The 56,687-nt window shown below is 66.5% G+C and carries 53 protein-coding genes (2 of these 53 cut by a window edge); 30 read left to right on the forward strand and 23 right to left on the reverse strand.

All coding sequences use genetic code 11. From position 1 onward, the window contains the following. Both AC1DKR_RS04140 and AC1DKR_RS04145 read right to left on the reverse strand, forming a co-directional pair. Positions 1-37, reverse strand: the 5' portion of a protein-coding gene (locus tag AC1DKR_RS04140; protein WP_478031271.1) for a 2-hydroxyacid dehydrogenase. It extends 968 nt beyond the left edge of the window; 37 of the gene's 1,005 nt are visible here — the first part of the coding sequence; it begins with the start codon at positions 35-37; its stop codon lies beyond the left edge, outside the window. A gap of 97 nt (positions 38-134) precedes the next feature. Beyond that, positions 135-3,020, reverse strand: coding sequence for an autotransporter domain-containing protein (locus AC1DKR_RS04145; protein ID WP_478031273.1), 2,886 nt, complete (start codon positions 3,018-3,020; stop codon positions 135-137). 211 nt (positions 3,021-3,231) lie between these two features. Here AC1DKR_RS04145 and AC1DKR_RS04150 point away from each other — a divergent pair, with 211 nt between their 5' ends. From AC1DKR_RS04150 to AC1DKR_RS04170, 5 genes are read left to right on the forward strand one after another with little or no spacing between them, the layout of a single operon-like run. Continuing rightward, entirely contained in the window at positions 3,232-3,786 is a 555-nt protein-coding gene (locus AC1DKR_RS04150; protein ID WP_478031275.1) for an RNA polymerase sigma factor, read from the forward strand. After that, on the forward strand, positions 3,783-4,751 hold the full coding sequence (locus tag AC1DKR_RS04155; RefSeq protein ID WP_478031277.1) for a FecR family protein: 969 nt from the start codon (positions 3,783-3,785) through the stop codon (positions 4,749-4,751). The genes AC1DKR_RS04150 and AC1DKR_RS04155 overlap by 4 nt, the downstream gene beginning before the upstream one ends. Positions 4,752-4,762: 11 nt before the next feature. Then, positions 4,763-7,561, forward strand: a complete 2,799-nt coding sequence (locus AC1DKR_RS04160; RefSeq protein WP_478031279.1) for a TonB-dependent receptor domain-containing protein — start codon at positions 4,763-4,765, stop codon at positions 7,559-7,561. A gap of 45 nt (positions 7,562-7,606) precedes the next feature. After that, positions 7,607-8,563, forward strand: coding sequence for a hypothetical protein (locus AC1DKR_RS04165; RefSeq protein WP_478031281.1), 957 nt, complete (start codon positions 7,607-7,609; stop codon positions 8,561-8,563). Further along, the gene (locus AC1DKR_RS04170) at positions 8,560-9,264 is read left to right on the forward strand and encodes a hypothetical protein (RefSeq protein WP_478031284.1); all 705 of its coding nucleotides are present in this window, start codon (positions 8,560-8,562) and stop codon (positions 9,262-9,264) included. The genes AC1DKR_RS04165 and AC1DKR_RS04170 overlap by 4 nt, the downstream gene beginning before the upstream one ends. 80 nt (positions 9,265-9,344) lie before the next feature. Here the strand turns inward: AC1DKR_RS04170 and AC1DKR_RS04175 are convergent, their stop codons facing one another. The 7 genes from AC1DKR_RS04175 to murJ all read right to left on the reverse strand — a co-directional run bounded on the left by AC1DKR_RS04175 (position 9,345) and on the right by murJ (position 19,105). Continuing rightward, complete coding sequence (locus AC1DKR_RS04175; protein WP_478031287.1) at positions 9,345-10,010, reverse strand: lysoplasmalogenase; 666 nt, start codon at positions 10,008-10,010, stop codon at positions 9,345-9,347. Continuing rightward, positions 10,007-11,890, reverse strand: coding sequence for a M61 family metallopeptidase (locus AC1DKR_RS04180; RefSeq protein WP_478031290.1), 1,884 nt, complete (start codon positions 11,888-11,890; stop codon positions 10,007-10,009). Before AC1DKR_RS04180 ends, AC1DKR_RS04175 begins: the two co-directional genes overlap by 4 nt. A 257-nt stretch (positions 11,891-12,147) precedes the next feature. After that, entirely contained in the window at positions 12,148-13,098 is a 951-nt protein-coding gene (gene ispH, locus AC1DKR_RS04185; protein ID WP_312107668.1) for a 4-hydroxy-3-methylbut-2-enyl diphosphate reductase, read from the reverse strand. A 27-nt stretch (positions 13,099-13,125) separates the two neighbouring features. Further along, positions 13,126-13,650, reverse strand: a complete 525-nt coding sequence (lspA, locus tag AC1DKR_RS04190) for a signal peptidase II (RefSeq protein ID WP_478031293.1) — start codon at positions 13,648-13,650, stop codon at positions 13,126-13,128. Further along, the gene (gene ileS / locus AC1DKR_RS04195) at positions 13,650-16,481 is read right to left on the reverse strand and encodes an isoleucine--tRNA ligase (RefSeq protein ID WP_478031296.1); all 2,832 of its coding nucleotides are present in this window, start codon (positions 16,479-16,481) and stop codon (positions 13,650-13,652) included. Before ileS ends, lspA begins: the two co-directional genes overlap by 1 nt. Continuing rightward, positions 16,478-17,425 carry a bifunctional riboflavin kinase/FAD synthetase gene (locus AC1DKR_RS04200; protein ID WP_025873849.1) on the reverse strand — a complete coding sequence of 316 codons (948 nt, stop codon included), beginning with the start codon at positions 17,423-17,425 and terminating at the stop codon, positions 16,478-16,480. Before AC1DKR_RS04200 ends, ileS begins: the two co-directional genes overlap by 4 nt. Positions 17,426-17,500: 75 nt before the next feature. Further along, complete coding sequence (murJ, locus tag AC1DKR_RS04205; protein WP_032951562.1) at positions 17,501-19,105, reverse strand: murein biosynthesis integral membrane protein MurJ; 1,605 nt, start codon at positions 19,103-19,105, stop codon at positions 17,501-17,503. Between the two features lie 116 nt (positions 19,106-19,221). Between murJ and rpsT the strand changes: the two genes are divergently transcribed. After that, a complete protein-coding gene (gene rpsT / locus AC1DKR_RS04210) occupies positions 19,222-19,491 on the forward strand; it encodes a 30S ribosomal protein S20 (protein WP_025873851.1) in 270 nt (89 codons plus the stop codon). Positions 19,492-19,694: 203 nt separating this feature from the next. Here the strand turns inward: rpsT and obgE are convergent, their stop codons facing one another. The 4 genes from obgE to rplU are packed head-to-tail and all read right to left on the reverse strand — an operon-like array spanning position 19,695 to position 21,536. Next, complete coding sequence (obgE, locus tag AC1DKR_RS04215; RefSeq protein ID WP_025873852.1) at positions 19,695-20,750, reverse strand: GTPase ObgE; 1,056 nt, start codon at positions 20,748-20,750, stop codon at positions 19,695-19,697. Then, positions 20,747-20,884 (reverse strand): hypothetical protein, encoded by a 138-nt coding sequence (locus tag AC1DKR_RS04220; RefSeq protein WP_157804331.1) that lies wholly within the window; start codon positions 20,882-20,884, stop codon positions 20,747-20,749. Before AC1DKR_RS04220 ends, obgE begins: the two co-directional genes overlap by 4 nt. Positions 20,885-20,943: 59 nt before the next feature. Continuing rightward, complete coding sequence (rpmA, locus tag AC1DKR_RS04225; RefSeq protein ID WP_089239574.1) at positions 20,944-21,207, reverse strand: 50S ribosomal protein L27; 264 nt, start codon at positions 21,205-21,207, stop codon at positions 20,944-20,946. An 11-nt stretch (positions 21,208-21,218) separates the two neighbouring features. Beyond that, a complete protein-coding gene (gene rplU, locus AC1DKR_RS04230) occupies positions 21,219-21,536 on the reverse strand; it encodes a 50S ribosomal protein L21 (protein WP_004148331.1) in 318 nt (105 codons plus the stop codon). Between the two features lie 319 nt (positions 21,537-21,855). Between rplU and uvrA the strand changes: the two genes are divergently transcribed. From uvrA to AC1DKR_RS04245, 3 genes are all read left to right on the forward strand, one after another. Next, a complete protein-coding gene (uvrA, locus tag AC1DKR_RS04235; RefSeq protein WP_032975969.1) occupies positions 21,856-24,852 on the forward strand; it encodes an excinuclease ABC subunit UvrA in 2,997 nt (998 codons plus the stop codon). Further along, positions 24,852-25,259, forward strand: a complete 408-nt coding sequence (locus AC1DKR_RS04240; protein WP_025873855.1) for an acyl-CoA thioesterase — start codon at positions 24,852-24,854, stop codon at positions 25,257-25,259. Before uvrA ends, AC1DKR_RS04240 begins: the two co-directional genes overlap by 1 nt. Positions 25,260-25,335: 76 nt before the next feature. Further along, complete coding sequence (locus AC1DKR_RS04245) at positions 25,336-26,061, forward strand: enolase (RefSeq protein WP_313249428.1); 726 nt, start codon at positions 25,336-25,338, stop codon at positions 26,059-26,061. 53 nt (positions 26,062-26,114) lie between these two features. Here AC1DKR_RS04245 and AC1DKR_RS04250 read toward each other — a convergent pair whose 3' ends face one another. Further along, positions 26,115-26,561, reverse strand: coding sequence for a copper chaperone PCu(A)C (locus AC1DKR_RS04250; protein WP_223494510.1), 447 nt, complete (start codon positions 26,559-26,561; stop codon positions 26,115-26,117). Positions 26,562-26,596: 35 nt separating this feature from the next. Between AC1DKR_RS04250 and AC1DKR_RS04255 the strand changes: the two genes are divergently transcribed. The 4 genes from AC1DKR_RS04255 to AC1DKR_RS04270 all read left to right on the forward strand — a co-directional run bounded on the left by AC1DKR_RS04255 (position 26,597) and on the right by AC1DKR_RS04270 (position 30,302). Next, positions 26,597-27,373, forward strand: coding sequence for an enoyl-CoA hydratase/isomerase family protein (locus tag AC1DKR_RS04255; RefSeq protein ID WP_025873858.1), 777 nt, complete (start codon positions 26,597-26,599; stop codon positions 27,371-27,373). 132 nt (positions 27,374-27,505) lie between these two features. Next, a complete protein-coding gene (tesB, locus tag AC1DKR_RS04260) occupies positions 27,506-28,426 on the forward strand; it encodes an acyl-CoA thioesterase II (protein WP_478031794.1) in 921 nt (306 codons plus the stop codon). A 3-nt stretch (positions 28,427-28,429) separates the two neighbouring features. Continuing rightward, the gene (locus AC1DKR_RS04265) at positions 28,430-28,939 is read left to right on the forward strand and encodes a pathogenicity-like protein (RefSeq protein ID WP_363730489.1); all 510 of its coding nucleotides are present in this window, start codon (positions 28,430-28,432) and stop codon (positions 28,937-28,939) included. Positions 28,940-29,084: 145 nt separating this feature from the next. Then, positions 29,085-30,302, forward strand: coding sequence for an RNA polymerase sigma factor (locus AC1DKR_RS04270; protein WP_478031302.1), 1,218 nt, complete (start codon positions 29,085-29,087; stop codon positions 30,300-30,302). 51 nt (positions 30,303-30,353) lie between these two features. Here the strand turns inward: AC1DKR_RS04270 and AC1DKR_RS04275 are convergent, their stop codons facing one another. Then, positions 30,354-30,917 (reverse strand): EF-hand domain-containing protein, encoded by a 564-nt coding sequence (locus AC1DKR_RS04275; protein WP_478031304.1) that lies wholly within the window; start codon positions 30,915-30,917, stop codon positions 30,354-30,356. A 156-nt stretch (positions 30,918-31,073) separates the two neighbouring features. Here AC1DKR_RS04275 and AC1DKR_RS04280 point away from each other — a divergent pair, with 156 nt between their 5' ends. Both AC1DKR_RS04280 and AC1DKR_RS04285 read left to right on the forward strand, forming a co-directional pair. Continuing rightward, positions 31,074-31,829: an arginyltransferase gene (locus AC1DKR_RS04280; RefSeq protein ID WP_032975961.1), complete on the forward strand. Its 756-nt coding sequence runs from the start codon at positions 31,074-31,076 to the stop codon at positions 31,827-31,829. 38 nt (positions 31,830-31,867) lie between these two features. Continuing rightward, positions 31,868-33,076, forward strand: coding sequence for an endonuclease/exonuclease/phosphatase family protein (locus AC1DKR_RS04285; RefSeq protein ID WP_478031306.1), 1,209 nt, complete (start codon positions 31,868-31,870; stop codon positions 33,074-33,076). Positions 33,077-33,173: 97 nt separating this feature from the next. Here the strand turns inward: AC1DKR_RS04285 and purT are convergent, their stop codons facing one another. Next, complete coding sequence (gene purT / locus AC1DKR_RS04290) at positions 33,174-34,361, reverse strand: formate-dependent phosphoribosylglycinamide formyltransferase (protein ID WP_033830620.1); 1,188 nt, start codon at positions 34,359-34,361, stop codon at positions 33,174-33,176. Between the two features lie 145 nt (positions 34,362-34,506). On the opposite strand from purT, the gene AC1DKR_RS04295 reads away from it, so the two are divergent. The 6 genes from AC1DKR_RS04295 to AC1DKR_RS04320 are packed head-to-tail and all read left to right on the forward strand — an operon-like array spanning position 34,507 to position 38,490. After that, positions 34,507-35,388 (forward strand): SPFH domain-containing protein, encoded by an 882-nt coding sequence (locus tag AC1DKR_RS04295; RefSeq protein ID WP_025873866.1) that lies wholly within the window; start codon positions 34,507-34,509, stop codon positions 35,386-35,388. Positions 35,389-35,433: 45 nt separating this feature from the next. Beyond that, entirely contained in the window at positions 35,434-35,613 is a 180-nt protein-coding gene (locus AC1DKR_RS04300) for a type II toxin-antitoxin system antitoxin (protein WP_478031310.1), read from the forward strand. Continuing rightward, a complete protein-coding gene (locus AC1DKR_RS04305) occupies positions 35,610-35,789 on the forward strand; it encodes a DUF4177 domain-containing protein (protein ID WP_025873867.1) in 180 nt (59 codons plus the stop codon). Before AC1DKR_RS04300 ends, AC1DKR_RS04305 begins: the two co-directional genes overlap by 4 nt. Positions 35,790-35,791: 2 nt before the next feature. Then, a complete protein-coding gene (locus tag AC1DKR_RS04310; protein WP_478031313.1) occupies positions 35,792-37,081 on the forward strand; it encodes an alpha/beta hydrolase in 1,290 nt (429 codons plus the stop codon). Then, positions 37,078-37,671, forward strand: a complete 594-nt coding sequence (locus AC1DKR_RS04315; RefSeq protein WP_478031315.1) for a PH domain-containing protein — start codon at positions 37,078-37,080, stop codon at positions 37,669-37,671. Before AC1DKR_RS04310 ends, AC1DKR_RS04315 begins: the two co-directional genes overlap by 4 nt. A 9-nt stretch (positions 37,672-37,680) precedes the next feature. Beyond that, positions 37,681-38,490, forward strand: a complete 810-nt coding sequence (locus tag AC1DKR_RS04320) for a M15 family metallopeptidase (RefSeq protein WP_478031318.1) — start codon at positions 37,681-37,683, stop codon at positions 38,488-38,490. 265 nt (positions 38,491-38,755) lie between these two features. On the opposite strand, the gene AC1DKR_RS04325 is transcribed toward AC1DKR_RS04320, so the two are convergent. The 4 genes from AC1DKR_RS04325 to AC1DKR_RS04340 all read right to left on the reverse strand — a co-directional run bounded on the left by AC1DKR_RS04325 (position 38,756) and on the right by AC1DKR_RS04340 (position 42,396). Next, positions 38,756-39,127 carry a DUF423 domain-containing protein gene (locus AC1DKR_RS04325; RefSeq protein ID WP_313283622.1) on the reverse strand — a complete coding sequence of 124 codons (372 nt, stop codon included), beginning with the start codon at positions 39,125-39,127 and terminating at the stop codon, positions 38,756-38,758. 103 nt (positions 39,128-39,230) lie between these two features. Beyond that, the gene (locus tag AC1DKR_RS04330) at positions 39,231-40,304 is read right to left on the reverse strand and encodes a polyketide cyclase (protein ID WP_312110863.1); all 1,074 of its coding nucleotides are present in this window, start codon (positions 40,302-40,304) and stop codon (positions 39,231-39,233) included. A gap of 245 nt (positions 40,305-40,549) precedes the next feature. Then, positions 40,550-41,191 carry a response regulator gene (locus tag AC1DKR_RS04335; protein ID WP_025873873.1) on the reverse strand — a complete coding sequence of 214 codons (642 nt, stop codon included), beginning with the start codon at positions 41,189-41,191 and terminating at the stop codon, positions 40,550-40,552. After that, positions 41,191-42,396, reverse strand: coding sequence for a sensor histidine kinase (locus AC1DKR_RS04340; RefSeq protein ID WP_312110867.1), 1,206 nt, complete (start codon positions 42,394-42,396; stop codon positions 41,191-41,193). Before AC1DKR_RS04340 ends, AC1DKR_RS04335 begins: the two co-directional genes overlap by 1 nt. 150 nt (positions 42,397-42,546) lie before the next feature. On the opposite strand from AC1DKR_RS04340, the gene AC1DKR_RS04345 reads away from it, so the two are divergent. From AC1DKR_RS04345 to AC1DKR_RS04365, 5 genes are read left to right on the forward strand one after another with little or no spacing between them, the layout of a single operon-like run. Further along, entirely contained in the window at positions 42,547-43,143 is a 597-nt protein-coding gene (locus tag AC1DKR_RS04345) for a GNAT family N-acetyltransferase (RefSeq protein WP_100551840.1), read from the forward strand. An 8-nt stretch (positions 43,144-43,151) separates the two neighbouring features. Further along, entirely contained in the window at positions 43,152-43,949 is a 798-nt protein-coding gene (gene minC, locus AC1DKR_RS04350; RefSeq protein ID WP_428703374.1) for a septum site-determining protein MinC, read from the forward strand. Positions 43,950-43,985: 36 nt separating this feature from the next. After that, positions 43,986-44,795: a septum site-determining protein MinD gene (gene minD, locus AC1DKR_RS04355; protein WP_099819368.1), complete on the forward strand. Its 810-nt coding sequence runs from the start codon at positions 43,986-43,988 to the stop codon at positions 44,793-44,795. Between the two features lie 2 nt (positions 44,796-44,797). Continuing rightward, the gene (gene minE / locus AC1DKR_RS04360) at positions 44,798-45,058 is read left to right on the forward strand and encodes a cell division topological specificity factor MinE (protein WP_005408532.1); all 261 of its coding nucleotides are present in this window, start codon (positions 44,798-44,800) and stop codon (positions 45,056-45,058) included. Positions 45,059-45,104: 46 nt separating this feature from the next. Next, positions 45,105-45,584, forward strand: a complete 480-nt coding sequence (locus AC1DKR_RS04365; RefSeq protein ID WP_312785588.1) for a hypothetical protein — start codon at positions 45,105-45,107, stop codon at positions 45,582-45,584. A gap of 61 nt (positions 45,585-45,645) precedes the next feature. Here the strand turns inward: AC1DKR_RS04365 and AC1DKR_RS04370 are convergent, their stop codons facing one another. From AC1DKR_RS04370 to AC1DKR_RS04380, 3 genes are all read right to left on the reverse strand, one after another. After that, positions 45,646-46,890 carry a DUF819 family protein gene (locus tag AC1DKR_RS04370; RefSeq protein WP_089239524.1) on the reverse strand — a complete coding sequence of 415 codons (1,245 nt, stop codon included), beginning with the start codon at positions 46,888-46,890 and terminating at the stop codon, positions 45,646-45,648. Positions 46,891-47,019: 129 nt separating this feature from the next. Then, positions 47,020-49,098, reverse strand: coding sequence for an alpha/beta hydrolase family protein (locus tag AC1DKR_RS04375; RefSeq protein WP_134832156.1), 2,079 nt, complete (start codon positions 49,096-49,098; stop codon positions 47,020-47,022). 234 nt (positions 49,099-49,332) lie between these two features. Next, entirely contained in the window at positions 49,333-51,297 is a 1,965-nt protein-coding gene (locus AC1DKR_RS04380; protein ID WP_025873881.1) for an OPT family oligopeptide transporter, read from the reverse strand. Positions 51,298-51,624: 327 nt separating this feature from the next. Here AC1DKR_RS04380 and AC1DKR_RS04385 point away from each other — a divergent pair, with 327 nt between their 5' ends. From AC1DKR_RS04385 to AC1DKR_RS04400, 4 genes are all read left to right on the forward strand, one after another. Beyond that, positions 51,625-52,140, forward strand: a complete 516-nt coding sequence (locus AC1DKR_RS04385) for a hypothetical protein (RefSeq protein WP_478031324.1) — start codon at positions 51,625-51,627, stop codon at positions 52,138-52,140. Between the two features lie 56 nt (positions 52,141-52,196). Continuing rightward, positions 52,197-53,345, forward strand: coding sequence for an acetyltransferase domain-containing protein (locus tag AC1DKR_RS04390; protein WP_363730448.1), 1,149 nt, complete (start codon positions 52,197-52,199; stop codon positions 53,343-53,345). Between the two features lie 72 nt (positions 53,346-53,417). Continuing rightward, positions 53,418-55,172, forward strand: a complete 1,755-nt coding sequence (locus AC1DKR_RS04395) for a peptide MFS transporter (protein WP_478031326.1) — start codon at positions 53,418-53,420, stop codon at positions 55,170-55,172. A gap of 133 nt (positions 55,173-55,305) precedes the next feature. Next, a protein-coding gene (locus AC1DKR_RS04400) for a hypothetical protein (protein WP_478031328.1) crosses the window boundary here: on the forward strand, positions 55,306-56,687 show its 5' portion. 1,264 nt of this gene lie beyond the right edge of the window; only the first 1,382 of its 2,646 coding nucleotides appear in the window; the start codon lies at positions 55,306-55,308; its stop codon lies beyond the right edge, outside the window.

Raw genomic sequence — 56,687 nt, forward strand, 5'->3', positions numbered from 1 at the left:
GGTCGTAGGGACGGGCACTGAAAACGGCGATCTGCATGGCAAGGCCTGCGCGGAAATCCGCCACGACCATAGCGCACCCACACATCGATGGGGATGGCACCGGCGACGTGACAGCCGCCGGTGCCGGTACTGCCTTAGAACGTATAGCCCAGGCCCAGCATCACGCCGTTCTGCAGCTGGCCGTCGCGACGCTCGCCCACGTAGTCAACCATCACCGACAGGCGATCGCTGGCGCGGCTGGTCACACCCAGGTTCCAGGCCAGCACCTGTTCGCCCACGGTCTGGCTGCTGGCACCGAACACCAGGTCCGGCGCAGCGGCGAAGCCGGTGCTGTAACGGGCCTGGGTGTCGCCCAGTTCCTTCTGCCAGACCACGCGCGCGCGCGGGGTGATGCGCTCGCCGTTGTTGCCTTCGAAGGTCTTGAACAACTGCAGGCCTGCGCCGACGCGGATGCTTTCCAGGCTGTCACCACGCCCGACCAGCGCGCCAGCACCCTGCCCTTCATTGAAGCGGGTGGCCGAGGTGCGCGCGTAGTCGACCACCGGCAGCAGCGGCTGGATCACCACACCCTTGGCGGTGGTGAACGAGAAGCCGTGCTCCAGGCGGGCCGAGATCGCATCGTTGTTGTACTTGGCACGCAGCGGGCCCTGCAGGCCGTCGATGCCCTCGATGCTGCGGCGGGTGTCGTGGCGCAGATCGGTGTAGCGCACCGAGGCCGAGAGGTAGCCACGCGAGTAGGTGGCATCCAGGTAGCCGCCCACATCCAGCGCGCGCACATCACCGGTGAACCCGGAACCATCGCGGCCCTTGGTCGACATGTCCGCAGCGGCAACGCTGACGCCCAGGGTCACCCGGTCATCGGCCAGCTGCGTATCGGCACCGAGCACGATGCCGCCGACGGTATGGCTCAGGCCGGCCACGCCGCCCTCACCGTCGATGCGGCCGTGGCTGCCGAAGCCGCGGCCCCAGAGGCCGTGGTTGCGTGGTGCTTCGCCGCCGAAGTTGGTGTTGCCACCGCCCGCCCCCGCCGGCTCCACCAGGTGCATCGCCAACTGGTTGAACAGGCTGCCATTGACCATGCCGGTCTGCGCCGAAGCCGCCTGCGCTGCCTGTGCGGCCAAGCCGCCGGCGTCACCGCTGCCGCTGCGTCGTGCGGCCTGGTGCTGCTGCACCACGCTGCCGATGCTGCCGACCAGCGCGTTGTCGGCCAGGCGCAGGCTGGCGTGGCCATCACCGCGCAGTGCACCGGCCTGCTGTGCGATCACATCGCGGTCAGCAAACTGCAGTGCACCCAGCAGCGGCTTCAGGCCGGCATCCTGGCGCTGGCCGGCGGTTGCCAGCGCACGGCCGAGACCGTCGTTGCCGTTGCTGCCGGTGAGCTGCGCAAGCTGGTCGAAACCGGGGTTCGCGGTCAGCGACAGGCCCTCGGCGGTCTGGTTGATGTTGAAGCTCAGCAACGAGTTGTGGCGCGGCCGGAACACCTCGCCGTTGGTGATGCTGGCCGTATAGCCGGTGTCACCCAGGCGCACCGCATCGGTGAAACCGCCTTGGTAGATCGGGCCGCTCACCAGCTCGCGCTGGTAGTTGCCGGCGTAGAAGCCCTGCGCCACGTTCAGCTCCAGGTGCGCGCCCGGCGAGATGACCAGCGCGCCCTCGTTGGCGCCGCTGTCGTAGAAGTCGCCCACGCGCAGGCGGCCACTGTTGGCGCCGCCCGCCTCGGTGACGTCGAACAGCACCTTGCCGCCCGGCATGATGTTGACGTAGCCGTGGGTGACCAGATCTCCACCGCGCGGCATCAAAGTGCCGAACACGCGCAGGCGGTTGAAGCCATCCTCGCGGTACGACGGACCGGTGCCATCGAACAGTGCATCCGAGTCGTTGGCGACCGAGGCGATGTCACCGTGGCCGACCACCATGCCGGCCGCCTGCACGCGCAGTTCCGGGGTGCGCAGGGCGCCGCCTTCCAGGGCGATGGTGCCGTTCTCCACCAGCATGAAATCGGCGCCGGTGGTCTCGGCGGTACGCCAGGTGCCCCCCTTGGCGACGCGGATCACACCAGCCGAATTGCCCAGCGTGGAGGCGTCCAGCTCATCCAGGCGCAAGCGCGACAGCAGGTCCGCCTGGATGCCCGGATCGCTGAGGAAGTCCTGCACAGAGAAGGTGCCGATGCCGTTGGGACCGCGTGCAGCCGCGTTGTAGATGGTGACGGCCTGGTTGATATAGGTACTGGCCCAATTGGTGTTCCAGCGCGCGAAGTCGTCATCGACGAATGTCTGCAGCTGACGCGCAGTGCGCAGGTAGCCCGGGTTGATGTCGCCGCTGACATTGCCGGTGACCGTCAGGGTGTCGCCCGGGTCGCGGTAACCGGCGGCGGTGATGATCTTGTTGCTGTAGATGTCCTGGCCGGGGAAGGTCTCCAGCTTGCGGCCACTGCCATCGGGATCGAAGCTGATCGACGCGCCGGTGGTCCGGGCCGGATCGCGGAAGACCAGCAGGCCGTTGGGCTGCACAACCTCGTACATGGCCTTGTGCAGCAGACCGGCATCCATGCCGCCGCCGTAGTTGCCGGTGTAGATCTCGGTCATCCGCGGCGAAGGCGTATAGATCACCTTGCCACCACTGCTGGCCGCGTGGATCTGCACCGAGTCGACCAGCGGCAGGTCACCGGCCAGGTAACGCTCGACGCCACCGGACTGCATGATCGAGCAGGACGAGATGCAGTGGCCGGACACGATGGTGTTCAGGCCGTTGGTACGGATCACCCCCTGCAGCCACTCACCCGCGATCAGCGCGCCACCATTGGAGGTGCGCAGCACGACTTCGCGGATCGGACGGCCTTCGGCCTGTGCCTTGGCCAGCAACGCCGGCAATGCGACCACGTCGGCGACGGTGACACCGCCACTGAGTACGACGCGATCGCCCTGCACGTGATAATTCATTGCCATGACGTCATCCATCTGGCCCAGGGTCGCGATACCCACCAGGCCTGCCAGGGCGATGCTCAACTTCGAATGCTTCATTGCGTTCTCTCTCCGCCCGCACCACACGGGTCGAAAGCAGAACGCAGCAGCGGGGCAGACGCCCCCAGTCGGCGACGAGAAAAAAGATGAATGCATTCACAATGGAAATACAAGGGAAACATGGGCTTCCCCATCCGGTCACCGTCGCGTAAAACTCGTTGACGCGTCCGTCATTGTCGTCCGAGGCCCTCCCCTGTCCGTGCCCTCCCCTTTGCTCCGTCCTGCGCCGGAACTACCTGGGGTTCCGGACGTCTTCATTGCATTCGTACGCGAGGAACGCGCGCCGCTGTGCGCTTTCCTGCGTGCCCGCGGTGTCGGTCCCGAGGATGCCGAGGACATCGCCCAGGACTGCATGGAGCGCCTGATCCGCTACCGCGCACACGACACCGAGGAGCTGCGGCTACTGCTGTACCGCATCGCCCGCAACCGCCTGGCAGACCGCGGGCGCTCGCCGCAATCGCGCAACCACCTGTCGCTGACCGAACGCGACGGCAACGAAGAAGCCGCCAGTGCTTCTCCTGATCCACTGCGTCAGGCAGAATCCGGGCAGATGCTCGTCCTGCTGCGCCAGGCACTGTTCAAGCTTCCCGAACGTGCCCGCGAGGTGTATCTGCTCAACCGCATCAGCGGGATGAGCTATACACAGATCGCCCGGCATTGCGGCATCACCGCCAAGACCGTGGAAAAACACATCGCCCGTGCATTGCAGGGCCTGCGCAAGGAGCTGGGCCCCGATCCTCTCCACAATGATGGAGACACCGAATGATCCGCAACGACAACAGGGATGACACGTTGCTTTTTGAACACGCAAGCGCCTGGGTAGCCCGGCTGGAAGCCCCCGACTGCAGCCCTGAAGAGCGTCAATCCTTCGAGGACTGGCTGGCCGAGGATCCCGCGCACGTCAGCGCATGGGTGCAGGCCGAGAAGCTGCACCAGCGCAGTGCCGGCCTGGCCGGCGACCCGTGGCTGCGCACCGCCGCCGCGCGCGCGGCACGCAGGCCGCAGCGGCGTTGGCTGCCAAGTGTGGCCGCCGCTGCAGGCGTCTGCCTCGCCGTTGGCCTGGGCTGGATGCTGTACACCGATGGCAATCCCACGCCCCTGACCTATGCCAACGCCAGCCTGCTGCCGCAGCAGCGCACGCTGGCCGATGGCAGCATCGCCCTGCTCGACGCCGGCACCACGCTCACCGCACGCTTCGGCTGGCGCAAGCGCGAACTGGCGCTGGAGCACGGCCGCATCCAGCTGCAGGTCGAACCGTCATCGCGCTCGCTGCGGGTGCAGGCCGGTGGCAGTTCGATCCGCGATATCGGCACCACCTTCCAGGTTGAACGCCTGGCTGACGGCCGGGTCGAGGTCGCGCTGCTGGAAGGTGTGGTGGAAGTCACCAGTGGCAGCGCGCAGCACACGCTCTCGCCGGGCCAGCAGCTGCAGGTCCTGGCCTCCGGGAAGATCCAACCGGGCCCGCAGCTGTCCTCGACCGCCGCCGCCGAGGCCTGGCCGCAGGGCAAGCTGATATTCGACGGCACGCCCCTGGCCACCGTGGTCGAACGCATGAACCGCTATGGCAGCACGCCACTGGTGGTCGCCGACCCGGATATCGCCGACCTCGCGGTCAGCGGCACCTTCCGTGCAGGCGACGCGCACGAACTGCTTTCCGCCCTGGAACTGGGGTGGTCCATTGCTGGCCAGCCGCGCTCGGATGGCGCGCTGGAACTGCGCCGCACCTACTGAGGCGGCGGCCGATGCCGGCGCCGGGTGTGCTTCGTTGGGACATACTGCGCTGGGGCCTGCTGCAGGCCCTGCTGTGCGTTGTGCTGGTGCCCGGTGTGGCGGCCACGACAGGCGCTGCCGAGGCAGTCACCCAGGTCGATTACCGGATCGCTCCTGGCGCTCTGCCGCCGGCACTGCAGCAATGGGCACGCCAGAGTGGCATTGCCCTGGTGTTCGACGCACGTGAACTGGCGGACCTGCGCACCAGCGGCGTCGCCGGCTCACTGGCGCCGGCCGCCGCACTGAAGCAGCTCGTCGCCGGCATGCCGGTGAACATCCTGCAGACACCCAGCGGCGGATTCGTGGTGCGCCGGCATGCTGCTCCACCGGCGGTGGTGGCGCAGCCGGTAAGGCCGCCACCGCCGCCAGCGCCACCGAAGCCGGTGCAGGTGGAACTGGCACCGATCCACGTCACCGGCAGCCGGTTGCCGCGCACCTCCGTGCAGACCACGCTGCCGGTAACGGTGATCGACCGCGAAGACATCCTGCGCAGCGGCTACGGCACGCTGTTCGACCTGTTGCGCCACTTGCCCGGCATGAACGGTCATCCGCCACTGAGCACCTCGCGCAGTGGTGATTCGCTGTACCTGCCGGTCGGCGCGGCAGCCACCACCAGCCTGGACGGCATGGGCCCGCGCGCGACCCTGTTCCTGGTCAATGGCCGGCGCCTGCCGCGCTATCCGATGGTCTCACTGGAAGAAGGCGGGCTGACCGATCTGGGTGGCATTCCGCTCAGCTTCGTCGAGCGCATCGAACTGGTGCGCGGCGGTGCTTCGGCCATCTACGGCGCCGATGCAATGTCCGGCGTGGTCAACATCATCCTGCGCGACCAGGCCGAGGGGCCGGAGGCCACCCTGCAATCGGGGGTCAGCAGCCGTGGTGATGGCGATCAGTACCGTGTGCAGGCAGCCACCGGTGGCGTGCGCGAAGGTGGCGACCGCTGGTTTGCCGGCATCGACCTGCATCGCCTCCAGCATGTAGCCGGTGACCAGCGCGACTGGCATGCAGAAACCTCGCTGTACCCGATCGGGCTGATCATACCCAACGGTGTTTACCTCCCTGCCACGCAGTGCCATCCGCCGTTGCAGCGCGAAGACGACGGCTGTTGGCTCGACAGCGCACGTCCGCGTTCGCTGCAACCGGCATCGGAAACGCTGTCCGGCTACCTGCGCTATCGCCACGAACGCGGTGACGGACGCTACGCCTACGTGGAAGCACGCGCCAGTCACAACCGCCAGCGTTTTGAACTGGGCCCGACCGCCGTCGCCCTCAATTTCAGCCGTGGCGCGATCCTCAATGTGGTCCTGCAGGAAGGCGGCGAAGTGCGCCCGCGCGTGCATGCCACCGAGGGCGACATCAGTTTTGGCATGGGCCGTGAGCGCGCGGGCCGCAGCTGGGATGCCGGCCTCAGCGCGCAGCGCAGCCAAGTGGACCTGCGCACCGAAGGTACCGTGCGCAGCGAACGCCTGCTGGAGGCCGCACGAACGCTGGATTTCCTGCCCGGCTTTTCCACTCTGCCACCGGGGCTGGCAGAGGAGCTGTTTCCGGCCATCCACAACCGCGGACGCACCGAACAGTGGCAGGGCTGGTGGGGCATGCAGCGAACCCTCATGACACTGCCCGGCGGTGCCGCACAACTGGCTACCGGTATCGATCTGCGCCGCGAGCGCTGGACATCGCTTCCTGATCCGCTGCTGGGCAAGGGCGAGCTGGCGCTGAGCCTGCCGCTGGAGCAACGCCGTCTGTCGCGGCAGAGCAACGCCGCCTACGCCGAACTGGGCCTGCCGTTGGCGCCGACGCTGCGCCTGGACGTGGCCGCGCGGCTGGACCGCGATGGCGGTGACACCGCGTTCTCGCCGCGTGCCGGCCTGCGCTGGAGCCCGAGCCCGCACTGGTCGTTCCTGCTGGCCAGTGGCCGCGGCTACCGCGCGCCCAGCATCTTCGAGCGGCGGCGACCGCCGGGCTACTTCGGCCTGTATCCCCTGCCCGCATCGGCTTCCCTGCCGCCGTGCGCGCGCCCGCTGCGCGGTGGCGGCTGCGCGGTGGAAGTAGAGGTGGTCGAGAACGATGCGCTGAAAGCCGAGACCTCGCGCAGCCACTCGCTGGCTGCCAGCTGGACTCCGAATGATGCGTTCTCGCTGTCGCTGACCCACAACATCGTCGAACTACGCAACGAGATCCTCGCCCTGCAACCCCGGGATGCACGGTGGAATCCCGGTACCTGGGAGCTGGATGAGCAGGGCCGCCTGCGTGATCTTCGACTGTCATTCGACAACATCGGCCGCACCACCTCGCGCAACTGGGTACTGCGTGGCGAGTACCGGGTGGATGCCGGCCGCAACGGGCAATGGCTGTTCTCGCTGGATGCATTGAAACAGCAGGAACTGCGTCGTGATCGCAGCCATGGCGAATCGGTGGATCTGCGCGGGCATGCTACGCCTGCGAACGCGGGCATCCTCAACGTGCAGTGGCAGAACCCATCCTGGGACATCGCCCTGCGTGGCAACCGCGTCGGCCGCACCCGCGCATGGCTGGCCGGTGACGCATGCACGCAGGAGCAGCATGACCAGCGCCGCTGCATGAACCCTGCGCAGCTGCGCTGGAACCTGCATCTGGCGCGCCGACTGAGCCCGCGCGTGATTGCCGCTCTGGACGTGCACAACCTGCTCGATACGCGGCCGGTGAACTACCTTGTCGGCAGCGGCGGGCAGATGCCCGGGCTGGACGATCCCCTGGGGCGCTACTTCCTGCTGACCCTGCAATTCCGCTGAGCGTAGTACGCTACGCCGCCTGTTCCACGGCGTCGAAGGCGAGTCATGAAAGCCTATCTCTGGTTCCTGGGCGCGCTCATGTTGTTCTTCGCGCTGCCCTTCCCCTGCCTGATCTACTTCGGCCTGGACGTGGGCGACCGCAGCGCGCCAGGGCTGGCACTGGGCCTGCTGGCGGCGTCGCTGGCGCTGTGGTTGGTGCTGCTGTACGCCTTCCTGCATTACCTGATGCTGGCGCCACCGCGCGCACTGCAACGCGTGCGCAGCATCCTCGCCGACGGCGAGCCACGCAGCGCGCGCATCGAGCAGGCCGAACAGACCGGCGTGCAGGTGCGCGGCTTCGCGCAGTGGCGGCTGCAACTGGCCTTCGACAATCTGTCCGGCACGCCGATCACCGAAACGCTGGTCGTGGTCGACAGCAAGCCACAGCTGCAGCGTTTTGCCGTGGGCAAGCAGTTGGGAGTACTGCTCAGCCGCACGCCAGGCCCCTCGCCCAACCTGATGCTTGAAGGCGCGCAACCGGAACTGGACCGCACCAGCCTGTGGCGCCGCGCGATCGGCGGCCTGATCGGCATCGTCATGGTCGCTGCTGCGTACGTCATGGCCTACCGGCTGCAAAGCGATGGCATGGGTTGGACGTTCCTGGGTTTCGGTCATCCACTGCTGATCTGCCCGCTGGTGCTGTGCAGCTACCTGATCGCCCTGCGCCTGCTGGCGCGACTGCTGGCCGGCACACTGCAGATCGACGCGCGCGCTGAAGCCCTCAAGTACCGCGGCATCGGTGCCGAAGCGCGGGTGCTCGATGTGCGCCAGACCGGCACCTACGTCAACGAACAACCGCAGGTGGAGTTCCAGCTGGAATATCTCGACCGCGAGGGCAACGTACAGCAGGCCAGCGTGCGCCGCTTCGTTGCGCTGCTCGACCTGGCCAACATTCCACGTGGGCAGGTCGACATCCTGTACGACCCGGATGATCGCCGTAGCGTGCGCATGGAGCACGCGTGAAGCGGCCCGTGTCCACACCGCTGGTGTTCGCTGGCGTGGTGCTGGCCCTGGCCGGTGTCGCCACGGCGGGCGGTGCACTGCAGACCGTCAACGCAACCCTGCGTGGCGCTGCATCGACCGCGCCTGCGGATGCAACGCAGCAACATCCCTGGGAACAACCGTTGCGCACGACGGCCATCGCCACCCCACGGGCAGCGCCCGAACCGATGCAGGTGCCCGGGCGCACGCGGCCGAACCTGCTGCTCGACGCCGAGCGCCTGCTCGCTGCACGGCAGGCGCTGGAGGCAATGCCCGGACTGGCCGGCGAACGCCTGGTCGTCTTCCACAGCATCCACTTCCATGACGACGGCCGCATCGACATCGACCTGGTCGATCCACAGCAGCCGGGCCATGTGGATGCTTACCACTACCAACGCGGGCAGTGGCGCAAGGGCGATGCGGTGAATCCGCAACAGTTCGCGCCGACCATCAGCCTTCGCCGCAGCAGCACCGCACTGGCCAACATCGATTTCGATGCCGTGCCACGGGTGACGCAGGCCCTGCAGCAACAGCGCAATGCACTGATGCGTACGCCCGCCGACGTCGGCCATGTGTATGTGGTCATCCGCAAGGGCGGCAAGCTGGTGTGGTTGCCGGATGAAGTGGCCGGCGACCGCCAGACCGTGCGCCTGCGCTACGACGCCAAGGGCAACCTGCAGTAGAAAAAGGGGACGGAGGGGATTAAGTCGCAAGTGGCGCGACGATGGCCAAAGCGACTTAATCCCCTCCGTCCCCTTTTCTGCTACCTCACCGAGCGGGCGATGGCGTACTGCGCGGCGTAATAGGTGGACAGCACGAGCAGGCTGGCCAACGGCAGGCCACCGCCGAAGCGATCCCATGCCAGCAATGAATCGCTGGCCACGAACAGCAATGCGCCACCAGCAGCCCAACGCGCGCTGCCCGCTTCCAGCGCATCGGCGTGGGGCCGCGTCCAGTAACGGGCCAGTGCCAGCACCGCCATGGCGGCCAGCACCAGGACGTAGGCCAACACCGGAATGCGCATCGGCAGCGGCAGATGTGGCCACAGGCCGGCCACGTTGATCGAAGCGAATGCGGCAAGCAGCACGAAGGCAGCGAGCAATCCGCGGCCCGCGCGCAGGCCGGCGCGGAACGCGGCGATGTAGCAGAGATGCGCAAGCAGGAAGGCAACCAGCCCCGGCACGAACGCGTCGATCGGCAGCATCAGCGCGATATCGCCCACGCAGGACAACAGCATGCCGGCCAGCACCGCGCGCCGGTAGAACGCATCCACCACCGGCCGCGCCTGCCAGGCGATGGCGGCGATCAGCAACGTGGTCGCCGGCTTGGCCAACCAGTGCAGCCAGCGCCCGTCGCCGTCCAGGTAGGCGCCGACGATGGCCAGCACGGCCACCACCAGGATTAACCCATCACGCGTGCGCAGCTTCATCGTGCCTTCCACAGCTCTGCAAGGCGGTCCGGGCGGCCGGTAATGCGTTCCAGCACCGGATACTGCAGGCCACCGTGATAGTCGATCTTCATCGTATCGATGCGGTCGAACTGTTTGACCAGCAGTGTGATCGGCGCCTTGTCAGTCGCTGCCGCAGCCACCGCGTCCTTCAGGCGCTGGCTGCTGTATTCGCGACCGCCAATGGCGATCACCTTCATGCCCGGCGCCAGGCCGGCATTGAACGCCGGGCTGTCCCAGATCACATCGCCGACCACGCCGCTGTCGAGCACCGTCGCGCCCAGCGAATAGGCCAGCAGCGCCGCCTTCGCGCGCTTTTCCTGTGCCTTGTAGGCCTCGTTCGGCGCATCGCGGTAGACCAGCTTCCAACCCGCCAGTTCCAGGCCGCCGGTCAGCGATCCGTGCCCGTCCAGGCGCTGGCGCAGGAAGCTCGCCCAGTCGTACGGTGCGATGCCGTTGAGGGTCGCCACCACGTCGTCGAAGGTGTACGGATTGACATCCCAATCGCCGTTGCCGACGCCAAAGAACGCACGCGCGAAATCATCCAGGCTGCGACGGTTGCCGGTCAGCCCACGCAGCTTGCCCTCCACCTCCAGCCACAGCATCTGCCCACCGGAATAGTAGTCTTCGCTCATCTGGTAGTTGCGGTACGGCAACGTGCGGCGCTGGGCGATGGTCGGGTCGTTGGTGGTGTCCTGCAGCGGGCGCCACGCAAGTCCCGGGCGGCCGCGGTCATAGGTTGCCGCCACGTTCGCCAGCATGTCGCGCGCCTGCTCAGTGGTCCACAGACCCGAGCGCGCGGCCAGCACCTGGCCCCAGAACTGGGTCTGCCCTTCGTACACCCACAGCAGGCTGTCGCCCATCGGCGTATTGAAGTTGGCCGTGGCCAGATCGGCACCGCGACGGTACTTGCCGTTCCACGAGTGGGTGTACTCATGCGGCAGCAGGTCGCGCATCCAGGCATTGCTGTCCCACTCGGTGAAGTAGCCCGGGTCGGCACTATTCTCGCTGGAGCGATGGTGCTCCAGCCCGATGCCGCCGAGACGATCGGTCAGGGCAAGCAGGAATTCGTAGTGATCGTAGTGGCGCGCGCCGTACAGCTTGTCGGCCTGCTGCACCAGCGCACGGTGCGCCTTCAGCTGCGCGTCGGTCGGCTTCAGCGATTTGGCATCGTCGGCGAACACGTTCAGATGCACCGGCGCCTTCGCGCCCGGGTCGAGGTCGATGCGCTGGTGATGCTCACCGGCAAACAGCGGCGAATCGACCAGGTGGTCATAGGAAATCGGCTTGAACACCACGGTGTCACCATCACGGCGGGCGGTTTCCAGCGCCGTGGCATAGGCCCAGCCCTTGGGAAGGGTCACACTGGCCTGTGCCTGCAGGTTGCGCGCGTCCACGCCGGCCGGGTACAGCGAATTGGCATTCCACTGCAGATTGAGCATTTCAGGGGTCATCACCACCCTGCCCTGGCTACCGCCCTGCGAAGACAGGAAATCGAAGTGGGCGACGATCTCGCTCACGCCCGCCGGCACATCCACCTTGAACGCGTACACGTTGAACTGGTCGCGCTGCCAGGCCAGCGGCTTGCCGTTGGCAGTGACCCGCAGGCCGGCCAGCTTGTCGATCGGGCCGGTGGGCGAATGGTTGCCGGGAATCCACTGCGGATACAGCAGGGTCAGCGGGCCGGGCTTGGCCGGCACGGTGGCGGTCACCTTGAAGATGCGCCGGGCCAGGTCGCGTGCGTCGACATCGATGCGCAGCAGGCCCGGGGCGGCGGCATCACCCGGTGGCGGGGTCTGCGCCAGCGCGGGCGTGGCCGCCAGCGCGAACAGCACGGACATCACCAGGGCACGGGTTTTCATCGGCAACTTCCAGCAGCGGAGAATTCCCCGATGCTAGGCCTGTGAGGTGCCGAGCCCCATGGCCGAAGGTCATGGTCAGTGGCGCATCGACCAGATGCGGCAAAGCCTCATTGGAGCGTTGGCGAAGACTGACAGCATCCACGCATGGCGTGGATCTGCTGGAAAGCAGAGCAGTACCGGATAGATCCACGCCATGCGTGGATGACGTACCGCCGACAGTGCGAACCAAGGTTCGCACCCACCAGCAGCGCTGTCGGTCAGTCCACCAGGCGCAGGCGCAGTTCCTTCGGCAGCGCGAACACCATCGATTCCGGCTCGCCATCCAGCTCGCCCACACCCGACGCGCCCAGCTCGGCCAGACGCGCCAGCACGCCATCGACCAGCACCTGCGGTGCCGAGGCACCAGCGGTCACGCCGATATGCTCCTTGCCGAGCACCCAGGCCGGGTCGATCTCGTGCGCACCGTCGATCAGGTAGCTCTCCACGCCTTCACGGCGGGCCAGCTCGCTCAGGCGGTTGGAATTGGAGCTGTTCGGCGAACCGACCACCAGCACCAGGTCGCAGCGCTTGGCCAGGTCGCGCACGGCGTCCTGGCGGTTCTGCGTGGCGTAGCAGATGTCGTCGTTCTTCGGCCCCTGCATCGCCGGAAAGCGCTCGCGCAGCGCATCGATGATGCCGCGCGTGTCATCCACCGACAGCGTGGTCTGGGTGGTGTAGGCGAAGTTTTCCGGCTGGTTGATGTGCAACGTGGCCACCTGCTCCACGTCCTCGACCAGGTAGATCTGGCCGGTGCCCGCTTCGCGGTTCCACTGGCCCATGGTGCCTTCCACTTCCGGGTGACCGGCATGGCCGATCAGCACCACGTCACGGCCGGCACGGCAGTGGCGGGCGACTTCGAAGTGGACCTTGGTCACCAGCGGACAGGTCGCATCGAACACCTTCAGGCCACGGCGCTCGGCTTCCTGGCGCACGGCCTGGGAAACGCCATGGGCACTGAAGATGACCGTGTTGTTGTCCGGTACTTCGTCGAGTTCTTCGACGAAGATCGCGCCGCGCTGCTTCAGGTCATCGACCACGAAGCGGTTGTGCACCACTTCATGGCGGACATAGATGGGCGCGCCCAGCGTTTCGATCGCGCGCTTGACGATCTCGATCGCACGATCGACACCGGCACAGAAACCACGCGGGTTGGCGAGCAGCACATCCATCAGTTCAGTCTCCCGGCAGCGGCCGGCTTACGGTTTCGGGTTGTCATTATCCGCCTTTTTGGCGGACTTGCCGTCGAACAGGCCGAACAGGGCGATGCCTACGGCACCCACCACGATGGCCGAATCGGCGATGTTGAACGACGGCCAGACATGCTCGCCGACGTACCACTGGATGAAATCCACCACGTGGCCATGCACCTGGCGGTCGATCACGTTGCCGATCGCACCGCCGATTATCAGCGCGTAAGGCACGGCGGCCTTCCAGTTGCCACGGGCGGTGGCGCGCAGCCACCAGGCCATCAGCCCGCTGATGGCGATCGCCAGCACGGTGAAGAAATGCTTCTGCCAGCCACCGGCATCGCTCAGGAAGCTGAACGCTGCACCGGTGTTGTAGGTGCGGTACCAGTTCCAGAAGCCGTCGATGACCACCACGGGCTGGAACTCCGGCAGGCTCGACAGCACCCAGGCCTTCGACCACTGGTCCAGGCCGATGATGACTGCCGACAGCAGCAGCCAGATCAGGGCGTTGGGATGAGGACGCGCGGCGGCCATCAGAACCAGCTCCGCACTTCGCCGGCACCGGCGATGTTGGTCACGCAGCGGCCGCACAGTTCCGGGTGGTCGGCACTGCTGCCGACGTCGGCACGGTGGTGCCAGCAGCGCACGCACTTGGACTTCTGCGTCGGCTGGGCGCTGACGAACACCTCGTCGGTGGTCGCCGGGCGCACCTGCACGTCGCCGCTGATGAACAGGAAACGCAGTTCATCGGCCAGCGGCTGCCAGCGTGCTGCCTGCTCTTCACTGGCGGCGATGGTGATCTCCGCTTCCAGCGCGGCGCCGATCGCACCATTGGCGCGCATCGGCTCCAGCACCTTGGCCACCTGTTCGCGCACGGCCAGCAACTGGTCGAAGTCGGCAGCGTTGAGCTGTGCATCGGCCGGCAGCGGTGCCAGGCCCTCGTACCAGGTGGTGAACAGTACATGGCCAGCACGGTCGCCCGGCAGGTAGCCCCACAGCTCATCGGCGGTGAAGGTCAGGATCGGCGCCACCCAGCGGGTGAACGCTTCGGCGATGTGGTACATCGCACTCTGCGCCGAACGACGACCATCCGAATCGGTCGGCATCGTGTACAGGCGGTCCTTGGTCACGTCCAGATACAGCGAGCCCAGGTCCACGCTGCAGAAGTTCAGCAGCAGCTGCACGATCTCGGCCATGTCGTAGTTGTCATACGCCGCCTTGATCTTCTCCTGCAGTTCCCAGGCGCGATGCACGATCCAGCGGTCCAGCGCGACCATCTCGTTGAGCGGGCGCAGGTGCTGGGCCGGATCGAAACCGTCGAGGTTGCCCAGCAGGAAGCGGGCGGTGTTGCGCAGGCGACGGTAGGCGTCGGCGGTGCGCTTGAGGATTTCCTGCGACAGCGACATCTCGTTGCTGTAGTCGGCCGAGGCGATCCACAGGCGCAGGATGTCCGCGCCCAGCTTGTTCATGATTTCCTGCGGCTCGATGCCGTTGCCCAGCGACTTGGACATCTTGCGGCCGTGCTCGTCCACGGTGAAACCGTGGGTGAGGCACTGCTTGTACGGCGCGCGCTTGTCGATGGCCACGCCGGTCAGCAGCGAGGACTGGAACCAGCCGCGATGCTGGTCCGAGCCTTCCAGGTACAGGTCGGCCGGCTTGCCGAAGCCACGTGCAGCCAGCACGGCCTCATGGGTCACGCCCGAGTCGAACCAGACATCGAGGATGTCGGTGACCTTCTCGTAGTCGGCCGCTTCAGCGCCCAGCAGTTCGGCGGCATCCAGCGAATACCACACGTCGATGCCTTCGGCTTGGACGCGGTCGGCCACCTGCTGCATCAGCTCCACCGAACGCGGGTGGATCTCGCCGGTCTGGCGATGGGTGAACAGTGCGATCGGCACGCCCCAGGTGCGCTGGCGCGAGATGGTCCAGTCCGGGCGGCCGTCGACCATGCTCTGGATGCGCGCCTTGCCCCACGTCGGGAACCAGCCGACGGTGTCGATGGCGGCCAGCGCATCGTTGCGCAGGTTGGCCTTGTCCATCGAAATGAACCACTGCGGGGTGGCGCGGAACACCACCGGCGTCTTGTGCCGCCAGCAGTGCGGGTAGCTGTGGCGGATCTCGACGAAGGCCAGCAGTGCGCCGCTGTCACGCAGCACCTGCACGATCGCCTCCTGCGCCTTCCACAGGTGCTGGCCCGCCAGCACCACCTCGCCAGCCGGCGGGGTCGACTCCAGGTAGACGCCACGGCCGTCGATCGGAGTGATCTGACCGGCGTTGTACTTGTCCAGCAGGCCGTACTTCTGGCTGACCACGTAGTCTTCCTGGCCGTGGCCGGGGGCGGTGTGCACCGCACCGGTACCGTCCTCGTCGGATACGTGTTCGCCGTTGAGCACGAGGATCTCGCGCTCCGGGTAGAACGGATGGATCAGCAGCTGGTTTTCCAGCGCTGAACCTTCGGCCTCACCGTGCAGCACCACCGCGTCCACGCCATAGCGCTGCAGCGAGCGCTCGGCCAGTGCAGCGGCCAGCACCAGCCAACGGCGCTTGCCGTTGTGCGCGGGGCCTTCGGCCAGCACGTAGCGGATGTCCGCACCCAGCGACACCGCCAGCGAGGCCGGCAGCGTCCACGGGGTGGTGGTCCAGATCGGCACGGCCACTTCGAAGTCGGCCGGCAGGCTGACGCCGAACGCCTGCGCTACGGCCTGCGCATCGCGCGCGGTGTAGGCGACGTCGATCGCCGGCGAGGTCTTTTCCTGGTATTCGATCTCGGCTTCGGCCAGCGCCGAGCCGCAGTCGAAGCACCAGTACACCGGCTTGGCGCCGCGCAGCAGGTGGCCGTTGGCGACGATCTTGGACAGCGCGCGGATCTCGTTGGCCTCGAAATCGAAGCTCAGGGTCTTGTACGGGTTGTCCCAGTCGCCGGTGACGCCCAGGCGCTTGAAGTCGGCGCGCTGGATGTCGATCTGCTCCTCGGCGAACTCGCGGCACTTCTGCCGGAACGCGACCGCATCGAGCTTCACCCCGACCTTGCCCCACTTCTTTTCCACCGCGATTTCGATCGGCAGGCCATGGCAGTCCCAGCCCGGCACATAGGGCGCATCGAATCCGGCCAGGTAGCGCGACTTGACGATGATGTCCTTGAGGATCTTGTTGACCGCATGGCCCAGGTGGATGCGCGCATTGGCGTACGGCGGGCCGTCATGCAGCACGAACAGCGGGCGGCCGGCGGCATTGTCGCGCAGCTGCTGGTAGAGCCCCTGCTCTTCCCAGCGCGCCAGAATGCCCGGCTCGCGCTTGGGCAGGTCGCCGCGCATCGGGAATTCGGTGGCCGGCAGGTTGAGGGTGGTCTTGTAGTCCTGGCTCACGCAGTGGCTCGCAATCTATGTTCGGAAAGGATGGCACGCGCCTGTTCGGCGTCGCGGTGCATCTGGTCGGTCAGCGCCGCCAGATCGTTGAATTTCTCTTCGTCACGCAGCTTGGCAACGAATTCGACTTCGATGTGGCGCCCGTACAGGTCGCCCTGGAAATCGAACAGGTGCGCTTCCAGCAGCGGCTCCACGCCGTCCACGGTCGGCCGGGTACCGAAACTGGACACCGACGGCCACGGCTGGTCGAACACCCCGTGCACCCAGGTCGCGTAGATGCCCGACAGTGCCGGGGTCTTCGGGAAGCGCAGGTTGGCGGTGGGGAAGCCCAGCGTACGGCCGAGCTGGCGCCCGCGCACCACCCGACCGCTGATCGAGTAGGGACGACCCAGCAGGTCGCCGACGCGGGCGAAGTCGCCTTCCTGCAGCAGCTGGCGGATACGGGTACTGGAGATGCGATCGCCATGCAGGTCGACCGCTTCGATCTCGCCGGCGCTGAAACCGAGCTCGGCGCCCAGCGCCTGCAGCAGGGCCAGATCGCCACGGCGACGGTTGCCGAAACAGAACTCCGGCCCGATCCACACCTCGCGGGCGTTCAGGCGCTGCGCCAGCAGCTGGCGCACGAAGGTTTCGGCGGGCATCGCCGCCATCGCCGCGTCGAAGCGCAGCAGGCCGATCGCATCAACGCCCAGTTCGTGCAGGATTTCGACCTTGCTGCGTGCCAGGGTCAACCGCGGCGGCGGCGTGCCCTGGGCGAAGAACTCACGTGGCAGGGGCTCGAAGGCCACCGCCACCGCAGCCACCCCCAAGGCGCGCGCACGCGCGACCGCGTGCCGCACCAGCGCACGATGGCCCAGGTGGAGGCCGTCGAATGCACCGATGCAGACCACGCTTCCGTTGGGGAACAGCTCCCCGCCCTCGACGCTTCTGAACAGCCTGCTCATCAACTCTCGTTCCGGCCGGCCGAAGCCCGCCGTTTCAATGGTGTAACCCTGAAGTATAGCCGCCGGGAGCCACGATCAATGCCCACGCAGGTCGCGCGGACGGAAGCCCATCGCCACCATCGCCAGCAGGTAGGTCAGCCCGCCACCGCCGACCAGCAGGCCGAGCGCGCCGATCCGTTCCCACACGCCCATCGACGAGAAGCCCGGCAGCCAGTACAGCAGGGCCAGCAGCACGCCGACCATCGCCGTGCACGCCAGCAGCAGGCGCAGCAGGTAGCCGCCCCAGCCCGGGCGCCGCTGGTAGACATCGGTCTTGCCCAGCCAGTACCAGAGCAGCCCCAGGTTCAGGTAACTGGACAGCGCGCTGGCAATGCCCAGCGCCAGGTGCAGGCCGGGCTGCTTGCCAAGGGCCGCCATCACCCCCTGCGCCTTCAGCTCATCGGGCACCATCACCTGGTACAGCACCGCCAGCAGGGCGAAGTTGAACACCATGTTGGCCACCAGCGCGGCGACACCGGCGCGCACCGGCGTCCTGGTGTCCTGGCGCGCGTAGAACGCCGGCAGCACCACCTTCAGCAGCGCGAACGCCGGCAGGCCGAAGCTCAGGCCGTACACCGACAGCGCCGTCATGCGGGTGTCGAAGGCGGTGAACTGCCCATGCTGGAAGATCGTGGAGATCAGCGGCTCGGCCAGCAGCAGCAGGCCCAGCATGGCTGGCACCGAAATCAGCAGGGTCATGCGCAGGCCCCAGTCCAGCGAGCGCGAGAAGCCTTCGCGATCGGTGCTGACATGGTGCCGGGCCAGCGCCGGCAGGATCACCGTGCCCAGGGCCACGCCGAACACGCCCAGCGGCAGCTCCAGGAAGCGATCGGCCAGCGACAGCCAGGACTGAGAACCGTCGGTCAGCTTGGCGGCGATGACGGTGTCCAGCAGCAGGTTGATCTGCGCCACCGACGAGCCGAACAGAGTCGGCACCATCAGCGTCATCACCTTGCGCACGCCCGGATGGTTCCAGCCCCAGCGCGGCAGGGTCAGCAGGTCGATGCCCTTCAACGAAGGCAGCTGGAACAGCAGCTGCAGCAGGCCGGCGGCCAGCACCGCCCAGCCGAGGGCGAGGATCTGCTTTTCCGGTGTGCCACCCAGCCGCGGCGCCAGCCACAGCGCGCCGGCGATCATGCACAGGTTGAGGATGACCGGCGTCAGCGCCGGCATCGCGAAGCGCTGGAAACTGTTCAGCGCACCGCCGGCCAGGGCCGTCAGCGAGACGAACAGCAGGAACGGGAAGGTCAGGCGGAACAGGTCTATCAGCAGGCCCTGCTTGGCCGGGTCGGTGTCCACCCCACTGGAGAAGACCGACGCCAGCTGCGGGGCGAAGATCAGCGCCAGCGCGGTGACCAGCATCAGCACGCCGCCCAGGGTGCCGGCGGTGCGGGCCATCAGTTCACGCAGCTCGGCGTGGCTGCGGGTTTCCTTCACCTCGGTGAACACCGGCACGAATGCGGTGGCAAAGGAGCCCTCGGCGAACAGCCGGCGCAGGAAATTGGGTATCCTGAAGGCGACCCAGAAAGCATCGGTGATGGCGTTGGTGCCGAAGGTCGAGGTCACTACCTGGTCCCGGACCAGGCCGAGAACCCGCGAGACCATGGTCATGCTGCTGAACGACAGCAGGCCCCGCAACATCTTGGGTGAACTCACTCAACGTCCCTCTTGACAATCGACTTGACGTACATTTCTTACGCCATCATACTAGCTAGCTTGCTGTTCCCATAACACCGATTTTTCAGGAAACCACCACCGTGGCCAATATCAAGTCCGCCAAGAAGCGCGCCAAGCAGACCGTCGTGCGCAACGCGCGCAACGTGGCTCAGCGCTCGATGCTGCGCACCGCTGTCAAGAAAGTGATCAAGGCGCTGGACGCCAACGATGCCGCCGGCGCCCAAGCCGCCTTCGCCGTTGCCCAGCCGATCCTGGATCGTTTCAGCGCGCGTGGCCTGATCCACAAGAACAAGGCTGCTCGCCACAAGAGCCGCCTGAACGACCGCATCAAGGCCCTCCAGGCCGCCTGATCCGGTTGGTTGCTGGAGCCCCGGCTCCGGCAGCACGCAAAAGCCCGGCTTCGGCCGGGTTTTTTGTTGCCTGCAATCCGGCGCCCGGCACTATCGATGCCCGGGGTCAGATCCCTTTTCCACAGGAAAAGGGATCTGACCCCATTGGGCCGCCAACAAAAAACCCGGCCGAAGCCGGGTTTTTCGCGGGAACCACAACGGCATTACTGCGCGTTGCGTGCCGCCTCGAGCTCGTCTTCCTTCTGGCGATCGAAGAACGCCATGATCCGGCTCATGATCGGGAAGGTGCCTTCGCGACCCAGTGCGGACACCAGGAACCACGGCTCCTTCCAGCCCAGCTCGGCGACGATCTTCTCGGCAGCGGCCTTGGCCTCGTCCTCGAACATCAGGTCGGCCTTGTTCAGCACCAGCCAGCGCGGCTTGGCCAGCAGCTCCGGATCGTGCTTTTCCAGTTCGCGCTCGATGGCACGCACCTGCTCGACCGGCGACACACCTTCCACACCACCTTCCATCGGCGAAATGTCGACGAGATGCAGCAGCAGGCGGGTGCGCTGCAGGTGGCGCAGGAACTGCGCGCCCAGGCCGGCACCGTCGGCAGCACCTTCGATCAGGCCCGGAATATCGGCGATCACGAAGCTGCGGTAGTTTTCCACCTTCACCACACCCAGGTTCGGGTACAGCGTGGTGAACGGGTAATCGGCCACCTTCGGCGTTGCCGCAGAGACGGCGCGGATCAGGGTGCTCTTGCCGGCATTGGGGAAGCCCAGAAGGCCGACATCGGCCAGCAGCTTCAACTCCAGCTTCAGCGTGCGCTCCTCACCCGGCTCACCCGGCAGCGCCTGGCGCGGCGAGCGGTTGGTGGAGCTCTTGAAATGCATGTTGCCGAGGCCGCCGCGGCCGCCCTTGGCCACCAGCAGGCGGTCGCCATGCTGGGTCAGGTCACCGATGATTTCATCGGTGGCCACGTTGATGATCACGGTGCCGACCGGCACGGTGATGACCATGTCTTCGCCGCCCTTGCCGTAGGCCTGGCGACCCATGCCGTTCTCGCCGCGCTGCGCCTTGAAGATGCGGTCATGGCGGAAGTCGACCAGGGTGTTCAGGTTTTCGTCGGCGCGGATCCACACGCTGCCGCCCGCACCGCCGTCGCCGCCGTCCGGGCCGCCGAGCGGAATGAACTTCTCGCGACGGAAGCCAATGCAGCCGTTGCCGCCGTTGCCGGCGAACACTTCGATTTCTGCTTCGTCTACCAGTTTCATTGTTTCGATGCCTGCGATGGGCGCGGCATGCACGCCGCCACCTTGATGTAGTGCCGGCCGCTGGCCGACAACCGGGCGATGCCCGTTTTACCATTGATTCCAACGAAAAGCCCCGCCGAAGCGGGGCTCTTCATGCAGCGAGCTCTTCATCCAGCACGGCCATGCCGAGACATGGGCGCCGGACGCAGCCTTATCAGGCTTCGACCGAGACGACGCTGACGGTGCGACGCTTCTTCGGGCCCTTCACGGTGAACTCCACCTTGCCGTCCGTCAGGGCGAACAGGGTGTGGTCACGGCCGAGGCCGACGCCGGAACCCGGGTGGAACTGGGTGCCGCGCTGACGCACGATGATGTTGCCGGCTTCGATGGCCTGGCCGCCGAAGATCTTGACGCCGAGGTACTTCGGGTTGGAGTCGCGACCGTTGCGCGAAGAGCCTACGCCTTTTTTATGTGCCATGACCTATCTCCTTACTTGCTGCCACCGGCAATGCCGGTGATCTCGATTTCGGTGTAGTACTGACGGTGACCCTGGCGCTTCATGTGGTGCTTACGGCGACGGAACTTGATGATCCGGACCTTGTCAGCACGACCCTGGGACAGGACGGTGGCGGTGACCGCAGCGCCGCTCAGGGCGTCGCCGATCTTGATGCCATCGCTGTCGCCGAGCAGCAGGATGTTGTCGAACTTGATCTCGCTGCCGACTTCGACTTCGAGCTTTTCAATGCGGAGCTTTTCGCCCTGCGCCACGCGGTATTGCTTACCGCCGGTGACCAGTACTGCGTACATGACCAGACTTCCTCTGTAGTTATTGTGGTCTATGGACTGCCGCCGTCGAGGGCGGACAGGAGCGGAATTGTACGTGGACCACCGGGGACGGGTCAAGTCAACCCCTGAACGGCTCTGGAGGCCGGGCCGGAACGGGGTCAGAACCCTTTTCACCACGTGAAAAGGGATCTGACCCCTGCCTGACAGGCGGTCTCACCGGGTGAGACACCGGGCTGGCATTGTCGCCCATTGCCCCCATCTGGTCACCTCGGTAGGCTGACCGATTGCCGCCCTATCGCTGGCCCGGCGGCCCAGCCACGCCCCCACAACCGGATTCCCCATGGCGATGGATTTCATCCGCATCCGCGGCGCGCGGACGCACAACCTCAAGAACATCGACCTCGACCTGCCCCGCGACAAACTGATCGTGATCACCGGCCTGTCCGGTTCGGGTAAGTCGTCGCTGGCGTTCGACACCATCTATGCCGAGGGCCAGCGGCGTTACGTCGAGTCCCTGTCGGCGTATGCGCGGCAGTTCCTGAGCGTGATGGAAAAGCCGGACCTGGACCATATCGAAGGCCTGTCCCCGGCGATCTCGATCGAGCAGAAGTCGACCTCGCACAACCCGCGTTCGACAGTCGGCACTATCACCGAGATCTACGACTACCTGCGCCTGCTGTACGCACGTGTCGGCACCCCGCGCTGCCCCGATCACGGCTATCCCCTGGAAGCGCAGACGGTCAGCCAGATGGTCGACCATATGCTGACCCTGGACCCGGAACAGCGCTACATGCTGCTGGCACCGGTGATCCGCGACCGCAAGGGCGAGCACGCGCAGGTGTTCGACCAGCTGCGTGCGCAGGGTTTCGTGCGTGTGCGCGTCGATGGCGAACTGTACGAAATCGATGCGGTGCCGCCGCTGGCGCTGCGCCAGAAGCACACCATCGAAGCGGTGATCGATCGCTTCCGCCCGCGCGAAGACATCAAGCAGCGCCTGGCCGAGAGCTTCGAAACCGCCCTGAAGCTGGGTGATGGCATGGCGTCGGTGCAGTCGCTGGACGATGCCGCTGCGACCCCTACCCTGTTCTCGTCCAAGTATTCCTGCCCGGTCTGCGACTACTCGCTGCCGGAACTGGAGCCGCGCCTGTTCTCGTTCAACGCACCGATGGGCGCCTGCCCCGGCTGCGACGGGCTGGGCATGGCCGAGTTCTTCGACCCCTCGCGCGTGGTGGTGCATCCGGAGCTGTCGCTGGCGGCCGGTGCCGTGCGTGGCTGGGATCGCCGCAATGCCTATTACTTCCAGCTGATCGCCTCGTTGGCCAAGCACTACAAGTTCGACACCGACGCTGCGTGGAACTCGCTGCCGGCCAAGGTGCAGCAGGCCGTGCTGTACGGCAGCGGCGAAGACGCGATCACCTTCACCTATTTCACCGAGGCCGGTGGCCGCACCCAGCGCAAGCATCGCTTCGAAGGCATCATTCCCAACCTCGAACGCCGCTACAAGGAAACCGAATCGGCGGCGGTGCAGGAAGAGCTGGGCAAGTACATCAGCGAACATGCCTGCCCCGAGTGCAACGGCGCGCGCCTGAACAAGGCCGCACGCAACGTGTTCGTGGCCGACCGCCCGCTGCCGGAACTGGTGGTGCTGCCGATCGATGAAGCCCTGAAGTTCTTCAGCGAACTCAGCCTGCCGGGCTGGCGTGGCGAGATCGCTGCGAAGATCGTCAAGGAGATCGGCGAACGCCTCGGCTTCCTGGTCGACGTCGGCCTGGATTACCTGACCCTGGAGCGCAAGGCCGACACCCTGTCCGGTGGCGAGGCACAGCGCATCCGTCTGGCCAGCCAGATCGGTGCTGGCCTGGTGGGCGTGATGTACGTGCTCGATGAGCCGTCCATCGGCCTGCACCAGCGCGATAACGAGCGCCTGCTGGGCACCCTCACCCGGCTGCGCGACCTTGGCAACACGGTGATCGTGGTCGAGCATGACGAAGACGCGATCCGACTGGCCGACTACGTGCTGGACATCGGTCCCGGCGCGGGCGTGCATGGCGGCGAGATCGTCGGCCAGGGCAGCCTGCAGGACCTCCTTGATGCACCGCGTTCGCTGACCGGCCAGTACCTGTCGGGCAAGCGCGCGATCAAGATCCCGGCGCGCCGGCACAAGCCGAACCCGAAGATGACGCTGCATCTGCGTGGCGCCACCGGCAACAACCTGAAGGGCGTGGACCTGGCCATTCCGGCAGGGCTGCTGACCTGCGTGACCGGCGTGTCCGGCTCGGGCAAGTCAACCCTGATCAACGACACCCTGTTCTCGCTGGCTGCCAACGAGATCAACGGCGCCTCGCACCCGATCGCGCCGTACAAGGAGATCGATGGCCTGGACCTGTTCGACAAGGTGGTGGACATCGACCAGTCGCCGATCGGCCGCACCCCGCGCTCGAACCCGGCCACCTACACCGGCTTGTTCACTCCGCTGCGCGAGCTGTTCGCACAGGTGCCCGAATCGCGTGCGCGCGGCTATTCGCCGGGACGCTTCAGTTTCAACGTGCGTGGCGGCCGCTGCGAGGCCTGCCAGGGAGATGGCCTGATCAAGGTCGAGATGCACTTCCTGCCCGACGTGTACGTGCCCTGCGACGTCTGCCATGGCAAGCGCTACAACCGCGAAACGCTGGAGATCCTGTACAAGGGCTTCAACATCAACGACGTGCTGGAAATGACCGTCGAAGATGCACTGAAGCTGTTCGAACCGGTCCCGTCCATCGCCCGCAAGCTGGAGACCCTGGTTGATGTCGGCCTGAGCTACATCAAGCTGGGGCAGAGCGCGACCACGCTGTCCGGTGGTGAAGCGCAGCGCGTGAAGCTGTCCAAGGAACTGTCGCGCCGCGATACCGGCCGCACCCTGTACATCCTCGACGAGCCGACCACCGGCCTGCACTTCCACGACATCGAGGCGCTGCTCGGCGTGCTGCACAAGCTGCGCGACGAGGGCAACACGGTGGTGGTGATCGAGCACAACCTGGACGTCATCAAGACCGCGGACTGGATCGTCGACCTGGGTCCGGAAGGCGGTCATCGCGGCGGCACCATCCTGGTGACCGGTACGCCGGAAGACGTGGCCGCGTGCCCGGATTCGTACACCGGCCAGTTCCTCGCACGGATGCTGCCGTCCACTACTGCGCGACCGGACCAGCCCGCCGCCGTGGCCAACAAGCCCGATGCGCGCCCGCCGCGCAAGGTGAAGCCCGAGAAGCCGGCGAAGAAGGCAGCCGCCGCCAAGAGCACCGGCAAGGCCAGCAAGACCGCCACGGCCGGCACCAAGAAGAAGAAGGACGCCTGATGAGCAGCGAACACAAGATCCTGGCCCGCATTCCGATCAGCGTGCGCTGGCGTGACATGGACAGCATGGGCCACGTCAACAACGCCAAGTACATCTCCTACCTGGAAGAGGCGCGCGTGCGTTGGATGCTGGGCGTGGAAGGCGTGTCGATGACCGACCGCATTGCACCCGTGGTGGCCGCCACCAACGTCAACTACCGGTTGCCGATCGTGTGGCCCAACGACATTCTGGTCGAGCTGTTCGTCGAACGCCTGGGCAACAGCAGCGTGACCATCGGCCATCGCATCGTCGACCAGCAGGACGAGTCGAAGCTGTATTCGGACGGCAACGTGGTGGTGGTCTGGATGGACACGCAGACCGGCAAGAGCGCGCCGCTGCCGGACGCGATCCGCAGCGCATCCACCTGAAGGCAGTGCCGGCCGCTGGCCGGCACTCTCCCCACCGGGCATGGCCCGGCGCGACCGTTCCAATCAAAGGACTGACATGATCCACCAGACTGAACTGCGCGACCTGCTGCCCGGCATGGTCCCCTTCCCCGCCGACGTGTTCCCGGATGACCAGGCCTGGCTTGGCCAGCATCTGCTGCCGCTGCTGAAGATCGACCTCGGCGTGCTGCGCCCGGAACTGGCCGGCCAGGCCGCGACCCTGCTGTGTCCGATCGAGCCCTATGAAGGCTGCATCGGCGAAGCCACCGAAGAACACCACAACGCGTTCACCGGCACCAACTGGATCGCTTTTGAATTGACCGCCGACAACCGCATGCGCTTTCTCGGCGACGAGGGCTACTTCATCGGCGACCAGGTGCAGGACAACGACGCGCTGGAGCACATCGCTGAGATGCGTGAGAGCTACAGCAAGGCACGTGCGTACTTCCAGCAGCATGGACGCCTGGCCAGCTATTCGCGCTATGGCGACGGCGAGCCCGGCGAGCAGGCCTACCTCGATGTGCTGGGTGGGCAGATCTCGACCGGCAACTGGATCGAAACCGCGGAGATTCCGGCCGCCTTCGCACTGGCGTTCACCGAGGCTGCCGACGACCGGCATGCGCCGGACGATGCCGAGTGCGCGATCATCACCCGCGATGGCAACAAGTTCTTCGCCGTGGCAGAAGTGGCCGGCTACAACTGGTGTGCAACCGGTGCCGATGCGATCGTGATGCTGTACGAGCCGGAAAGCCGCACGGTGCTGTTCTCGTACGACTGGTCGTAAGCCCCACCGCGCTGCGCGTTCGCCGGGCATGGCCCGGCGGAACGAGCGCCGCGTTACGGCGCGGCCTTGCGCGCTATCAACGCCGTGCTGACTTCGGTGCCATCTTCCAGCTGCAGCTGCAGCCACACAGGCTGCCCCTCCTCCAGGGTGCGGTAGCCGTCCATCAGCATCAGGTGCAGGCCACCGGGCTTGAGTACGGCGCGTGCGCCGGGCGCCAATGGCAGGCGCCGGACCTCACGCATGCGGCTGACCCCATCGACGATCGTGGTCTCGTGCAGCGACACATCGCCGAAGGTCGCACTGCGTGCACCGGTGATCGCCACCTCGTTGGCGCAGCCGTTGCGGATCACCGCATAACCGGCAGTCATTGCCATCTTCGGGTTGGGCAACAACCGTACCCAGCCCTGCTCGACGGTGACGCACTTCGTCTCGGCGGCGGAAGCCGATGCTGCGGCCGCACACAGAACCAACAGTACGCCAACGAATGGTTTGGTTATCATCGCCCAGGTTCCTTCTTCGCAACGAGACCCGCAGCATGACGACGCTCATCGAGGTGATCAACCATGGCCCCATCCGCGAACTGCGACTGGCGCGGCCGCCGGTCAATGCACTGGACACCGAGCTGTGCCGGCAGTTGATCCATGCCATCGAACTGGCGATGGCCGAGGACGCGCACGGCATCGTGCTGTCCGGCAGCGAGCGCATCTTCACCGGCGGCATGGACGTGCCGCACCTGCTCTCGCATGGCGATGACAAGCACAAGCTGCTGGACACCTGGAACGCGTTCTTCGGCGCGGTACGCACGCTGGCCGAGAGCCGCATTCCTGTGGTTGCGGCGATCACCGGCCATGCACCGGCGGGCGGCTGCGTGCTGGCCCTGTGCTGCGACTACCGGGTGATGGCACGCAGTGCCGATCCGGCGCGCCCGTATGCCATCGGCCTGAACGAAGTGCAGGTCGGCCTGATCGCACCGGAAGGCATCCAGCGCCTGCTGCGCCGTGCGGTGGGGGCGCACCGTTCCAGCGTGCTGCTGGCCACCGGCGCGCTGGTACCGGCCGAACAGGCGCTGCAGATCGGCCTGGTCGATGAACTGGTGGATGGCGAACTGGTGGCGGCCCGTGCGGTGGCCTGGCTGCAGGACCTGCTGAAGCAGCCGCGGCAGCCGATGCTGCTGACCCGTGCCATCGCCCGTGCCGAGCTGCACGACGCCCTGCACCCGGACCTGATCCAGCTCGACCGCTTCGTCGAGGCCTGGTTCGCCCCGGATGCGCAGAACGCGCTGCAGGCGCTGGCGGCGCGTCTCGGCAAGTAAACGGTAGTGCCGGCCGCTGGCCGGCACCCTGGCGATCCTTCCGGGACGCCTGCGGATGCCGGCCAGCAGCCGGCACTACCGAAGATGGGGCATCCGGCCTACACCGGTATAATCGACCCCTCTTTCATCGCTGTGGCCGCCACCTTGAACGACACGCCCGAACCCGTCGTCTCCGAGCTGATCGATCTGCTCACCCTGGAGCGGCTGGAGGACAACCTGTTCCGCGGCCAGAGCCGCGACATCGGCACCAAGTACGTGTTCGGCGGACAGGTGCTGGGCCAGGCCCTGGCTGCCGCGCAGGCCACGGTCGACAATGGTCGCCATGTGCACTCGCTGCATGCCTATTTCCTGCGTGCCGGCAACATCGACCATCCGATCGTCTACGACGTCGATCGCACCCGCGACGGCGGCAGCTTCTCGGTGCGCCGGGTGACCGCCATCCAGCACGGCAAGGTGATCTTCTTCTGCGCGGCCTCGTTCCAGCAGGCCGAATCCGGTGCCGAGCACCAGCACAAGATGCCCGAAGTGCCGCAACCGGAAGACATCGAACCGAACCGGCCGTTGCCGGCGGAGGTGCTTGAGCGCCTGCCGATCAAGGTGCAGCGCTGGCTGTCGCGCGGCGGTCCGTTCGAGTTCCGCCATGTGTATCCCCGCGATGAACTGAACCCGCCCAAGCGCCCGCCCTACCACCAGGTCTGGCTGCGCCTGAGCGAGCGCGTGGGCGATGCTCCCGAGCTGCATCAGGCACTGCTGGCCTACGCGTCGGACTTCCACCTGCTGGGCACGGCCACGTTCCCGCATGGCATCAGCTACTACCATCCGCACGTGCAGATGGCCTCGCTGGACCACGCGATCTGGTTCCACCGCCCGTTCCGCGCCGACGATTGGCTGCTGTACTCGCTGGACAGCCCCAGTGCGCAGGATTCGCGCGGCCTGGCCCGCGGCCAGTTCTTCACCCGTGATGGCGTGCTGGTTGCCAGCACCGCCCAGGAAGGCTTGATCCGCGTGGTTCCGGACCAGGCAGCAGCGGCAGCCGTGCCGGCCAAGGATTGACTGATGCGTCAGATTTTCAGCAGCCAGCGCGTGGAAACCGTGGAAGGCGTGGCCGAGCTCCTGCGCAGCCACGACATCCAGGTGAAGGTGACCAACGGGCGCTCGTACAAGACCCGTCGCCGGGGTCAGTTCAGCTATACCGACCTGGGCAATGCCGGCGCCTACCCGGCGGTCTGGGTCGTGCGTGCCGACGACCAGCCGCGTGCGCGCGAAATCCTGCGCGACGCCCGCCTGCTCGATACCACCCGTCGTGATCACCCGACCGCTGAGTTCGCTTTCCGCGATGATGTGCAGGAAAGCACCGGTGGCCGTGGCTGGGCCTGGCGCATCCGCATCGCCCTGCTGGTGGTGATCGCCGGGGTGGCGCTGGTGATCGGTCTGCGCCATCGCGGTGCCCCTGCCCCAAGCGCGCCGGTGCCCGCCCCGCAGGCACAGCCGCAGCAAGCACAGCCGACCGCACCTGCACCGCCGGAAGAAGAGGAAGTGCGGGTCCGCATCCAGCCGGCGAAGTAGTGCCGGCCGCTGGCCGGCAACCGCAGCATACCGAGCGGCTCCATGAGGATGCCGGGCAGCGGCCGGCACTACCTTTGGGGAAGGGTCAGTCACATTCTGCACGCGCCTCCGTCATGGGACACAATCCCTGCAGGAGCCCGCCGCCATGACGACCTTCGCCGCAAGCATCGACGAGACCCTTGAACGCGACCTGCCATCGGCGGCCGGCGGTTGCCAGCATGCCTATGGCCGCATCGTGCTGGCCTGCCAGAACACGGTCACCGCCATCGCACTGGCCATCACCGGCGACCGCCAGGCCAGCGAGGACATCGCCCAGGAAGCGTTCGTGAAGGGCTGGCAGCAGCTGCACCAGCTGCGCAGCGCGAGCAGCTTCCTGCCCTGGCTGAGGCAGATCACCCGCAACCTCGCCCGTGACTGGCTGCGCGCACAACGTGGCCGACCGCTGAGCGGCGAGGCTGCCGAAGTGGCCTTGACCATGGCCGCAGACCCGACCCCGGGTGTGGCTGATCGCCTGCAGCGGCTGGAAGAGGAAATCGCTGCCGAAGACATCATCTCTGGCCTGCCCGCCGACAGCCGCGAAGTGCTCCTGCTGTATTACCGCGAGGGCCAGCATTCGCAGCAGGTCGCTGACCTGCTCGGGCTCAGTGACGCAGCAGTACGCAAGCGCCTGTCACGTGCCCGTGCGCAGGTACGCGAGGGCCTGCTGCAGCGCTTCGGCGAATTCGCACGCAGCAGCGCACCCAGTGCAGCGTTCGCAACGGCGGTGGTATCGATGGTGATGATCGCCGCGCCCGGCACCGCCAGCGCGGCGATCCTGCTGGGAACCGGCGTCGGCGTGGGTGGCAGCAAGCTCGGCCTCGGTGGCGCCAGCGCTGCCGGCGGTACCGCGCTCGGCTCGCTGACCGCAACCCTGGGCCAACTGCAGATGCTGCCTGCCTCAAGCTGGGCTGCGATCATCGGTGGTGTCGTCGGTGGCGCGCTCGGCAGCTATCTCGGCGGCCGTTTCCTGCTGTCGTACGCCGAGACCGGCGCCGAGCAGGTACAAGTCCGCCGCTTCGTCAATCTCAGCACAGGCACGAGCCTGGGCTGGTGCCTGGCCATCCTGTTTGCCGTGCTGCTGCAGGCGCCGATGTGGGCGCAGCTGCTGGTGCTGGCACTGGGCCTGGTGGTGGTCAACTACCAGTGCCTGGTGACGCTGCGGCGAATCATGGCGCCGCTGCTCGCGCGTGATGCAGCCCGGCGTGGGCGTAACGGGATCAACTGGAAGTACGAATCCATGTACGGCCTGACCGGCATGATGGCGGTGAACCTGGTGGTCATCGGTGCCTTGGCCTACACGATGACGCTCAGCGGGCGCCTGTAACGGACAACGCCGGCAGTGCGCCGGCGTTGTCGTCGATCACTGCATTGAAAATCAGCGCTGCGACTTCGGCGCTGCGCCGTCACGCGGGCCGCCGTGGCGCGGGCCACCATGCATCGGGCCCTTGGCGGCGTCGAACTCAGCCTTGCTCAGCTGGCCATCCTTGTTGGTATCGGCCACGGCGAACCAGGCGTCACGATGCTGCTTCATGCGCAGCTCGCGGTCGGCCTTGTCCAGGTAGCCATCCTTGTTGAGGTCGAGCTGGTCGAAACGCTCGGCCAGGCGCGGATCGGCCTTGGCTTCCTCACGGCTGATGCGGCCATCCTTGTTCGTGTCCAGCTTGGCCCAGCGCTCGCCGCCGCGACCACCGTGGCGGCCATGCTTCCAGCGCGGCAGCTCATCACGCGAGAGCTTGCCGTCCTTGTTCTTGTCCAGCTCGTCGAACTTTGCGGCCAGGCGCGGGTTGGCCGCCGCTTCGCTGCGGTCGATGACGCCGTCGCCATTGGTATCCAGCTTGGCCGGACGCTGCGCCGGTGCAGCCGGGGTGTCGGCAGCCAGGGCAATACCGGTCGCGGAGGTGCCGAGCAGCAGGGCCAGCAGCAGGGGGGTACGGATCATGGGGTCACTCCTGGGAATGGGATTGGCATCGGGGTGAACACCTCACCCTCGGAGGACAACAACGCCTGACCACGACCTCGGTTGACGCAGCCGCCCGTTCCATTCATCCGGCGGACAGTCGCCGCCATTGCGACGGGCTGGAGCTATGCTGTGCCCATGGCGAGACACGGCGACAGAGACGACGAACTGCGACTGTTCCAGACCGGCGAGCACCCCTGCGGGTACTGGCCGGACCGGGTTGCACGCGACCTGGTGCTGGACCCGCAGGACCGTCGCCTCGGCGGGCTGTACCCGCTGGCCCTGAGCTGGGGCTTCCGACGCAGCGGCGACCTGGTCTATCGCCCGCATTGTGCGAACTGCCACGCCTGCGTCGCCGTGCGCATTCCGGTGGCCCGCTTCGCCCCGGATCGCAGCCAGCGCCGCTGCGCCGCCCGCAATGCCGATCTGGAAGTGCGCATCACCGCGGCCATGCCACGCGAGGATCTGTTCGAGCTGTACCACCGCTACCTGGTGCATCGTCATGCCAAGGGCGGCATGGACGACCACGGCCCGCACGAATTCGAACAGTTCCTGATCGGCAGCTGGTCGCACACGCGCTTCATGGAAATGCGTCTGCCCGGCCACGATGGCCAGCCCAGCCAGCTGCTGGGCGTGGCAGTAACCGATGTGACCGAGCACGGGCTGTCGGCGGTCTATACCTTCTTCGACCCCGCCCATGCCGCGCGCGGGCTGGGCACGTTCGCGATCCTGCAGCAGCTGGAGTGGGCCCGCCGCGAAGGCCTGCCGCACCTGTACCTGGGCTACTGGATACGTGAGCACCAGAAGATGGACTACAAGCGGCGCTATCGCCCGCTGGAGGCCTACGATGGCCGCCGCTGGCATGATTTCGATGACGAACTGGACGGACGCTGACAAACCACTGACACCGGGCCAGGTGCACAATATGGCCCATGAACGCCAAACCCCTGATCCTCGGCCTGGCCCTGCTCTGTGGCGCCGCCGCTCCCGCCTTCGCCACGTCCCCCGCGATGACCGAAAAACCGTCTGCAGCGCTGCGCTTGGCCACCTACAACACCTCGCTGTATTCGGACGAAGCCGGCGGCCTGATCGCCGAGCTGGAAGGCGACAGCGAACACGCGCGCAAGATCGCCGCGGTACTGCAGCAGGCGCGCCCTGACCTGGTGCTGCTGAACGAGTTCGACTTCGATGACGCCCATCGTGCCGCCGACCTGTTCCAGAAGCGCTACCTGGAAGTGGCCCAGCCCGGTGGCGGCAAGCCGCTGCACTTCGCCTACCGCTACCTGGCGTCGGTGAACACCGGCGTGCCCAGTGGCCTGGACCTGGACAACAACGGCGTGGTCGGCGGTGAAGGCCGTGGCCGCGGCAACGACGCCTGGGGCTACGGGCTGCACCCGGGCCAGTACGGCATGCTGGTGCTGTCGCGTTACCCGATCGACGAAGCCAAGGTGCGCAGCTTCCAGCTGCTGAAGTGGAGTGCGATGCCCGGCGCTATCCGCCCGGTCGATCCGCGCACCGGCAAGAGCTTCTACAACGACACCGTCTGGTCGCAGCTGCGGCTGTCGTCGAAGTCGCACTGGGATGTACCGGTGAAGACCCCGGCCGGCGTGGTCCACGCGCTGGTCTCGCACCCGACGCCGCCGGTGTTCGATGGCCCGGAAAAGCGCAACGCCGCGCGCAACCATGACGAACTGCGCCTGTGGCAGGAATACCTGTCCCAGGGTGACAAGCCGTGGCTGTGCGACGACAAGGGCCAGTGCGGTGGCCTGGCCCAGGATGCGCGTTTTGTCATCCTTGGCGACCTCAACAACGATCCGGTCGATGGCGATGGCCGCCACGAGGCGATCGTCGAACTGATCGAGAACGCCCGCGTGCTGCGCTACCCCACCCCACGCAGCATCGGCGCCGAGCAGACCAGCCTGGCCTATGCGGCCAAGGGCATTGCCCGCAAGGGTGCGCCGTTCCATGCCACCGGCGATTTCGGCCCGAAGTCGGGCACCATGCGCCTGGACTACGTGCTGCCCTCGGTCGGTTTCGAGTACCTCGGCAGCGGCGTGTTCTGGCCGGCCAATGAGAGTGCCGAAGCGAAGATTGCCGACGGTAGCGACCACCACCTGGTGTGGGTGGATGTGAAGCCGTAACCGGTGTTGATGGGGTACCGACCAACGGTCGGTACCCACCGGAAATCTGCACCCACAAAAATTCGGTAGGCGACGACCGTTGGTCGTCGCTCCTTTTTTACGAGCGCAGCTCGACGCCGATCGCTTCGGCGGCATCACGCGCAATCGCACGCGCTTCGTCGATGGATTCCGCACGCGCCAGGGTCACGCCCACGCGGCGATGGCCATGCACGCTCGGCTTGCCGAACAGGCGCACCGCGGTGTCCGGCACCTGCAGCGCGGCGGCCACGTTGTTGAAGTACGGCACGCCCTCACCATGCGCCAGCAGCGCGCACGAGGCCGATGGGCCGCTCTGGCGGATCACCGGGATCGGCAGGCCGAGGATGGCCCGGGCATGCAGCGCGAACTCGCTCAGCTCCTGCGACACCAGCGTCACCAGACCGGTGTCATGCGGACGCGGCGATACTTCGCTGAACCAGACCTCGTCGCCCTTCACGAACAGCTCGACACCGAACAGGCCCCAGCCCCCGAGGTCATCGGTGATCGCGCGCGAGATCTCCTCGGCACGCGCCAACGCCTTGTCCGACATCGGCTGCGGCTGCCAGCTTTCGCGATAGTCGCCCTCCTTCTGCAGGTGGCCGATCGGCGCGCAGAACGAAGTGCCGGCGGCGTGGCGTACGGTCAGCAGGGTGATCTCGTAATCGAAGTCGATGAAACCTTCGACGATGCAGCGGCCGGCACCGGCGCGGCCACCGGTCTGTGCGTATTCCCATGCGGGGGCGATGTCCGCCTCGCTGCGCAGCGTGCTCTGGCCCTTGCCCGAGGACGACATCACCGGCTTGACCACGCACGGCAGGCCGATTGCCGCTACGGCGGCGCGGTACTCGGCCTCGGTGTCGACAAAGCGGTACGGCGAGGTCGGCAGGCCCAGCGTCTCGGCGGCCAGGCGTCGGATGCCCTCACGGTCCATGGTCAGGCGCGCAGCACGCGCGGTCGGGATCACCCGCAGGCCCTGCTCCTGTTCCAGCTGCACCAGGGTCTCGGTGTGGATCGCCTCGATCTCGGGCACCACCAGGTGCGGCTGCTCCTGGGCGATCAACTGGCGCAGGGCCATTGCATCCAGCATGTCGATCACGTGCGAGCGGTGTGCCACCTGCATGGCCGGGGCATCGGCGTAACGGTCGGCAGCGATCACTTCCACACCCAACCGCTGCAGCTCGATGGCCACCTCCTTGCCAAGTTCGCCCGAGCCCAGCAGCAGCACGCGGGTGGCGGAGGGGGACAACGGGGTTCCAAGCTTGGCCATGGCGGGGTTCCAGCAGCGATGTGAAGGCGGGTGGGCATTCTAGCCGGTCCAGCCGCAGTGCCTGGGCACGCCCAGCCGACGAACGGTAGCCAGAATGTGATATCACTTTGATATCTTCAATTCGAACCCTCAAGGACGTACCGCCATGAAAGAGAAGTCGCTGTCCTCCCTCAACGGCCTGGGCGCGCTCGCCGGGTCCCTGGTCGTAGCCCTCGCCGGCGGCGCCCTGTTCGTGGCCGGGGTCGCGGCGAAGGCCAGCACCGGCTCGCCCAACGTGCTGCTGATCCTGGCCGGCCTGCTGATCGCTGCGCTGGCGCTGGTCGCGCTGGCCGGCCTGTACACCGTGCAGCCCAACCAGGCGGCGGTGGTCAGCCTGTTCGGCAAGTACGTCGGCACCGTCAAGGACAACGGCCTGCGCTGGAACAATCCCTTCTTCAGCAAGCGCCGCGTGAGCCAGCGCGTGCGCAATTTCGAGAGCGGCAAGCTGAAGGTCAACGAGCTGGACGGCAGCCCGATCGAGATCGCTGCGGTGATCGTCTGGCAGGTGGTCGATGCCTCCGAAGCGGTCTACAACGTGGACGACTACGAGAGCTTCGTGCACATCCAGTCCGAATCGGCGCTGCGCGCGATGGCCACCAGCTACCCCTATGACCAGCACGAGGACGGTCAGCTGGCGCTGCGCAGCCATGCCAGCGAGATCTCCCAGCACCTGAAGAACGAACTGGCCGAGCGCCTGGCCGATGCCGGCGTGCAGGTGATCGATGCGCGCATCAGCCACCTCGCCTACGCCGCTGAAATCGCCCAGGCGATGCTGCAGCGGCAGCAGGCCAATGCGGTCATCGCCGCACGCACGCGCATCGTCGCCGGTGCGGTCGGCATGGTCGAGATGGCGCTGGCCGAGCTGCAGAAGAACGGCGTGGTGCAGCTGGACGAGGAGCGCAAGGCGCACATGGTCAGCAACCTGTTGACGGTGCTGTGCTCGGACCGCGGCACGCAGCCGGTCGTCAACACCGGCTCGCTGTACTGAGCCACCCTCGCAACGGGGCGCCCCACCGCCCCGCCAGGAGTCTGCATGAGCGAGAAAAAAGCCTATCCGCTGCGCATCAACGCCGAGGTCCTGGCGGCCGCACAGCGCTGGGCGGACGATGAACTGCGCAGCCTCAACGCACAGATCGAATACGTGCTGCGCGACGCACTGCGCAAGGCAGGCCGCCTGCCGAAACCCAAGCCATCGCCGGAGGACAAGAAATGAGCAAGCGCTGGAGCTACCTGACCGTCGAGGTCAAGACATCCATGATGGGCCTGCAGAAAGCTGACGACATTCAGGCCGAACTCAGCCGCCAGGGCCAGCTCGGCTGGGAACTGGTCAACATCATCGTCCCGGCGCCAATGCGCCCGGCCCTGCTGGTCTTCAAGAAGGAGCTGTGACCATGAGCGCACGCCGCTCGTTGCTTGCTGTTTCCCTTGCCCTGTTGTCCGCCAGTGCATCCGCTGGTGAACCGCAGCAGGTCGCAGCACGCCTGCTCGATCACCTGCAGGCAGGGCGCACCGCCGATGCCGAAGCCATGCTGACACCGCAGATGGCCGCGGCCGTGCCTGCCGACAAGCTGCAGGGCCTGTGGCAGTCGCTGGGTGAACTGAAGCAGCGCGGCCCGGCGCACAGCAGTGAGCAGCAGGGCCTGCACCTGGTGGAAGTACCGTTGCAGTTCGCCAGTGGCGCGGTGATCGCGCAGGTTGCGGTGAACGGGCAGGACAAAGTAGCGGGCCTGCTGCTGCGCCCGGCCCCGGCCGCCAAGGCAGCGCCACCGCCGGCCGACGCGAACTACAGCGAAGCCGATTTCAGCGTGCCACAGGCACGCGGTGCGCTGCCCGGCACACTGTCCCTGCCCAAGGGCAAAGGACCGTTTCCGGCCGTAGTGCTGGTGCACGGCTCCGGCCCACAGGATCGCGACGAAACCATCGGTGGCAACCGCCCGTTCCTGGACATCGCCCGCGGCCTGGCCGCACAGGGCATCGCCGTGCTGCGCTACGACAAGCGCACCCATGCCCGTCCCCAGGACTTCCAGAGCGACACCTTCAACGTTGATGACGAGACCACCGACGACGCCGTCGCAGCGTTGAGCGCGTTGGCGGCGGACCCACGCATCGACGGCAAGCGGATCTTCGTGCTCGGCCACAGCCAGGGCGGCATGCTCGCCCCGCGCATCGCCAGCCGCTGGCCACAGGCTCGCGGCGCGATCCTGTGGGCCGCGCCGGCGCGCACATTGCTTGAACTGCTGCCGGAGCAGAACCGCTACCTGTTGTCGCTGGACGGCTCGATCAGCGCCCCGGAACAGACGTTCCTGGACAAGCTGGCAGCACAGATTGCCGCAGCCCGCAGCGACACCACTGTGCCGACCAGCGAACTGCCACTGGGCGTGCCGCAGACGTTCTGGAAAAGCATCGAAGCGGTGAACGCACGCGGCGACGCGGTTGCGCTGAAGAAACCACTGCTGATGCTGCACGGGGGCCGCGACTTCCAGGTACCGGAAACGGATTGGGCATTGTGGAAAAAAGCCCTGGCCGATCGCCGGGACGTGCAATGGAAGGCCTACCCTGCCCTCAACCACATCGGCATCGCCGGCAGCGGCCCCAGTTCATTGAAGGAATACGCACAGCCGGGCCACGTCGATGGGCAGCTGATCGATGACGTGGCGCGTTGGGTGGAGGCGCAGCGATGAGCGGCAGTGATGCACGCCCGTTCGAGGTTGCCGAAAGTTCTTCGCTGCGGGTGCTGTGGGTGCTGCTGCCACTGCTGGCGGTACTGGGCGTGAGCATGTGGGCACAGCTGCACGACAATCGCAGCGAGGCTCCCTGGATGGAGGTCACCCTGTCGCCGCCGTTCTTCCTGATGGGCGGCAGCGCGGCATGGAGCCTGGCGGTGATCGTGCTGATGGGCATCGGCCTGGGCTGGGCGTTCTTCCGTCGCCGGGTGGAGCTGGCAGGCAACGTGCTGGACGTGCGTTCGACGTTGTACCGTCGCCGCACGCCGGTGGCCGACCTGCTGCTGGACCAGGCCGAGGTGGTCGACCTGGGCCGTGATCGTCGCTACGGCATCCGCTTCAAGACCAACGGCTACAGCATGCCCGGCTTCTACTCCGGGCACTTCCGCCTGCAGCGCGGCGGCAAGGGCTTTGCCCTGGTCACCGACCGCGCACGCACGCTGGTGATTCCGGTGCGCGGCGGCAGCACCCTGCTGCTCAGCATGGAGCGCCCGCAGGCCTTGCTGGAAGCGCTGCGCAAGGTGGCCGCCACGGCGCCACGGCAGTAAGCTGGATCGATGCACCGTAGCACTCCGCTGTTGATCAATACCGAGACCGTCGAACTGTGGCCTGCGCCGCTGCTGCGCGCGCGCAGCAATCTCGACGCCCGCCTGCTGGCCCGCGCGCAATGGGTACTGCGGCGCAAGCGCGATGGCCGCTACCTGGCGGCAGTACTGGCGCACGGTGTGCACTCGCTGGTGCCGCGCCTGCCACGCGAGCCCGGCGTGGAGGACGCGCTGGCCCTGCTGGATGGCGCACGGTCACGACCGTTCGGCGCTGCACTGGAAGACCAGTGGCTGCCGCTGGTTGGCCTGCAACAGCGCCTGCAGCAGCTGGGCCTGGATGCACAGCGCTATGCGCACGACAGCGGGCTGGCACTGGAAGCCGAGCCGTGCGTGCTGCACTTGGCCGGACGTGATCGCTTTGCCCGCCCGTTGTGGCTGCGCCGCGGTGCCGCGCAGGGCTGGCGACGGATGCGCCTGCATGCCGCCCGGGATGGCATTGCACTGGACGCGATCTCCGGCTTCCGCAGCCATGCGTATCAGCTCGGCATTTTCGAACGCAAGCTGGCGCGCGGGCAGAGCGTGCCGCAGATCCTGAAGGTCAATGCCGCCCCTGGTTTCAGCGAACACCACAGTGGCCACGCGCTGGACATCGGCACACCGGGTGATGCGCCGGCAGAGGAGAGCTTCGAGGCGACGGCTGCGTTTGCGTGGCTGCAGGCCAATACCGCGGCGCACGGGTTCCATCTGAGCTATCCGCGCGACAACCCGCATGGGATCGTCTACGAACCGTGGCACTGGTGCTGGAAACCGGCCAACGGCTGAGCCCCTCGTGGCGGCTGCTCGACTGCGGTCCTCGGGCTGGCCGGGAGGGGGGGCGGCGCAGGGGCCGCTGCAAGTACGTCCATGTAAGCTCGGGCGCGCCATCCATGGCGCTTACGCCCCTGCGCCGCCCCCCCCCCTCCCGGCCACGGACAGTTTCCGGGTGCGTCCGCCACGGAATTGAACAAACAAAAAAGCAAAGGCAGACGCGGGTCGCTGCGCTCGACGCCGGGCGTGGCCCGGCTCTACCAGTGCTTGGGCGTTGCGGCTAGCGCCGCAGCGCGTTGATCGCCAGCAGTACCCATCCGGCCATCAGCGTGGTGCCACCTACTGGCGCCAGCCGGGTCGGCCACTGCCACAGCGCACCGCCCACCAGGCTGCCGGAGAACAGCAGCACGCCCAGCAGCAACACGTACAACGACAGATGCGCGATCGCACCCTGCGCGCGGGGGCCGAGGGCGGCCAGTACCGCTCCGTGGGCAAAGGCGTACAACGCCGCCATGTTCAGGTGCTGCTGCGCCAGCGGATCGGACACGCCATGCGCGGCATAGGCCGAGAGACCGATCGAGGCCGCTGCCAGCAGCGCCCCCAGGCAGGCTAGCAACGACGGTTTACGCGCGCGTCGTTCGGAATTGAACATGACAGCTCCTTGCGCAATGCCCGACACCGGGCTCGGGATGAAAAAAACGCGCCGCAGGAAGCGGCGCGTTTTCGTGTCCAGCACTACATGGGTCAGCCGAGGCTTACTTGACGGCCCAGTAGATGTCGTACGTCGCTTCCGGGGTGAACGACTTGTCCACGCCGTCCTTCCAGGTTTCGTACGGACGGTCGATGACTTCGTTGCCCGAGGTCACGGCCCAGGCGCGCAGGGCGCTGCGGGCAACGTCCAGGCCTGCCATGTGACCGGTGTAGGCCGCATGCGCCGAACGGTGCGGAGCAACGCGGACGTACTTGACCGGAGCGCCACCGTCGATCTTGACGGTCAGCTGTTCGGCCGGCACGCCTTCAGCACCCTTCTTTTTCACCGGCTGGGCGATGTCGAAGGCGTACTTCTCAGCACCGAAATCGGTGGTGATGATACGCAGCGGACCGGCGGCTTCCAGGCCATTGGCCTCGATCACGCGCTTGATCCACTCCTGGTTGTCCTTGATGGACTTGCTGATGGACTCCTGGCCACGATCGACGTTGCCGGCGGTGACGACCAGCAGGTCCTCGGCCGGGACATCGACGATGCCCAGATCGGTCAGCGGAGCTTCGGAAGTGCGGTAGTCGACATTCGGCACGGTGGCCAGCATGTTCGCCATGCGCGACAGGCCCATCTTGATGTCATCGCCGATCTGGCGGCTGACATACAGGCCTGCGTAGCGACCGAACAGGTCAAAGCCATACTTCACCGAGTAGTCCTGGGTGATCTTGACGTTGCGACCGCCCTTGCCGGTCGGCTCCAGGGTGAAGGTGCTGACCTTATCGTGACCCTTGGTGGCGTCGTCGATGGCGATAACAACACGCTTGTTCTCTTCGGCTTCGGTCACCTTCCAGGAACCGGTGCCCAGGTCCTTGGAGGTGTAGTCGAGAGTGGCACCGACGCCGGAGACCGGGCCGGACAGCTTCAGTTCAACGGCGGGATCGCGCAGTACCAGCGGGTTCCAGTCCTTGAAGCGGCGCAGACTGCTGACCGTGTCGTACACGATCGTCATCTTGCGGTTGGTCTCGATGCTTTCGGTGATGTGACGCTCGCCCGGCAGACAGACGCCAATGATGACGAACAGGCCAGCCACGATCCCCAAGGCGATCAGGAACTCGATAATACGGGTCATTCAGAGAGTCTCCGGGGCCGATCCCACGGCCGGGTTGATTGAAGCGAAGCGCCAATCCTAGCAGGCTTCGCGGGCATTGGTTATCGGGATTGGCGCACCGGTTTCCGTGCCGGCTGCGCATTTGTATGCACAAAGAATTCGAAGGGTAACGCATCCGCGTACCCGGCATGTAGGGGGCAAGTGGGGGGCAACCCTGAATCCGGGCCCAGGCTGCGTGCCAAGTCTTTGTCGCTAAAGGATTTTCCTCACACCAACTGGAGTTCAAACGCTTTCAGGACTGCACGCGTACGGTCACGTACGCCCAGTTTGGAAAGGATGTTGGACACATGGTTCTTGATCGTGCCCTCGGCGACCCCCAGCGAATTGGCGATCTCCTTGTTGGAGAAACCGCTGGCCATCAGCCGCAGGATCTCGGTCTCACGGTCGGTCAGCGGGTCGGGCCGGTCCAGGCTGACGAAATCGTTGCGCATGTGCTCCAGCCCGGACAGCAGCCGCTGGGTCACCGCCGGCTGCACCAGTGAACCGCCATCGGCCACCGTGCGGATCGCCCCGACCAGCTGCGCCAGGGTCACGTCCTTGAGCAGGTAGCCCTTGGCCCCGGCCTTGAGCCCGGCCAGCACCAGCTGGTCATCGTCGAAGGTGGTCAGGATGATGGTCGGCGGCAGCTGTTCCTGCCGTGACAGCACCTGCAGCGCCTCCAGCCCGGACATCACCGGCATGCGCATGTCCATCAGGACCACGTCCGGGCGGATCTGCGGGATCAGCTCGACCGCCTGGCGGCCATCGGCGGCCTCGGCCACCACTTCGATGCCGTCGTCGAGCGCCAGCAGCGAGCGGATCCCCTGCCGCACCAGGGTTTGGTCGTCGACCAGGCAGACGCGAATCATCAACGCACTCCTTCAGGAACCTGGGTAAGGGCCGCCAGCACCGTTGCCGGTACCGTCGCCCGCAGCCGGAAGCCTTCGCCGGGGCGGGTCTCCACCTGCAGCTGGCCTCCACATTGTTGCAGGCGTTCGCGCATGCCGCGCAAACCATTGCCCACATTGACCGTTTCCGCCCCGACGCCGTCGTCGCGGGCCTCCACAACTACCTGGTCGGGGACCTCACGGTACACCCGCAGCCAAAGGTGGCGGGCGCCGGCATGGCGCACCGTGTTGGTGATGATCTCCTGGGTACAGCGCAGCAGCACGTGGGCCCGCTGCGGGTCTTCCACGTTCAGCGGCTCCTCGATCTCCAGCTGGATCTCCAGCGAGGGCACGTGCTCGGTCAGCGGGCGCAGGGCAGCGGCCAGGTCGATGGCGCCAGTCTCGCGCAGCTGGCTGACCACCTCGCGCACGTTGCCCAGCAGCAGCTTGGCCAGGGCATGCGAACGCTTCACGTGCTCCAGTGCCTGCCCTTCGGCCAGGTGGCCGGCCACTTCCAGGTTCAGGGTCAACGCGGTCAGCTGATGGCCCAGCAGATCATGCAGCTCGCGCGAAATGCGGGTGCGCTCGTTCACCCGCGCGCTTTCGGCCAGCAGCGCGCGGGTGGCGCGCAGCTCTGCATTCAGCCGGCGCTGCTCCTCGCGCGCCTCGGCCTGGCGGCGGGCCACCAGCGCGATCACGAACACGAAACTGGAGAAACCCATGTAGCCGATGGCCTGCAGCACGGCGATGACCGGCGGGAAGCCCAGTGGCTGGATGTAGACCGGCAGCACGGCCAGGTTGCTGGCCACCAGCCACACCACACCGATGCGCGGGCCCAGCAGCCAGGGCAGCAGGCCGGCCACCACCATCAGCAGGATGCTGCCCAGTGCGGTGCCGGAGAAATAGCTCACGCCGATCGCGCAGGCCGTCAGCAGGATCAGCGCGGCATGGTCGAAGAAGCCGGGCCGGCTTTCGCCCAGCGAGCGGGTCAGCACCCAGTACACGAAGCCGAAGGCCAGGTAGGCCGAGGCCCAGGGAATGATCCGGTAGCCGGCCTCGCCATCCAGGCTCTCCAGCGTCAGCGACACCGGGTCGATCAGGTAGATCGCAAGCCAAAGGCCGACGGTGCCCCAGGTGAACAACCCGGAGTAGCGCAGCATCGCATTGTGGTTGAGTCGGGCCAGCATCACCCATCGTAGCCTGTGTGCGGCCGCTCCCAAGCGCCGAAAGTCATGCTTGGGCATATCCCCCTGTTCATGCCGCAGCCCACCCCGGGCATGCAATAATCGTGCGCAGGGTCTTGTAATGGACCAACCGCGTTACCCCACGGAGTCACAATGTCGATTGTCATCCGCGACGTGCGCGAGCACGAGCTCGATTCCGTCCTGGCTTTGAACAACAATGCTGGCCTGGCCATCCTTCCCCTGGATGCCGAGCGCCTGCGCCTGTTCTATGCAACCGCTGAGTATTTCCGCGTCGCCGAGCGCGACGGCAACCTGGCCGGTTTTTTGATCGGCTTCGGCAGCGACAGCCAGCACGACAGCAGCAATTTCGCCTGGTTCAAGCAACAGCTGAACACCCCTTTCTTCTATATCGACCGCATCGTGGTCGCCAGCCGCCGTCGCGGTGGTGGCGTCGGCCGTGCGTTCTATGCCGACGCGCAGAGCTTCGCCGAGCTGCGCTACCCGCAGATGACCTGTGAGGTCTTCCTGGACCACGGCGCCGATGCCGCCCTGCTCTTCCACGGCAGCTTCGGCTTCCGCGAGCTGGGCCAGAACACCATGCCGCAGGTGGACGTGCGGGCCAGCATGCTGGCCAAGGAACTGTGCAGCTTCCCATGGGTGAACGAAACCTATGGCGGCAAGCTGCCCGATGTGGCCTGGGCGCGCGACCGGCAGCTGCCGGCGCAGGCACAGCGGTCGACGGGGACCTGAGCGTGGCGGTGAATTTCGATTACGAACAGGCTGGTGAACTGAAGATCGGCCAGGTGGGCATTGCCAACCTGCGCATCCGCACCCTTGATGTTGAACGCCTCGTGCAGGAAATGCAGGAACGGGTGAGCCGTGCGCCGAAGCTGTTCGGCCGTGCGGCGGTGATCCTGGACTTCGGTGGCCTCAGCCAGGTGCCCGACGTGGCAACGGCGCAGGCCCTGGTGGATGGCCTGCGCGGTGCTGGCGTACTGCCGGTTGCATTGGCCTATGGCACCAGTGCGGTTGACCTGCTCTCGCAGCAGCTCGGCCTGCCGCTGCTGGCCAAGTTCCGTGCCCAGTACGAGCGCGCCGAAGCAGAGTCTGCCCCGCCACCGGCACCCGCACCGGAACCGCGGCGTGCTGCGCGGGCCGAAGCGAAGGCCGCACCGGCACCGGCTCCGGCCACGCCGATGGGCAAGGCTGCCGATGCCGCCGCGCCACAGCCTGGCCGCATGCAGCTGGGCAACGTGCGTTCGGGGCAGCAGCTGTATGCGGAAAACTGCGACCTGACCGTGATGGCCACCGTCGGCGCCGGCGCCGAGGTCATCGCCGATGGCAGCATCCATATCTACGGAACCCTGCGCGGCCGTGCGCTGGCAGGGGCCCAGGGCAACACCGCGGCACGCATTTTCTGCCGTGATTTCCATGCGGAACTGGTCGCCATTGCAGGCCACTACAAGGTGCTGGACGATGTCCCGGAAACCCTGCGCGGCAAGGCCGTGCAGGTGTGGCTGGAACAGGACCAGATCAAGATCGCTGCGCTGGACTGACGCAGCACCTCAAACAGAATCATCAGGAGAAGTCCTTTGGCTGAAATCATCGTAGTCACCTCCGGCAAAGGCGGCGTCGGCAAGACCACTTCCAGCGCCAGCCTTGCGTGCGGCCTGGCGAAGCGTGGCAAGAAGGTGGCGGTGATCGACTTCGACGTCGGCCTGCGCAACCTCGACCTGATCATGGGCTGCGAACGCCGCGTGGTGTACGACTTCGTGAATGTCGTGCACGGCGAAGCCACCCTCAAGCAGGCCCTGATCAAGGACAAGCGCTTCGACAACCTGTTCGTGCTGGCTGCCTCGCAGACCCGCGACAAGGATGCACTGACCCAGGAAGGCGTGGGCAAGGTCCTGAAGGACCTGGCCGCCGACGGCTTCGATTACATCATCTGCGACTCCCCGGCCGGCATCGAGAAGGGCGCCTTCCTGGCGATGTACTTCGCCGACCGCGCAGTGGTGGTGGTGAACCCGGAAGTGTCCTCGGTACGCGACTCGGACCGCATCATCGGCCTGCTCGATTCGAAGACCCACAAGGCCGAATCCGGACAGGACGTGCCAGCCTTCCTGCTGCTGACCCGCTACACCCCGGTGCGCGTGGAAAGCGGCGAGATGCTCAGCATCGCCGACGTCGAGGAGGTCCTTGGCCTGAAGGCGATCGGCGTGATCCCCGAATCGGGCGACGTGCTCAATGCCTCCAACAAGGGCGAGCCGGTCATCCTGGATGGCGAATCTGCTGCCGGCCAGGCCTATGACGACGCCGTCGCACGCATCCTCGGCGAAGAACGCCCGATGCGCTTCACCAACGTCGAGAAGAAGGGCTTCTTCAGCAAGCTGTTCGGAGGGTAAGCATGGGCCTGTTTGATTTCCTCAAAGCGAAGAAGACCACCGCCGAAACCGCCAAGAATCGCCTGCAGATCATCATCGCGCAGGAGCGCAGCCACCGTGGCGGTCCCGACTACCTGCCACTGCTGCAGCGCGAGCTGCTGGAAGTGATCAAGAAGTACGTCAACATCGACGTCGATGCAGTGAAGGTGGACCTGGTCAAGGATGGCCAGCACGACGTGCTGGACATCTCCGTGGCGCTGCCTGAAGGCCCGGACAAACCCTGACCCCGCGCCCCGCCCGTGCCTGCATGGGCGGGGCTGCCTGACCCGCATGACTGATACCACGCCCGAACCGAACGTTACCCGCGTCGGCGACATCGCCTTCGCCGATGCCCAGCGCCTGCTCGCTGCACATGAGCTGCGGCTGCACCTCGTTGCGCCCGGCGAGCCGATCCCGGGCAGTTACTGGGGCGAGCCCGAGGCGGGCATCATCGCCAGCGACGTGTACGTGCGCGATGACACGCCAGTACACTCGATGCTGCACGAGGCCTGCCACCTGATCGTGCTGCCGCCGGAGCGGCGCGCGCAGGTGCATACCGACGCCACCGATTCGGTGCCCGAAGAAGATGCCACCTGCTACCTGCAGATCGTGCTGGCCGGGCACCTGCCCGGTGTCGGCAGTGAGCGGCTGATGGCCGACATGGATGCGTGGGGGTATACGTATCGATTGGGGTCGACGAAGGCGTGGTTTGAACAGGACGCCGAAGACGCGAAGGCGTGGCTGATCGAACGCGGCTTGCCGGTGGCGTGATCCACCGTGGACCAGGGTCAGATCCCTTTTGCGCAGCAAAAGGGATCCGCCCCCATCGCCCTCAACCCTGCCCCGCCAGTGCGCGCAGGGTGATGCCGACCACATACGCCAGATAGGTACCGGTGGCATAGCCCATCGTGCCCAGCAGCACGCCTACCGGCGCCAACGCCGGATGGAACGCGGCGGCTACCACCGGTGCCGAAGCAGGGCCGCCGATGTTCGACTGCGAACCGATGGCGAAGTAGAAGAATGGCACCTTCAGCAGCTTGCCCAGGCACCACAGCAGCGCGATGTGCACGCTGATCCAGATGATGCCAAGCAGGAACAGCCACGGGCGGTCCAGCAGCGCCAGCAGATCCATCTGCATGCCGATGCAGGCAATCAGGAAATACAGCAGCAGAGAGCCCAGTCGTGAAGCGCCCGCACCTTCCAGGTTGCGAGCCCGAGTAAAGCTCAGGCCCAGGCCGAGCGTGGTCGACAGCACCACCACCCAGACGAACGGCGCATCCAGGCTGAACTGCGACGCCCAGCTGACATTGACCTTGAACCACGCCGCCAGCGGCGCTCCGATGGCATGGGCCAGGCCGACGCCACCGAAGGCCACGGCCACGATCAGCATCAGGTCGGTCAGGCTGGGAATCCGCTCGTGTTCGGCCTGAAAGCGGGTGATGCGCTCCTTCAGCTCGTCGATGGCGGAGGTATCGGCACCGCTGCGTGCATCGATCTTCGCCGCGCGCCCGGCCAGGAAGATCAACGCCGCCATCCACACGTAGCCAACACCCACATCGACCACCGCGAACTGGCCGAAGGTAGTCGCGTTGACATCGAACACTTCGCGCATGGCCAGCATGTTGGCACCGCCGCCGATCCAGCTGCCGGCCAGTGCGGCCATGCCGGCCCAGGTATCACCGGCGACGGTATCGGGATGGATCGCACGCATCACCAGGAACGCCACCACGGCACCCAGCATGATGCTGGCCGAGGCCCCCAGGTACATCAGCACCAGCTTCGGCCCCAGCCGCAGGATGCCCTTGATGTCGACCGCCAGGGTCAACAGGATCAGCGCCGCCGGCAGCAGGATGTCACGCGCGACCGGGTTGTACAGCTTGGTGTTCTGCCCGTCGATCAGGCCGAACGTGTTGTAGATGCCCGGCAGCAGGTAACACAGCAGCAGCGCCGGCACGAAGGTATAGAAGCGCTTCCACAGGCCCTGCTCGCGCGAAGCGGTCCAGAACACGGCGCCAAGGGTGGCGGCGATCAGGCCGAAGACGACGATGTCGTTCTGGATCAGGGCAGTCGAGGGCATGCAGGCATCCTGGTAGTGCCGGCCGCTGGCCGGCAACCCCATGTAGGTAGGTCGCAACGTGCAGTTGCCGGCCAGCGGCCGGCACTACCGGAAAGCCGGGCGCCGCCACATGGGCGGCGCCGGTATCGCTTACTCGCCGATGTGCTGCTTCAGCCAGGCGTTGACGGTGTCATGCCACAGGATGCTGTTGTTCGGCTTCAGCACCCAGTGGTTCTCGTCCGGGAAGTACAGGAACTTCGACTCGATGCCCTGGCGCTGGGCCGCAGTGAATGCAGCCAGGCCCTGCTCGACCGGAATGCGGAAATCCTGCTGGCCATGGATCACCAGGATCGGCTTCTTCCAGTCAGCCACGTGGTTGACCGGGTTGAACTTCTCGTAGTTCGCCGCCTTCTGGTACGGGGTACCGCCCTGCTCCCATTCGGTGAACCACAGTTCTTCGGTGGCATAGCCCATCATGCGCTGGTCGAACACGCCGTCATGGTTGACCAGGCACTTGAACGGGCTGTTCCAGTTGCCGGCGATCCAGTTGACCATGAAGCCGCCGTAGCTGGCGCCCAGTGCGCAGGCCTTGTCACCGTTGAGGAAGTCGTACTTCTTCAGCGCCGCGCTCCAGCCCTTCTGCAGGTCTTCCAGCGGACGGTCGCCCCAGTGCTGGCTGATCGCATCGGTGAAGGCCTGGCCGTAACCGGTGGAGCCATGGAAGTCGATCATCACCACGGCGTAGCCCTGGCCTGCGTACGTCTGCGGGTTCCAGCGGTAGCTCCAGCCATTGCCGAAGCTGCCCTGCGGGCCGCCATGGATCAGGAACGCGACGGGGTAGGACTTGCCTTCCTGGTAGTTGTGCGGCTTGACCACGTAACCGTGCACGGTGTCGTTGTTCCAGCCCTTGAACTCGAACTGCTCGTAGTCGCCGAAGCTCACATCCTTCAGCACTTCGCCAGCGGCCGGGGTCAGTGCGCGCAGCGCGCCGATCGGTTCGCCAGCGGCCGGCAGCAGGCCGACCAGCACCTGGTCGTTGCTCTTCAGGCTGTTGCGGGTGATGGCCACGCTGTTGCCGGCCACGTCGACGGCGGTGACGCTGCCATCGCCGATCAGCTTGGTGGCCTTGCCGCTGGCCACGTCGATCTGGAACAGCGGGTGTTCGCCGAGGTCGTCGGCGGTGGTGTAGATGCTGGCGCCGTCGGCGGACAGAGCGATGCCGCCGGCCGAACGGTCCCACTGCGGCGCGATCTCGCGCGTCTTGCCGCTGGCCAGGTCCATCGCCATCAGGCCGAAGCGGTCCGCCTCGAAGCCCGGGCGCTTCATCGCGCGGTAGAACAGGGTCTTGCCGTCGGCGCTGAACACCGGGCCGGCATCCCAGGCCGGGTTGGACGCGGTCAGGTTGACCGGCGCCTGCTTGCCCGCAGCATCGAAGCGGTACAGGTCGAAGTTGGTCGACCACGGCTCCTGCTTGCCGGCCACGCGGATGCTGGCGACCACGCTGCTGCCATCCGGCGACCAGGCGAAATCGTCATTGCCACCGAACGGCTTGGACGGAGCGTCGCCGTCGATGGTCGCGCTCAGCGCCGAAGCGCCCTTGACCGCACCGGCCTTAGCTGCCGGCAACGGGGCGACGAACAGGGTGTTGCGGCGGCCGTCGTTCCAGGTATCCCAGTGGCGCACGAACAGCGAATCGAAGACCTTGCCGCTGGCCTTGGCGCCTTCCACGTCCTTCAGCTTCTTTTCGGTGCAGGCCAGGTCCGAGGCACAGGCCTGGAACACGCCGGCGCTGAACAGCACGCGGTCGTCCTGCGGCGACACGTGGTAGCTGTCCACGTCCACCGGGAAGTCGGTCAGCTGGCGCGGGGCGCCGCCACTGATCGGCTGTGCGTACAGCTGCTGGCTGCCGTTCCTGGCGCTGAGGAAGTACACGGTCTGGCCATCGGCCGACAGCGATGCGGAGTTGACGTTCCAGCCAGCCGGCGTGATCTGCTTCGGCGGTGCCGCGTCGCGGGTGCGCAGGTTGCGCGCGAACAGTGCGGTGCTGGCCTTGAGGTTGGCATCGGTGCTGCGCTTGGCGAACACCACGGTGCCGCCGTCGGCGGTCAATACCGGCGCGGAGACGCGGTCCATGGCCACCATGTCGCGGACTTCCAGGCCACGGGCAGCGGCGACGCTGGGCAGGGCAGCCAGCAGGCTCAGTGGCAACAGGGCATGACGCAGTTTCATCGGGGTCTCCGCAGGACGGCAAAAAACCGATGGTAGGCCTGCGCGGCCGGGCCTGCCAAGGCCATCGGTCATGGCCGTGGCTGAGCTGCCGCCAGAAAAAGCAAACCGCGTCGTAGCGCGGTTTGTCGGAGGTCGGGGTCGGATCCGATTCCATGGGAATCGGCTCTGGCCCCAGACGCTGCCAGCATGGGGTCAGAGCCCTTCCCTGCGGGAAGGGATCCGACCCCGTGGGCGTCATGCCACGGCGCGCTTGCCGGTGCGGTAGATCAGCCAGCCGACCAGGAACAGCACGGCCAGGCCGATCCACTGCGCGGCCGGCAGGTGGAACGGCACGGCCAGCACGTCGGCACGGCTGCTGACCACGATCGGCACGGCGATGGCGATACCCATCAGCGCCTCGCCGGTGATCAGGCCGGCAGCGAACAGCACGCCCGGCTTGTGCACGCGGTCGCGGCCCTCTTCGTCATCGGCGCGCACCTTGTGGAAGCGCTCGACCAGGTAGGAGATCAGGCCACCGAGGAAGATCGGCACCATCAGTTCCAGCGGCAGGTAGATGCCGATCGCCGCGGCCAGCACCGGCACGCGGAAACGCGAGTTGCGCGACTTCAGCCAGCTGTCGAACGCGATGATGGCGGCACCGACCACGGCACCGATGCCGATGAAGGTCCACGGCAGCTCGCCACCGAACAGGCCCTTGGCCACCGACGCCATCAGGTTGGCCTGCGGTGCGGCCAGCGCATTCGGGTGCAGCTCGGACTTGACGCCGATGCCGTAGGCGGTGGCCAGCAGGTTCAGCACCGGGGCCATGATCAGCGCGCACGAGAACGCGCCGATGCCCAGCATCAGCTGCTGCTTCCACGGGGTGGCACCGACGATGTAGCCGGCCTTGAGGTCCTGCAGGTTGTCGCCACCGACGGCGGCGGCACAGCACACCACCGCGCCGATCATGATCGCGGCCACCGCACCCAGCGGCGCACCGAAGGCACCGACCGGCTGCAGGCCATCCTTGCCCAGCAGCAGCACCAGCACCGCCGAAGCGAACAGGATGGTGGAGATGGTGATGCCCGAGACCGGGTTGTTGGACGAACCGATCAGGCCGGCCAGGTAGGCCGACACCGAAACGAACAGGAAGCCGGCGACGATCATGATGAGGGTCATCGGGATCGACACATGCCACTGGCCGACGATGGCCTGGTACAGCGCCAGCAGCGGCAGGGTGAACACCACCAAGGCCACCAGCATCCACTTCATCGGCAGGTCGCGCTCGGTGTGCGCCAGCACCGGGCCACCGCTCTTGCGCGCGGCCGCAAAGCCACTCTTGACGCCGTTGAGCAGCGACTTGCGCAGCGAGATCAGGGTCCAGATGCCGCCGATCAGCATCGCGCCGACACCGAGGTAGCGCATCTTCGCGCCCCAGATGGCGAACGCCGCTTCGGTGGACGAGGCGGTGGCGATCGAGGCGGCCAGCGCCGGATCGGTGTTCATGAAGAACGCCTGGTAGATCGGGATGGCGATGTGCCAGGTCAGGATCGAGCCGGACACCACCACGATGCCGACGTTGAGGCCGACGATGTACCCCACGCCCAGCAGTGCGGGCGACAGGTTGGTGCCGATGAAGGCGGTGACCTTGGAGCTGCCGACATAGGCCGAAGTGGCCCAGGCGTCTGGGATCAGGCGCATGCCGCTTTCCGCGGCCAGCTTCACGAACGCACCGATCACCGCCGACAGGCCGAGGATCTTCAGGCCCGGGCCCGGGTTCTCACCGGCCTTGAGCACTTCGGCCGCAGCCTTGCCTTCCGGGAACGGAAGCGGGTCCTCGACGATCATCGAACGGCGCAGCGGCACCGAGAACAGTACGCCCAGCAGGCCACCGAGACCGGCGATGCCCAGCACCCACCAGTACTTGAAGTCCGGCCAGTAGCCCATGATCACCAGCGCGGGGATGGTGAAGATCACACCAGCGGCGATCGACGAACCGGCCGAAGCACCGGTCTGCACGATGTTGTTCTCAAGGATGGAACCGCCACCCAGCAGGCGCAGCACGCCCATGGAGATGACTGCGGCGGGAATCGCGGTGGCGATGGTCAGGCCTGCGAACAGACCGAGGTAGGCGTTTGCGGCCGACAGCACCACCGCCAGCACGATGGCAAGGACCACCGCGCGGAAAGTGAGCTGCTTGGGCGCAGCGTCATGGTTCATGAAAGCCCCTGCTGGCAAAAAATCCCTGCCACGCTAGCGTTCAGGGGACAGCAAGTCCAGTGCGGTTGGTACCGGCTGGCAAGCCCTCGCCCGGCACTGCGCCCCAGCAGGCCCTTGGCCCCTTCAGATGTGTCGTGTTTGACCAAGTTGTGCACAGTGCACCGGTTCGTCGGAGCGGGGGTCCCTTGACCCCAATCCCCCGACGCCCCCGGCCCACCGGGCGATGCGTGCCAGGCGATGGGGTTTGCGGCTCGGCGCCTGCTTGAGTCGATTCCCGGAATCCAACACCGTGCACTGCCACCAACACATTGTCAGTAAGGAGACCGGATGGCAGACGCACCATTGATCACGATGATGCGAGGCCTCCTCGTTGCAGCGGGCGCGATGCTGTGCCTGCTGCTGGGTATCGGCAACGTCAACGCCTACAGCGGGTTCGGCACCGCGGTGATCGAGGATCGGGAAGGAATACCTTGTTTCGGCCTGCCGCCGCGGGCACTGGAATGGGTCCGATCGCCCCGTATCCTGCAAGCGGTGATGGTGTATCACCACGACACGGTGAAGGCATGGTCGTTCATGTACGACCTGACTCCCGCAGAGCCTTTGGCGCCGGGCCAGTGCATCGTCTACGGCGATCTGCCAGCCTCGGCCACGCTGCGCACTTCTCCACAGCCATTGATTCCTGCAACCTTGTATGAGGTCTACCTCAACGCTCACACCAATGGCCCAATCAGGGGCTACACGGCGAAGTTCTGCCTGAAAGCTGCGCCTGACGGATCGACTCGGGTGATCCCCATCAGGTACGACAAGCGGACGGGTTGGAGCGCAGCTGTCTGCCAGCCCTGACGGGCTGCGCGGCAAAACGTTATGTTATATCCTGTCACGCCGGTCGAGCATCCCACGTGGCCTCTTCCCCCTCCCTCCGGCTGGCCTCCATCGACCAGCTGCGCGGCACCGTAATGCTGCTGATGCTGCTCGACCATGTGCGCGAGACGTTCTTCCTGCAGTACCAGGTGAGCGACCCGATGGACGCGGCCAACGTGTCCCCTGCTCTGTTCGTCTGCCGCCTGCTGGCCCACCTGTGCGCACCGGTGTTCGTGCTGCTGACCGGCCTTTCGGCCTGGCTGTACGGCCAGCGCCAGGCCGACCCGCGCCGTGCCATCGCCGCCTTCCTGCTCAAGCGCGGCCTGTTCCTGGTGGTGCTGGAACTGACCCTGGTCAACTTCGCCTGGACCTTCCAGTTCCCGCCGGACACGGTGTACCTGCAGGTGATCTGGGCGATCGGCCTGAGCATGATCGCGCTGGCCGGCCTGCTGTGGCTGCCGCGGCCGGTGCTGGCGGTGCTGGCGGTAGCGCTGGTGGTTGGCCACAACCTGTTGGATGGCGTACGCGTGCAGGGCGACGGCGCGGTGGCGGTGCTGTGGAAAGTGCTGCACCAGCGCGACTGGATCGAGGCTGGGCCGTTGAGCCTGCGCACCTCCTACCCGGTGCTGCCATGGATCGGGGTGATCGCGCTGGGCTACCTGATGGCGCCGTGGTTCGGCGTCGGCAGCGATCCGGAACAGCGCCGGCAGCGGTTGCTGTGGGTCGGGCTGGGCGCGCTGGCCGCCTTCGTCCTGCTGCGCTTCGCCAACGACTATGGCGATGCGCCCTGGCAGTACCAGCAGACCACGCTGCGCACGTGGATGAGCGTGTTCAACATCACCAAGTACCCGCCCTCGCTGCAGTTCCTGCTGCTGACCCTGGGCGTGGGCCTGCTGCTGTTGCGGCTGTATGAGTGGCCGCCGCTGGCGCGCGCGCTGCGGCCGCTGGCCGATATCGGCGCAGCGCCGATGTTCTTCTACCTGCTGCACCTGTACGTGCTGAAGCTGCTGTACCTGGCCGCGCTGAAGACCTGGGGCCCGACCCACGGTTGCCTGTATGCACTGGACTCGGTGGCCGGCCTGCTGCTGGTGGCCTGCGCACTGGCGGTGGTGCTGTACCCACCGACGCGGGCGTTCGCGCGGTTCAAGGCACGGCGACGCGACCTGGCCTGGTTGCGGTATCTGTAGACCATGCACCGGGGCGGCCATCCACGCATGGCGTGGATCTACTGAAAGCGGGCGCGGGCCTATAATTCCGCGATGAATTCCACTGCTATCGCTTCCGACGACTTCCTGGGTCATCCCAAGGGCGTCTACGTCTGCTTCTTCACCGAAATGTGGGAGCGCTTCTCCTTCTACGGCATGAAGGCGCTGCTGCTGCTGTATCTCACCAAATACCACCTGTTCGGCGACAAGGCCGGGCTGGACCTGCTCGGTGCCTATGGCGGCCTGGTGTACTGCATCCCGGTGTTCGGCGGCATGCTGGCCGACCGCTGGCTGGGCATGCGCCGGGCGGTGTTGTTCGGTGGCATCCTGCTGGTGCTGGGCCATCTGGGCATGGCCTTCGAAGGCCACGCGGCGTACCGGGTCAATGGTGAAGTAGTGCGCGACACCTCGGCGCTGGCAGTGACCTACCTGTCGCTGGCCTTGATCATCATGGGCGTCGGCTTCCTCAAGCCGAACATCTCCACCATTGTCGGCAAGCTCTACCCGCAGGACGATCCGCGCCGCGACTCGGGCTTCTCGCTGTTCTATGCCGGCATCAACCTGGGCGCCCTGTTCTCCTCGCTGGTGTGCGGGTTCCTCGGCGAGGTCTACGGCTGGAAGTACGGTTTCGGTGCTGCCGGCATCGGCATGATCGCCGGCCTGGCGATGTTCCTGTGGGGCCAGAAATACCTGCAGGGCCACGCCGAACCGCCGCAGCCGGCCACGTTGAAGCAGAAGGTGCTGGGCCTGCCGCGCGAATGGCTGATCTACCTGTGCGCGGTGATCGGCGTGCTGCCGGTGGCCTGGCTGATGTGGGCGGCCGGCAACGGTGCCTTCGCGCTTGGCGGTGAAATCAGTCTGGCACTGATGCTGATGCTGGTGGTGCTGGGCGGCGTGCTGGTCTGGTTCGCCTGGTTCACCGGCACCCAGTGCACGCCGGTGCAGCGCCAGCAGATGATCGCGCTGATGGTGCTGATCTTCATGGCGCTGGTGTTCTTCACGATGTACGAGCAGTCGTATGGCTCGTGGGTGACATTCACCGACCGCCTGCTGACCAAGGACATCGTGCCGGCGCTGGTGATCCGCGAAGGCTCTCCGCTGCCGTGGTCGATCCTCTCGCTGCTGCTGGCACCGCTGGGCTTCGTGGTCAGCGCGCGCCTGTCCGAGCGTCGCCCCGGCTCGTCCGCGCCGCGTACGTTCTTCATCGCCATCGTTGCGTTGATGCTGGTGCTGCTGGTGCGCGACTGCCTGGTGATCCCGCAGACCGCCGGTTCGCTGACCTACCTCGGCGGTCTGTTCCTGGTGCTGCTGGCGCCGGCCTTCGCCGCGTTGTGGACCTGGATGGACCGCCGCGGCTGGGAGCCGGGCAAGCCGGTGAAGTCGGCCTGGGGCCTGGTGATCGGTGCGCTGTCGTTCGTACCGCTGGCGCTGGCCGCGCAGCACGTCGGTACCACCGGCGAGATGGCCAGCGTGTGGTGGCTGGTGCTGGCCTACTTCCTGCTGGCCAGCGGTGAGATGTGCCTGTCGCCGGTCGGCCTGTCGGCGGTCACCCAGCTGGCGGTGCCACGGGTGATGAGCCTGATGATGGGCACCTGGTTCCTGGCGACCGCCTTCTCCGAAACGCTGGCCGCGCTGTTCGGCAAGCTGGCGGCGATCGACGTACCTGAAGGCGAAACGCTGGACATGGCCGCTGCGGCCGGTGCCTATGCACACCTGTTCTGGCTGCTGATGTGGATCGGCCTGGGCTGCGCGTTGCTGGCCTTCATCGCTGCGCCGCTGTTGAAAAGAATGATGCACGGGGTCAAATAGGGCCAATAGCGTCACCCTGGAGCGTCATTCACTATTGCCACGCAGAAAGCGACAGCGCTTTCGTACAAATTGCATGTGAGACAGCCGAAGAGGGAGGCAGGATGCGCTCTCCCTCCACTTCCTCTCTTCTTTCATGCGCTCTTCCCCTACGGCCCGCACTCCGCTGGCTCTGCTCATCTCGGCCTGTCTGCTCGCCCCGGTTCCGGCGCTCGCGGACGACGCCTCCGACTCCTGCAAGGACACCGACCAGGTTCACTGTGATTCCGACACCGGCATTTCCGGCTGGTGGTGGGGCGGCTTGGCGGCCCTGGGCCTGGGTGCCGCCGCGGCAAGCGGCGCTAGCGGCGGCGGTGATGGTGGCAGCGGTGGCGGTGGCGGTGGCGGTGGCACGGTGCCGCCCGGCCAGGAAGGTGGCCAGTTCGGCAACAACCAGGTCCTGTCCGCGGCGGGCACCCAGGTGAACTGGCAGCAGCCGGTCACCAGCCGCATCACCGGGCGCGCCCGCAACGAAGGCCACCTGCAGCTGCTGGCTGGCACGCTGCACCTGGTGGGCGAAGGCGAGCTGCGCAATACCGGCAGCCTTACCGTCGGAAGCGCCAGCACCCTGCGCATCGATGGCGATGCGGACCTGCACAACAATGGCGTGCTACGCGTCGAGGGCGCCCTCCAGCTCGCCGCCGATGGAAGCCTGGAGAACTTCAGCCGGGCCGACTTCATTGGCGCGCGCGTGCAGGCCAGCGGTGATGCCAGCATCGACAACCATGGCGCGCTGCATCTACAGGGTGGCCAGTGGTCCTTCACCCAGGATTCGGACCTGGACAACGGCCGCAATGGCGTGCTCGACATCAGCGGTACCGGCATCGCCCTGCGCGACCGCGCTGAAGTGGAGAACGAAGGCCGCATCCTGGCGCGCGACCTGGCCGTGGGCAGTGCCTTGTTCGATGCAGTGACCGGTGCGTGGGGTACCGATCGCGATGCGATCGATGTGCTCGACAACCGCGGCCATATCCAGCTCGACGGCGACCATGGCAGCGTGCTTCGCCTGGTGGCGGACAGCCATGCCAGCCACGCCATCAACCGCAGCGGCGCCAGCATCCAGAGTTCGGCCCGCAACAGTGCCCTGCTGCATGCCGAGGGCACGCGGGCCACCTTGCTCAACCAGGGCACGTTGACCGTCACCGGCGATGGCGCGGTGGCGATGCGCGGCGCGCGTGGCGCCACCCTGATCAACGACGGCGTGATCAACCTGGGTACGGCCACCGACAACCGGGGCCGCGGCATGGTCGCCATGCAGTCCGATGGCAGTGCAACGCTGAACAACCGGCGTAGCGGTGTGATAAACATCCATGCCGCCGACTCGTTCGCCTTCCAGATCGCCCCGGGTGGCAGCGGCCGCCTGATCAACAATGGCGTGGTGAACGTCTACGGCCAGGGCAGCGGCGTGCATGCCGACGCGGACTCGGCCGCCGCCGACCGCCCGGGCAGTGATCTTGGCTGGCAGGCGCCGCGTGGCAT

It is taken from the genome of Stenotrophomonas sp. 01N47, assembly GCF_056399165.1.

Coding starts and splice junctions, on each gene's coding strand:
- AC1DKR_RS04145 (WP_478031273.1), bottom strand. CDS start 3,020: ATGAAGCATTCGAAGTTGAGCATCGCCCTGGCAGGCCTGGTGGGTATC.
- AC1DKR_RS04155 (WP_478031277.1), top strand. CDS start 3,783: ATGATCCGCAACGACAACAGGGATGACACGTTGCTTTTTGAACACGCA.
- AC1DKR_RS04160 (WP_478031279.1), top strand. CDS start 4,763: ATGCCGGCGCCGGGTGTGCTTCGTTGGGACATACTGCGCTGGGGCCTG.
- AC1DKR_RS04165 (WP_478031281.1), top strand. CDS start 7,607: ATGAAAGCCTATCTCTGGTTCCTGGGCGCGCTCATGTTGTTCTTCGCG.
- AC1DKR_RS04175 (WP_478031287.1), bottom strand. CDS start 10,010: ATGAAGCTGCGCACGCGTGATGGGTTAATCCTGGTGGTGGCCGTGCTG.
- AC1DKR_RS04180 (WP_478031290.1), bottom strand. CDS start 11,890: ATGAAAACCCGTGCCCTGGTGATGTCCGTGCTGTTCGCGCTGGCGGCC.
- ispH (WP_312107668.1), bottom strand. CDS start 13,098: ATGGATGTGCTGCTCGCCAACCCGCGTGGTTTCTGTGCCGGTGTCGAT.
- lspA (WP_478031293.1), bottom strand. CDS start 13,650: ATGGCCGCCGCGCGTCCTCATCCCAACGCCCTGATCTGGCTGCTGCTG.
- AC1DKR_RS04200 (WP_025873849.1), bottom strand. CDS start 17,425: ATGAGCAGGCTGTTCAGAAGCGTCGAGGGCGGGGAGCTGTTCCCCAAC.
- murJ (WP_032951562.1), bottom strand. CDS start 19,105: ATGTTGCGGGGCCTGCTGTCGTTCAGCAGCATGACCATGGTCTCGCGG.
- obgE (WP_025873852.1), bottom strand. CDS start 20,750: ATGAAACTGGTAGACGAAGCAGAAATCGAAGTGTTCGCCGGCAACGGC.
- AC1DKR_RS04220 (WP_157804331.1), bottom strand. CDS start 20,884: ATGAAGAGCCCCGCTTCGGCGGGGCTTTTCGTTGGAATCAATGGTAAA.
- rpmA (WP_089239574.1), bottom strand. CDS start 21,207: ATGGCACATAAAAAAGGCGTAGGCTCTTCGCGCAACGGTCGCGACTCC.
- rplU (WP_004148331.1), bottom strand. CDS start 21,536: ATGTACGCAGTACTGGTCACCGGCGGTAAGCAATACCGCGTGGCGCAG.
- uvrA (WP_032975969.1), top strand. CDS start 21,856: ATGGCGATGGATTTCATCCGCATCCGCGGCGCGCGGACGCACAACCTC.
- AC1DKR_RS04240 (WP_025873855.1), top strand. CDS start 24,852: ATGAGCAGCGAACACAAGATCCTGGCCCGCATTCCGATCAGCGTGCGC.
- AC1DKR_RS04245 (WP_313249428.1), top strand. CDS start 25,336: ATGATCCACCAGACTGAACTGCGCGACCTGCTGCCCGGCATGGTCCCC.
- AC1DKR_RS04250 (WP_223494510.1), bottom strand. CDS start 26,561: ATGATAACCAAACCATTCGTTGGCGTACTGTTGGTTCTGTGTGCGGCC.
- AC1DKR_RS04255 (WP_025873858.1), top strand. CDS start 26,597: ATGACGACGCTCATCGAGGTGATCAACCATGGCCCCATCCGCGAACTG.
- AC1DKR_RS04265 (WP_363730489.1), top strand. CDS start 28,430: ATGCGTCAGATTTTCAGCAGCCAGCGCGTGGAAACCGTGGAAGGCGTG.
- AC1DKR_RS04270 (WP_478031302.1), top strand. CDS start 29,085: ATGACGACCTTCGCCGCAAGCATCGACGAGACCCTTGAACGCGACCTG.
- AC1DKR_RS04275 (WP_478031304.1), bottom strand. CDS start 30,917: ATGATCCGTACCCCCCTGCTGCTGGCCCTGCTGCTCGGCACCTCCGCG.
- AC1DKR_RS04280 (WP_032975961.1), top strand. CDS start 31,074: ATGGCGAGACACGGCGACAGAGACGACGAACTGCGACTGTTCCAGACC.
- AC1DKR_RS04285 (WP_478031306.1), top strand. CDS start 31,868: ATGAACGCCAAACCCCTGATCCTCGGCCTGGCCCTGCTCTGTGGCGCC.
- purT (WP_033830620.1), bottom strand. CDS start 34,361: ATGGCCAAGCTTGGAACCCCGTTGTCCCCCTCCGCCACCCGCGTGCTG.
- AC1DKR_RS04295 (WP_025873866.1), top strand. CDS start 34,507: ATGAAAGAGAAGTCGCTGTCCTCCCTCAACGGCCTGGGCGCGCTCGCC.
- AC1DKR_RS04300 (WP_478031310.1), top strand. CDS start 35,434: ATGAGCGAGAAAAAAGCCTATCCGCTGCGCATCAACGCCGAGGTCCTG.
- AC1DKR_RS04305 (WP_025873867.1), top strand. CDS start 35,610: ATGAGCAAGCGCTGGAGCTACCTGACCGTCGAGGTCAAGACATCCATG.
- AC1DKR_RS04310 (WP_478031313.1), top strand. CDS start 35,792: ATGAGCGCACGCCGCTCGTTGCTTGCTGTTTCCCTTGCCCTGTTGTCC.
- AC1DKR_RS04315 (WP_478031315.1), top strand. CDS start 37,078: ATGAGCGGCAGTGATGCACGCCCGTTCGAGGTTGCCGAAAGTTCTTCG.
- AC1DKR_RS04320 (WP_478031318.1), top strand. CDS start 37,681: ATGCACCGTAGCACTCCGCTGTTGATCAATACCGAGACCGTCGAACTG.
- AC1DKR_RS04325 (WP_313283622.1), bottom strand. CDS start 39,127: ATGTTCAATTCCGAACGACGCGCGCGTAAACCGTCGTTGCTAGCCTGC.
- AC1DKR_RS04330 (WP_312110863.1), bottom strand. CDS start 40,304: ATGACCCGTATTATCGAGTTCCTGATCGCCTTGGGGATCGTGGCTGGC.
- AC1DKR_RS04335 (WP_025873873.1), bottom strand. CDS start 41,191: ATGATTCGCGTCTGCCTGGTCGACGACCAAACCCTGGTGCGGCAGGGG.
- AC1DKR_RS04340 (WP_312110867.1), bottom strand. CDS start 42,396: ATGCTGGCCCGACTCAACCACAATGCGATGCTGCGCTACTCCGGGTTG.
- AC1DKR_RS04345 (WP_100551840.1), top strand. CDS start 42,547: ATGTCGATTGTCATCCGCGACGTGCGCGAGCACGAGCTCGATTCCGTC.
- minE (WP_005408532.1), top strand. CDS start 44,798: ATGGGCCTGTTTGATTTCCTCAAAGCGAAGAAGACCACCGCCGAAACC.
- AC1DKR_RS04365 (WP_312785588.1), top strand. CDS start 45,105: ATGACTGATACCACGCCCGAACCGAACGTTACCCGCGTCGGCGACATC.
- AC1DKR_RS04370 (WP_089239524.1), bottom strand. CDS start 46,890: ATGCCCTCGACTGCCCTGATCCAGAACGACATCGTCGTCTTCGGCCTG.
- AC1DKR_RS04375 (WP_134832156.1), bottom strand. CDS start 49,098: ATGAAACTGCGTCATGCCCTGTTGCCACTGAGCCTGCTGGCTGCCCTG.
- AC1DKR_RS04380 (WP_025873881.1), bottom strand. CDS start 51,297: ATGAACCATGACGCTGCGCCCAAGCAGCTCACTTTCCGCGCGGTGGTC.
- AC1DKR_RS04385 (WP_478031324.1), top strand. CDS start 51,625: ATGGCAGACGCACCATTGATCACGATGATGCGAGGCCTCCTCGTTGCA.
- AC1DKR_RS04395 (WP_478031326.1), top strand. CDS start 53,418: ATGAATTCCACTGCTATCGCTTCCGACGACTTCCTGGGTCATCCCAAG.